Annotated in this window: 43 protein-coding genes and 1 riboswitch (1 of these 44 running past the window's edge); of the genes, 28 read left to right on the forward strand and 15 right to left on the reverse strand. The window is 71.9% G+C overall.

All coding sequences use genetic code 11. The features are described from left to right. A partial coding sequence (locus tag ACH4ZA_RS20460; RefSeq protein ID WP_398430837.1) for a maltotransferase domain-containing protein occupies positions 1 to 872 on the reverse strand: 872 nt, incomplete at its 3' end. Positions 873 to 1,233: 361 nt separating this feature from the next. Between ACH4ZA_RS20460 and ACH4ZA_RS20465 the strand changes: the two genes are divergently transcribed. From ACH4ZA_RS20465 to ACH4ZA_RS20490, 6 genes are all read left to right on the forward strand, one after another. Continuing rightward, on the forward strand, positions 1,234 to 3,858 hold the full coding sequence (locus tag ACH4ZA_RS20465; protein WP_398430839.1) for a glycosyltransferase family 1 protein: 2,625 nt from the start codon (positions 1,234 to 1,236) through the stop codon (positions 3,856 to 3,858). Positions 3,859 to 4,108: 250 nt separating this feature from the next. After that, positions 4,109 to 5,563 carry a hypothetical protein gene (locus tag ACH4ZA_RS20470; protein ID WP_398430841.1) on the forward strand — a complete coding sequence of 485 codons (1,455 nt, stop codon included), beginning with the start codon at positions 4,109 to 4,111 and terminating at the stop codon, positions 5,561 to 5,563. A gap of 139 nt (positions 5,564 to 5,702) precedes the next feature. After that, a complete protein-coding gene (locus tag ACH4ZA_RS20475) occupies positions 5,703 to 7,034 on the forward strand; it encodes an AAA family ATPase (RefSeq protein WP_398430843.1) in 1,332 nt (443 codons plus the stop codon). 209 nt (positions 7,035 to 7,243) lie between these two features. Further along, on the forward strand, positions 7,244 to 8,467 hold the full coding sequence (locus ACH4ZA_RS20480) for a VWA-like domain-containing protein (protein ID WP_319277605.1): 1,224 nt from the start codon (positions 7,244 to 7,246) through the stop codon (positions 8,465 to 8,467). Between the two features lie 120 nt (positions 8,468 to 8,587). Then, complete coding sequence (locus ACH4ZA_RS20485; protein WP_398430845.1) at positions 8,588 to 13,033, forward strand: RHS repeat-associated core domain-containing protein; 4,446 nt, start codon at positions 8,588 to 8,590, stop codon at positions 13,031 to 13,033. Between the two features lie 46 nt (positions 13,034 to 13,079). Further along, a complete protein-coding gene (locus ACH4ZA_RS20490) occupies positions 13,080 to 13,700 on the forward strand; it encodes an SMI1/KNR4 family protein (RefSeq protein WP_398430847.1) in 621 nt (206 codons plus the stop codon). Between the two features lie 233 nt (positions 13,701 to 13,933). On the opposite strand, the gene ACH4ZA_RS20495 is transcribed toward ACH4ZA_RS20490, so the two are convergent. The 7 genes from ACH4ZA_RS20495 to ACH4ZA_RS20525 form a co-directional block, all read right to left on the reverse strand. Beyond that, positions 13,934 to 14,452, reverse strand: a complete 519-nt coding sequence (locus ACH4ZA_RS20495; RefSeq protein WP_398430849.1) for a DUF1990 domain-containing protein — start codon at positions 14,450 to 14,452, stop codon at positions 13,934 to 13,936. Positions 14,453 to 14,526: 74 nt separating this feature from the next. Further along, a complete protein-coding gene (locus ACH4ZA_RS20500; RefSeq protein ID WP_398430851.1) occupies positions 14,527 to 16,191 on the reverse strand; it encodes a M4 family metallopeptidase in 1,665 nt (554 codons plus the stop codon). A gap of 317 nt (positions 16,192 to 16,508) precedes the next feature. Then, a complete protein-coding gene (locus tag ACH4ZA_RS20505; RefSeq protein WP_398430853.1) occupies positions 16,509 to 18,557 on the reverse strand; it encodes a M4 family metallopeptidase in 2,049 nt (682 codons plus the stop codon). A 293-nt stretch (positions 18,558 to 18,850) separates the two neighbouring features. Further along, positions 18,851 to 20,644, reverse strand: a complete 1,794-nt coding sequence (locus ACH4ZA_RS20510; RefSeq protein ID WP_319277584.1) for an ABC transporter ATP-binding protein — start codon at positions 20,642 to 20,644, stop codon at positions 18,851 to 18,853. A 72-nt stretch (positions 20,645 to 20,716) separates the two neighbouring features. Next, complete coding sequence (locus ACH4ZA_RS20515; protein WP_319277582.1) at positions 20,717 to 22,432, reverse strand: ABC transporter ATP-binding protein; 1,716 nt, start codon at positions 22,430 to 22,432, stop codon at positions 20,717 to 20,719. Between the two features lie 79 nt (positions 22,433 to 22,511). Continuing rightward, positions 22,512 to 24,374: an ABC transporter ATP-binding protein gene (locus ACH4ZA_RS20520; RefSeq protein ID WP_398430854.1), complete on the reverse strand. Its 1,863-nt coding sequence runs from the start codon at positions 24,372 to 24,374 to the stop codon at positions 22,512 to 22,514. Continuing rightward, a complete protein-coding gene (locus ACH4ZA_RS20525; RefSeq protein ID WP_398430855.1) occupies positions 24,371 to 26,176 on the reverse strand; it encodes an ABC transporter ATP-binding protein in 1,806 nt (601 codons plus the stop codon). The genes ACH4ZA_RS20520 and ACH4ZA_RS20525 overlap by 4 nt, the downstream gene beginning before the upstream one ends. 182 nt (positions 26,177 to 26,358) lie before the next feature. On the opposite strand from ACH4ZA_RS20525, the gene ACH4ZA_RS20530 reads away from it, so the two are divergent. The 4 genes from ACH4ZA_RS20530 to ACH4ZA_RS20545 are packed head-to-tail and all read left to right on the forward strand — an operon-like array spanning position 26,359 to position 29,974. Further along, a complete protein-coding gene (locus ACH4ZA_RS20530; RefSeq protein WP_319277579.1) occupies positions 26,359 to 27,324 on the forward strand; it encodes an ABC transporter ATP-binding protein in 966 nt (321 codons plus the stop codon). Next, on the forward strand, positions 27,321 to 28,055 hold the full coding sequence (locus tag ACH4ZA_RS20535) for an ABC transporter permease (RefSeq protein WP_398430857.1): 735 nt from the start codon (positions 27,321 to 27,323) through the stop codon (positions 28,053 to 28,055). Before ACH4ZA_RS20530 ends, ACH4ZA_RS20535 begins: the two co-directional genes overlap by 4 nt. Before the next feature lie 25 nt (positions 28,056 to 28,080). Beyond that, positions 28,081 to 29,340 carry a sensor histidine kinase gene (locus tag ACH4ZA_RS20540; protein ID WP_319277574.1) on the forward strand — a complete coding sequence of 420 codons (1,260 nt, stop codon included), beginning with the start codon at positions 28,081 to 28,083 and terminating at the stop codon, positions 29,338 to 29,340. After that, a complete protein-coding gene (locus ACH4ZA_RS20545; protein ID WP_319277572.1) occupies positions 29,330 to 29,974 on the forward strand; it encodes a response regulator transcription factor in 645 nt (214 codons plus the stop codon). Before ACH4ZA_RS20540 ends, ACH4ZA_RS20545 begins: the two co-directional genes overlap by 11 nt. Before the next feature lie 21 nt (positions 29,975 to 29,995). Here the strand turns inward: ACH4ZA_RS20545 and glgX are convergent, their stop codons facing one another. Beyond that, a complete protein-coding gene (gene glgX, locus ACH4ZA_RS20550; protein WP_398430861.1) occupies positions 29,996 to 32,230 on the reverse strand; it encodes a glycogen debranching protein GlgX in 2,235 nt (744 codons plus the stop codon). 153 nt (positions 32,231 to 32,383) lie between these two features. On the opposite strand from glgX, the gene ACH4ZA_RS20555 reads away from it, so the two are divergent. The 8 genes from ACH4ZA_RS20555 to ACH4ZA_RS20590 all read left to right on the forward strand — a co-directional run bounded on the left by ACH4ZA_RS20555 (position 32,384) and on the right by ACH4ZA_RS20590 (position 39,981). Then, the gene (locus tag ACH4ZA_RS20555; protein ID WP_398430863.1) at positions 32,384 to 33,631 is read left to right on the forward strand and encodes an Ig-like domain-containing protein; all 1,248 of its coding nucleotides are present in this window, start codon (positions 32,384 to 32,386) and stop codon (positions 33,629 to 33,631) included. A 167-nt stretch (positions 33,632 to 33,798) separates the two neighbouring features. Continuing rightward, the gene (locus tag ACH4ZA_RS20560; protein ID WP_319277568.1) at positions 33,799 to 35,052 is read left to right on the forward strand and encodes an Ig-like domain-containing protein; all 1,254 of its coding nucleotides are present in this window, start codon (positions 33,799 to 33,801) and stop codon (positions 35,050 to 35,052) included. Between the two features lie 88 nt (positions 35,053 to 35,140). Next, positions 35,141 to 35,908 carry an enoyl-CoA hydratase/isomerase family protein gene (locus ACH4ZA_RS20565; protein WP_398430865.1) on the forward strand — a complete coding sequence of 256 codons (768 nt, stop codon included), beginning with the start codon at positions 35,141 to 35,143 and terminating at the stop codon, positions 35,906 to 35,908. A gap of 289 nt (positions 35,909 to 36,197) precedes the next feature. Next, entirely contained in the window at positions 36,198 to 36,701 is a 504-nt protein-coding gene (locus ACH4ZA_RS20570; RefSeq protein ID WP_319277564.1) for an ATP-binding protein, read from the forward strand. A gap of 82 nt (positions 36,702 to 36,783) precedes the next feature. Then, complete coding sequence (locus ACH4ZA_RS20575; RefSeq protein ID WP_398430868.1) at positions 36,784 to 37,602, forward strand: polysaccharide deacetylase family protein; 819 nt, start codon at positions 36,784 to 36,786, stop codon at positions 37,600 to 37,602. Then, complete coding sequence (locus tag ACH4ZA_RS20580; RefSeq protein ID WP_398430870.1) at positions 37,602 to 38,792, forward strand: hypothetical protein; 1,191 nt, start codon at positions 37,602 to 37,604, stop codon at positions 38,790 to 38,792. Before ACH4ZA_RS20575 ends, ACH4ZA_RS20580 begins: the two co-directional genes overlap by 1 nt. 108 nt (positions 38,793 to 38,900) lie before the next feature. Further along, positions 38,901 to 39,113, forward strand: coding sequence for an EF-hand domain-containing protein (locus tag ACH4ZA_RS20585; protein WP_319277559.1), 213 nt, complete (start codon positions 38,901 to 38,903; stop codon positions 39,111 to 39,113). A 205-nt stretch (positions 39,114 to 39,318) separates the two neighbouring features. Next, positions 39,319 to 39,981, forward strand: coding sequence for an NAD(P)-binding domain-containing protein (locus ACH4ZA_RS20590; RefSeq protein ID WP_319277557.1), 663 nt, complete (start codon positions 39,319 to 39,321; stop codon positions 39,979 to 39,981). Between the two features lie 40 nt (positions 39,982 to 40,021). Here the strand turns inward: ACH4ZA_RS20590 and ACH4ZA_RS20595 are convergent, their stop codons facing one another. The 5 genes from ACH4ZA_RS20595 to gcvT form a co-directional block, all read right to left on the reverse strand. Beyond that, complete coding sequence (locus tag ACH4ZA_RS20595; protein ID WP_319277556.1) at positions 40,022 to 40,564, reverse strand: MOSC domain-containing protein; 543 nt, start codon at positions 40,562 to 40,564, stop codon at positions 40,022 to 40,024. A gap of 39 nt (positions 40,565 to 40,603) precedes the next feature. Beyond that, positions 40,604 to 41,971: an L-serine ammonia-lyase gene (locus tag ACH4ZA_RS20600; protein WP_319277555.1), complete on the reverse strand. Its 1,368-nt coding sequence runs from the start codon at positions 41,969 to 41,971 to the stop codon at positions 40,604 to 40,606. Positions 41,972 to 42,027: 56 nt separating this feature from the next. Further along, positions 42,028 to 43,290, reverse strand: coding sequence for a serine hydroxymethyltransferase (gene glyA, locus ACH4ZA_RS20605; protein WP_398430873.1), 1,263 nt, complete (start codon positions 43,288 to 43,290; stop codon positions 42,028 to 42,030). A gap of 14 nt (positions 43,291 to 43,304) precedes the next feature. Beyond that, positions 43,305 to 43,682, reverse strand: coding sequence for a glycine cleavage system protein GcvH (gene gcvH, locus ACH4ZA_RS20610; RefSeq protein WP_057584871.1), 378 nt, complete (start codon positions 43,680 to 43,682; stop codon positions 43,305 to 43,307). A 108-nt stretch (positions 43,683 to 43,790) separates the two neighbouring features. Then, positions 43,791 to 44,924, reverse strand: a complete 1,134-nt coding sequence (gene gcvT / locus ACH4ZA_RS20615) for a glycine cleavage system aminomethyltransferase GcvT (protein WP_319277552.1) — start codon at positions 44,922 to 44,924, stop codon at positions 43,791 to 43,793. 196 nt (positions 44,925 to 45,120) lie between these two features. Next, positions 45,121 to 45,220: riboswitch (glycine riboswitch) on the reverse strand. 141 nt (positions 45,221 to 45,361) lie between these two features. On the opposite strand from gcvT, the gene ACH4ZA_RS20620 reads away from it, so the two are divergent. The 9 genes from ACH4ZA_RS20620 (at position 45,362) to ACH4ZA_RS20660 (ending at position 55,502) form a co-directional block, all read left to right on the forward strand. Then, complete coding sequence (locus tag ACH4ZA_RS20620; RefSeq protein ID WP_319277604.1) at positions 45,362 to 46,081, forward strand: AAA family ATPase; 720 nt, start codon at positions 45,362 to 45,364, stop codon at positions 46,079 to 46,081. A 118-nt stretch (positions 46,082 to 46,199) separates the two neighbouring features. Continuing rightward, the gene (locus ACH4ZA_RS20625; RefSeq protein WP_319277551.1) at positions 46,200 to 46,994 is read left to right on the forward strand and encodes an enhanced serine sensitivity protein SseB; all 795 of its coding nucleotides are present in this window, start codon (positions 46,200 to 46,202) and stop codon (positions 46,992 to 46,994) included. Between the two features lie 149 nt (positions 46,995 to 47,143). Beyond that, positions 47,144 to 47,899, forward strand: coding sequence for an enhanced serine sensitivity protein SseB C-terminal domain-containing protein (locus tag ACH4ZA_RS20630; RefSeq protein ID WP_319277602.1), 756 nt, complete (start codon positions 47,144 to 47,146; stop codon positions 47,897 to 47,899). A 552-nt stretch (positions 47,900 to 48,451) separates the two neighbouring features. Beyond that, on the forward strand, positions 48,452 to 49,450 hold the full coding sequence (locus ACH4ZA_RS20635; RefSeq protein WP_057584881.1) for an ABC transporter permease: 999 nt from the start codon (positions 48,452 to 48,454) through the stop codon (positions 49,448 to 49,450). Between the two features lie 58 nt (positions 49,451 to 49,508). Beyond that, entirely contained in the window at positions 49,509 to 51,254 is a 1,746-nt protein-coding gene (locus ACH4ZA_RS20640) for an ABC transporter substrate-binding protein (RefSeq protein WP_319194747.1), read from the forward strand. A gap of 68 nt (positions 51,255 to 51,322) precedes the next feature. Then, positions 51,323 to 52,330, forward strand: coding sequence for an ABC transporter permease (locus tag ACH4ZA_RS20645; protein ID WP_057584885.1), 1,008 nt, complete (start codon positions 51,323 to 51,325; stop codon positions 52,328 to 52,330). After that, on the forward strand, positions 52,327 to 53,424 hold the full coding sequence (locus tag ACH4ZA_RS20650) for an ABC transporter ATP-binding protein (RefSeq protein ID WP_319277550.1): 1,098 nt from the start codon (positions 52,327 to 52,329) through the stop codon (positions 53,422 to 53,424). The genes ACH4ZA_RS20645 and ACH4ZA_RS20650 overlap by 4 nt, the downstream gene beginning before the upstream one ends. After that, positions 53,421 to 54,776: a dipeptide ABC transporter ATP-binding protein gene (locus ACH4ZA_RS20655; RefSeq protein WP_319277548.1), complete on the forward strand. Its 1,356-nt coding sequence runs from the start codon at positions 53,421 to 53,423 to the stop codon at positions 54,774 to 54,776. The genes ACH4ZA_RS20650 and ACH4ZA_RS20655 overlap by 4 nt, the downstream gene beginning before the upstream one ends. Before the next feature lie 69 nt (positions 54,777 to 54,845). Continuing rightward, positions 54,846 to 55,502, forward strand: a complete 657-nt coding sequence (locus tag ACH4ZA_RS20660) for a trimeric intracellular cation channel family protein (protein ID WP_319277546.1) — start codon at positions 54,846 to 54,848, stop codon at positions 55,500 to 55,502. Here the strand turns inward: ACH4ZA_RS20660 and ACH4ZA_RS20665 are convergent. After that, positions 55,411 to 56,649 carry an alpha/beta hydrolase-fold protein gene (locus ACH4ZA_RS20665; RefSeq protein WP_319277544.1) on the reverse strand — a complete coding sequence of 413 codons (1,239 nt, stop codon included), beginning with the start codon at positions 56,647 to 56,649 and terminating at the stop codon, positions 55,411 to 55,413. The two genes, ACH4ZA_RS20660 and ACH4ZA_RS20665, sit on opposite strands and share 92 nt — an antisense overlap. A gap of 142 nt (positions 56,650 to 56,791) precedes the next feature. Between ACH4ZA_RS20665 and ACH4ZA_RS20670 the strand changes: the two genes are divergently transcribed. Then, positions 56,792 to 57,671, forward strand: the 5' portion of a protein-coding gene (locus ACH4ZA_RS20670; protein WP_398430878.1) for a thioesterase family protein. 2 nt of this gene lie beyond the right edge of the window; the window shows 880 of its 882 coding nt (coding positions 1-880); the start codon lies at positions 56,792 to 56,794; the stop codon is cut by the window's right edge — 1 of its three bases falls inside, at position 57,671.

Below are 57,671 nucleotides of genomic sequence, written 5' to 3' on the forward strand. Positions count from 1 at the left end.
TCGACCAGCAGCGGCAGCGGATCCGACGCGGTCACATGCTCCCGCAGCGGAAACCGCGCCAGCACGGCGTCCACCTCCGGCGTCAACGCCGCGGCCAGCCGGGAAACGGCCGGGCGGCTCTCGTCGCGCAGCGCCTCGACGGCGATCAGCACCGCCTTGCGCTCCGGGCCGTTGGGCACACCGTCCGCCGCCCGCTCGTAGAGCCGGGCCCCCTCCTCGAGGACCGACTCCGTGTCCGTCCCGGCGGGCACCTTCACCCCGGCGTAGTGCCGCCATGTGGCGACGGGGTCCCCCCACGCCTCCACGGTGTACGTCCAGCGGCCGGTCGCGTCCGGGGTGACGTCCGCGCCCCAGCGGTCGGTCCCCGGGGCGAGTTCGCGCATCGGCGTCCACGGCCCCGGCTCGCCGCGCGGATCCCGCAGGACGACGTTGGCCGCGACGGCGTCGTGCCCTTCGCGGAACACGGTCGCCGAGACCTCGAACGTCTCGCCGACGACCGCCTTGGCGGGCCGGCGCCCCTGCTGGACCAGCGGACGGACGTCGAGGACGGGTATGCGCCCGACGGCGGTGGGTGCGGTGGGTGAGGTGACCGTGTGGGTCGCCGGGGGCCCGACGGCTTCACCGTGCCCGGCGGTCCGCACGGGCTCGGCGGGCTTCGCCGGCTTCGCGCTCCGGGAGCCCTTGGCGTCCTTGGAGTCCTTCGAGTTCTTCGGTTCCTTGGCGTCCCGGGCGGCCCGGGCGGCCCGGGCATCCTGGGCGCTCTGGGCGTCCTTGGAGTCCTTGGAGTCCTTGGAGGCCTTGGAGGCCTTGAGGTCCCTGGCGTCCTTGGGGGTCTTCTTGGGGGGTGTCGAGGGGTGGTGCCTGGCCGGCATGACCGCTCCTGTCCGCATCGAGGGGGGTGGGCGGATGGATGTGGTGGGAGGTGGGTCCTGCGAGGGAGTACCGGAGGAGCCTTCCACCCTGTGCGGGTGAGCAATCCGGCCCGTTGTTAACTCCTCACGTCGATATCCGACTCGGTGCGCCGGCGTCGTCGGGCGCACCACTGGCACCCTCTCGCGCGGGGCGAAGCCCCACAAGGTGGCCCAGCGGAGTGAAAGCGGGATTTTCGGCCCTTCGCCGCAGGGCTCCGGCCAGCCCCCGGCCGGGCCGACGTCGACGCCGGTACCGTCGTAGCAGACGTGGACGCACACTGCCGTGCGCCCATCAAGCGAACGCGCAACGCCGAGGTGGAATGTGAAGGCGATCCGTCGACTCACCGTCCGACCCCTCCTCCCCGAACCACTCCTGCAGCTCAGCGAACTGGCCCGAAACCTGCGCTGGTCCTGGCATGCGGAGACCCGCGACCTCTTCCGTTCCGTCGACCCCGAGCGCTGGGCCCGCTCGGACGGCGACCCGGTGAGACTGCTCGGAGGCGTGCCGCCGGCACGCCTGCTCGAACTCGCCGAGGACCGCCGTTTCCTGCGCCGTCTCGCGGCGGCCGCCGGCGACCTGCACGACTACGTGAGCGGCGACCGCTGGTACCAGGCGCAGCCCTCCTCCGCCGGACTCCCGGCCGCCGTCGCCTACTTCTCGCCCGAGTTCGGCATCACGGCCGCACTGCCCCAGTACTCCGGCGGCCTGGGCATCCTCGCCGGCGACCATCTGAAGGCGGCCAGCGACCTTGGTGTGCCGCTGATCGGTGTGGGCCTGCTCTACCGGCACGGCTACTTCCGTCAGACCCTCTCGCGGGACGGCTGGCAGCAGGAGCACTACCCGGTCCTGGACCCCAACGAGCTGCCGGTGACCCTCCTGAAGGAGGAGGACGGCACGCCCGCCCGGGTCTCCCTCGCCCTCCCCGCGGGCAGGCAGCTGCACGCCCGCGTGTGGCTGGCACAGGTCGGCCGGGTCCCGCTGCTGATGCTCGACTCCGACGTCGAGGAGAACGACCACGGCGAGCGCGGGGTGACCGACCGGCTCTACGGCGGCGGCAGCGAGCACCGACTGCTGCAGGAGATGCTGCTCGGCATAGGGGGTGTCCGGGCGGTGCGCACGTACTGCCGGCTGACCGGTCACGCCGAGCCCGAGGTCTTCCACACCAACGAGGGCCACGCCGGCTTCCTCGGCCTGGAGCGCATCGCCGAACTCGGTGATGAGGGGCTGGACTTCGACTCGGCCCTGGAGGCCGTGCGGGCCGGGACCGTCTTCACCACGCACACGCCCGTCCCGGCCGGCATCGACCGCTTCGACCGGGAGCTGATCGCCCGGCACTTCGGCCCCGACGCCGAGCTGCCCCGCATGGACGTCGACCGCATCCTGCGGCTGGGCATGGAGACGTACCCCGGCGGCGAGCCGAACCTCTTCAACATGGCCGTCATGGGGCTGCGGCTGGCGCAGCGCGCGAACGGGGTGTCGCTGCTGCACGGTCAGGTCAGCCGCGGGATGTTCGCCGGCCTGTGGCCCGGGTTCGACCCCGAGGAGGTGCCGATCACCTCCGTCACCAACGGCGTGCACGCCCCGACCTGGGTGGCCCCTGAGGTGCTGCGTCTCGGCGCCCGGCAGATCGGCGCCGAGCGTGCCGAGGACGCCCTCAGCGTCGGCGGCTCCGACCGCTGGGACTCCGTCGCCGACATCCCCGACCTGGACATCTGGGAGCTGCGCCGCGAGCTGCGCGAGCAGCTGGTGCTGGAGGCGCGGCGGCGACTGCGCGCCTCGTGGCGTCAACGGGGGGCGGCGAGCGCCGAGCTGGGGTGGATCGACGGCGTCCTGGACCCGGACGTCCTCACCATCGGCTTCGCGCGCCGGGTCCCGTCGTACAAGCGCCTGACGCTGATGCTGCGGGACCCGGACCGGCTGACGGAGCTGCTGCTGCACCCGGAGCGGCCCATCCAGATCGTCGTCGCGGGCAAGGCTCACCCGGCGGACGACGGCGGAAAACGCCTGGTGCAGGAGCTCGTCCGGTTCACCGACGACCCGCGGGTCCGGCACCGCATCGTGTTCCTGCCCGACTACGGCATGGGCATGGCGCAGAAGCTGTACCCCGGCTGCGACATCTGGCTCAACAACCCGCTCCGCCCGCTGGAGGCCTGCGGTACGTCCGGCATGAAGGCCGCGCTCAACGGCTGCCTCAACCTGTCCGTCCTGGACGGCTGGTGGGACGAGTGGTTCCAGCCTGACTTCGGCTGGGCCATCCCCACCGCGGACGGCGTCGGAACCGACCCGGACCACCGGGACGACATCGAGGCGGCGGCCCTCTACGACCTCCTGGAACAGCGCATCACGCCGCGCTTCTACGAGCGCGGCCGGGCGGGACTGCCCGACCGCTGGATCGAGATGGTCCGCCGGACCCTCACCCTGCTGGGCCCGAAGGTGCTGGCGGGACGCATGGTCCGCGAGTACGTGGAGCGGCTCTACACCCCGGCCGCCCACGCGCACCGGACGATGGTCCCCGGCACGGCGAGGGAACTCGCGGGCTGGAAGCAGCGGGTGCGCTCGGCCTGGCACGCCGTGGCGGTCGACCACGTGGAGACGTCGGCGGCCACGGTCTCGGCCGAGCTCGGCACGACCCTCGCGCTGCGGGTGCGCGTGCGCCTCGGCGAACTCACCCCCGACGACGTCGAGGTGCAGGCGGTGTCGGGCCGGGTCGACGAGGAGGACCGCATCACGGACGCGGCCACGGTCCCGCTGAAGCCGGCGGGCGGCCCGGACCTGGAGGGCAGGTGGGTCTACGAAGGCCCGCTGTCGCTGGACCGCACGGGCCCCTTCGGGTACACGGTCCGCATCCTCCCGGCTCATCGCCTGCTGGCGTCCGGCGCCGAACTGGGGCTGCTGGAGGCGCCGTCCGAGGAGGCGGTCGAAGGAGCGGGCGTCCTGCTGCGCTGACCCGACGCACGCGTCCCGCGCGCACGCGCCTCGGCCGGCGTTCCCGGAGGCGGCGCTGACCGGCCGGCCCGCCCGTGCACGCACCGCCGCCCGCCCGCACACCCGCCGCACCCGGTGGACGTGCGTGCGGGCGGCCGGCCGGCGGCTCGGAAATCTCTGGCCGGGTCACCGGCACGGCCGTTATGCTCCCCGCGATGACTACTCCTTCTGTCGACAGATCGGGGGACCCGTCCGCGCAAGGTGAGTGCTGATGACGACTCACCTCGCGAACGAGGACTCCCTGTTTTCCTTCTGGCCGCGTGTGCGCGAGTTCGCCGTGCCGGCCTCCATGATCGAGACCGCGACGGCGCGCCGCCTGACCGGCGACTGGGCGGGTGCCTGCGCCGCCGCGGGCGTGGACGTCGATCTGGACCTGCGAACCCTGGCGATCTCGCACGGCCGGGAGTTCGTCTCCCGGCTCCGCTCCGACCTGCGGCACCTGGCTCCCGACCTGCTGCGCTGGCATCTGCCGAGAATCGCCCCCGACGGGCTGCTGCGGCCCGGTCTGACCGTCGCCCTCGCGCGGTACGACGGCGCGGGGCGAGGCGGGCGTCCGGTGCATCTGGTGGTGCGCACTCCGCCCACCTGGGCGGACGCGGGCCAGCGGATCAGCCTGACCCTGTGGGAGGGATTCCGCGCGGGGCACGGCGCGGGCCCGGGCCATCCGCACCCCCACCCTCACCCCAGCCGGCGGTTCCGTCTGGACCTGCACCGGCACCTGTGGGACGCGCGCCGCTCGGGCGAGTTGCGCACGCGGTCCGGGGCGGCTGCGGCGAGGACGCCGGGTGAACCGGAGGACGTCGTCCGGCGGACTTCGCGCCTCGCCCTGCCCCCGGGCGCGGTGCCCGACGGCCGTACCGCCGCCGTCGACCGGTGGGCCGCCGAGGCGGACATCCTGCGCCGGGCCGAGGGCGGTTGCGGCGGCCCCGTCCTGGTGCGGCTCGGCGGACGGCGCCGGCTGATCCTGGAGACCGACGGGGGCGGGGACGGGGACGGTGGCGCCGGGCCGCCCGCACTGCGCGTCACGCCCGCCGGCGGCGGAGCCGGCGCCGCCTCGGCGACAGGTCCGGCGCTGCCCGTGCTGCCCGAAGCCGCCACCTGGACCCCGCCCGACCTGGAGCTGCTGCGCGCCGGCGCGATCGACGCCGGCCGGCTGCACCCGCTGGTCGCCGCGGCCCTGCTCCCGGACGTACGGCCGCAGGACCGCCGGGGGGCCGCCGACCGGCCGGGACAGCCGCGTTTCGTGGAGTGCCGCGGAGCGCGTCACCGGATCGGCCTGGTCGACGGAGTGCTCGTCCCGCTGGACCACGACCCGGCCGAACTCCGGCGGGAGGAACTCCTGGTCGCGTTGGGCGGAACCCCGTTGCCGTGCCTGCGGGCCGTCGACGAGGCCCACCGCCGCCCGGACTGTCTCACCGGCGTCCGCGAACGCCTCGTCCACGGCGACATCGCCGGCGCGCTGGCCGTCGTCGAAGGGCTGCTGGGCCCCGAGGCGCTGCTGCGCGACGGCGCGCTGCGGGACGAACTCGAGGCGGCCGCCCGGCGGCGGATCACCTACGGGCTGTACCGGGCCGGCCTGACCGGACCCGCGCCGCACCGACTCCCGCCGCGCGCACCCCGTCCGTCCGGGCTGCGCTCACGTCCCCGTCACACGGCCGGCCGCTGAACGGTCCGCCCGACGAACCCGGCGCGCCGCCCCTCTCACCACGTCCCTCCCGCTCTTCCCGGCCCGGTTCCGGCCTGCGCCCTTCTGACGATCCCGCACGACCCCTCTGACCCGCTCCCGCGAACCCAAGGTGATCACCATGCCCACGTACTCCCCGCCCGCCCTCGTCGCTACCGACCTTCCCCCCGACGCCCCCTCCCGACCGGGCGGCGCCTCGCCGTCGGACGCCCTGGACCGGCCCGACGACCCGGCCGCCCGACTGGACGTCGCCGCCGACCTCCTGGCCCTGTTGCGCGACTTCACCACCGAACCGCGACCCGACACCCAGCTCGAGGCCCTGACCCTCGCCGTGGCGGCCGACCTGCCCGTGCTGCTGTGGGGCGAGCCCGGCATCGGCAAGACCGCCGCGCTGACCCAGCTGGCCGCCGCCCTCGACCTTCCGCTGACCACCGTGATCGCCAGCGTGCACGAACCGTCCGACTTCTCGGGGCTGCCGGTCCTCGGCGACGACCCGGCGACGCAGGGCGTTCCGATGGCCCCGCCGGACTGGGCGGTACGTCTTGTGCGGGCCGGACGCGGACTGCTGTTCCTCGACGAGCTGTCCACGGCGCCGCCCGCCGTGCAGGCCGCGCTGCTGCGGCTGGTGCTCGAGCGGCGGATCGGCGCGCTGCGGCTGCCGCCCGGCGTGCGGATCGTGGCCGCCGCCAACCCGCGGTCCTCGGCGGCCGACGGCTGGGAGCTGAGCCCGCCGCTGGCCAACCGGTTCGTCCATCTGCAGTGGACCCACGACCACGAGGTCGTCGTCCGCGGTCTCGGCGGGACCTGGCCCCGGGCGACCCTGCCCCGGCTCGACCCGGCGAAGCTGCCCGAGGCCGTCGACTTCGCGCGCCGGGCGGTGTGCGCACTGCTGGCCGCCCGCCCCACGCTCGTTCACCGGCTGCCCAGCGGCGAGACCCGCCGCGGCGGCGCCTGGCCGTCGCCGCGCAGCTGGGAGATGACCCTGCACCTGATCGCCTTCGCGACCGCGGCGGGCTCCTCCCGGGACGTGCTGTCGCTGCTGGTGAGGGGCGCCGTCGGCGACGGGCCGGGGCTGGAACTGCTGGCGAGCCTGGACCGGATGGACCTGCCGGACCCCGAGGACCTGCTCGCCGATCCGGCCGGCGCGGAGCTGCCCCAGCGGGGGGATCTGCGCCAGGCGACGCTGGACGCGGTGGTGGCGGCGGTCCGGTCCCGCCCGGACCGCCCACGCTGGGACGCGGCGTGGGCGCTGCTGGTGCGGGCGGTCGAGACCGGGGCCCCCGACCTGGCAGTGGTCCCCGCGACCACCTTGGCCGCGCTGCGCCGCGACGACTGGGAGGTCCCCGCGTCGATCGAGGGCCTGGCCGGCGCGGTGGCCCTGTCCCGGCGTGCGGACCGGGCGGCGGCGCGCACGAAGGCACGGGACGCCGGCACGACGAAGGCGGCCCGATGAGCACGGCGGGTCCGGCGGGTACGGGTACGGGTGCGGGCGCGGTGACAGGGGCGGCCGCGGCGTCCGGCGGGCCGGTGGACGCCGGGGTCCCGGCCGGCGCGGAGAAGGGCGCGCCGGTGGGCGCGCGAAGTCCGGCGGCCCTGGCAGCCCGCGCGCCGGCGGCCGCGCGGCGGGCGGCCGGTGGCACGGCGGCCGACACGCCGTTGGACATGGACAAACTGCTCGCGGCCCGGCTGTACGCCGCCCGCGCCCGCCCCTACCTCGCCACGGCCCTGTTCGCCCTGCACATCGTTGCGTCACGGCAGGTGCCGACGATGGGCGTGGACCGGTACTGGCGGTGCTACGTCTCGCCCGGGTTCGTCGACCGGATGCCGGTCGAGGATCTGGCGGGGGTGTGGGTGCACGAGGTGTCGCACCTGCTGCGCGACCATCACGGCCGCAGCGACCGCCTCGCGAGGGAACGCGGCCTGACCGGGCCGGGGGAGCGGCTGCGGATGAACATCGCCGCGGACTGCGAGATCAACGACGACGCGTACGGGGACGGGCTGGTCGAGCCCGCGGGCGCCGTCACCCCGGCCTCGCTGGGGTTGCAGGACGGCGAGCTCATGGAGGACTACCTGCGTCAGTTCCGGCTCGGACCGCGCACGGAGCGCCTGTCCTGGCTGGACTGCGGCAGCGGCGCGGACGGCCGGGAACGGGACTGGGAACTCGGCCCCGACGGCGCGGACGGCCTCAGCGAGCAGCAACGGGACGCCGTCCGGTTCCGGGTGGCGCAGGGCATCAGGGGACGGCCGGGGTCGGCGCCGAAGCAGTGGAAGAGGTGGGCGGAGGAGGCCTTCCACCCGCCGCAGCCCTGGCGGGAACTGCTGGGCGCGGCGGTCCGTTCGGCGGCCTCGGGTCCGGGAGCGGGTGAGGACTACAGCTACGGCCGTCCCGCGCGCCGCTCGGCCTGCCTGCCCGGCGTCGTCCTGCCGAGCCTGCGACGCCGGCCGCCCCGGGTCTGCGTCGTCGTCGACACGTCCGGTTCGGTCAGCGACGCCGAGCTGGGCAGTGCGCTCCTCGAGGTCGCGGCCATCTCCCGTGCCGTGGGCGGCCGTCGCGACCTGGTCTCCGTCGTGCCGTGCGACGCGTCGGCCGGCATGGTGCACACCCTGTGCCGCGCCGAGGGCATCCCGCTGGTGGGCGGCGGCGGCACGGACCTGCGCACCGGCTTCGCCAGGGCCCTGCGGACGAACCCCCGCCCCGACGCGATCGTCGTCCTCACCGACGGTCAGACGCCCTGGCCCGAGACCCGCCCGTCGTGCCGCACGGTGATCGGCCTGTTCCCCCGCGACCGCACCCGCTACAACGAGACGAACCCCGACTACGTCCCCGACACCCCGCCCGCCTGGGCCCGGGTGGTGGAGATCGGGACGACGGGAGGCAGGGGGTGAGCACCCAACGCTGCGCCCAACTCCCTTGCCGCACACGGCCGTCGTGCACGGCGAAGCGCCTGGGTCCTGAACATCGACGGTGCGGGCAAACTGCGCGGCAGGTTCTATCTGACCGGTGGCGTGTCCGCCACGCCCGTCACCTCACCGAGCGCGGTCACCGACGGCGAATGGCACCACGTCGTGCTGTCGGCGGCCGCAACCTCCCAGAACCTTGACCAGGACGGGGTGAAGCTCGGCTCGATCAGCGGGGCCGTAGCCGACCAGACGCGCACCCGCGCCTTCCTCGGTGCCGGCTACGCCAACGGCGGCTGGATGGATCTGCCCGCCGCCACCTACTACTTCAACACCGCGTACACCTACTACGACGACGGCCTCGCGGCCACCACCACCGCCAAGCAGGTCACCCAGGCCGACGACACCCGGCACGACATCGTGCTGGAGTCCAACACCTATGACCCGGCGGGCAACCTCACCCAGCAGATCACCGGCGGCGGCAAGACCGTTGAGACGTACACGGTGGACGCCCTCGGCCGCACCCTCACCAGCACCCTGGACCCCTCCGGCCTCAACCGCACCACGACCCTCGCCTACGACGGCGACGACCGCGTGACGGAACAGACGCAGTCCATCTCCGGGACCAGGAAACTCACCACGACCTCCGAGTACGACACGACGGGCAACGTCACCAGGCAAACCGTCACTGACGGCACCGGCACCCACACCACGACCGCCACCTACGACGACCGCGGCCTGCCCCTGACGGCGGTCAGCCCCCGCGGCAACGCCCCCGGCGCCGATCCGGCCGCGTACACCGCCGTCTCGCGCTACGACGCACTGGGCCGTCCGGTGCAGCAGACCGCGCCGGCGGTGCAGACGGAGGAGAACGGCGCCACAGCCTCCACCACCAGGCCGAGCACCCTCACCGGCTACAACACCTTCGGCGAGGTCACCCACACCCGCGACGCCCACGGCAGGACGACCAGCACGGAGGTCGACCGCCTCGGCCGCACCACCGCGGTGACCCTGCCCGACTACACCCCGCCGGGCTCCACCACCGCTCTGACGGCGACCGCGCGCACCACGTACACCGCACTCGGCCGGCCGCGGACGGCGACGGACCCCCTGGGCCGCGTCACCCGCTACGCCTACGACCAGTTCGGGCAGCTGACCGCCCAGACCGACCCGGCGGCAGACGCCGCGGCGGCGATGACGGCGGAGACCGACTCGGACCTGCTCAATCCCACGAGCGCGGACGGCGGCGGTGTCACCCGTGCCACCTGGACCCCGACCGGTCACCAGTTGTCCGTCACCGGCCCGACCGGCGCCCGCACCGAGGCCACCTACGACGAGCTCGGCAGGCAGCTGACCGCGACGACGGTCGAGCGCTACCCGAGCGCCGCGAACCTGGTCAGCCGCTTCACGTGGGACGACGCGAGCAACCAGATCACGTCGACGACGCCGTCGGGTACCGCCACGACGAGCACGTACAACGTGGCCGGTGAGCCGAGGACCGTGACGGATCCGGCCGGTACGACCAGGTTCGAGTACGACGGCCTCGGCCGCCGGACGGAGACCACGGACGCGACCGGCCGCCGCACGACCACCTCCTACGACGCGCTCGGCGACGTCACCGCCACCACCGACTACGGCACAGGCGCCACCGCCCTGCGCACCGCGACCGCCGAGTACGACGCGGAGGGCAACCGCACGGCGGTGGTCCCCGCGGGGAGCAAGGCCCGGTCGACGTACGCGTACGACGCCCTGGGACGCATGACGACCCAGACCGAGCCGGTCACCGCGACGGCGTCGATCACGACGTCGCTCGGCTACGACGCCGAGGGCAACCTCACCCGTCTGACGGACGGACGCGGCGGCAAGACCGTCTACACGTTCAACAGTTGGGGCCTGCCCGAGTCGACGATCGAGCCCTCCACACCCGCACACCCGAACCCGGCCGACCGCACCTGGACGACCGTCTACGACAAGGCCGGCCAGGCAGTGACGGACCTCCTGCCGGGCGGCGTGAAGCGCGAGCGCACCTTCGACGGCCTGGGCCGTCTGACGAAGGAGACAGGTACGGGCGCGGAGGCGTCCACGGTGACCCGCACCCTGGAGCACGACCTGGCCGGGCGTCTGACCGCGACAGGCACGGCGGACGGCGTCACCCGCAACACCTACACGTACAACGACCGTGGCGCACTGCTGACCGCCGAAGGCCCGGGAGGCACTGCCGCCTACGCCTACAACGCCGACGGCAACATGACACGACGCACCACCACGGCAGGCGCCACCGACTACACCTACGACGCCGCAGGCCGCATCGACACCGCCCGCGACTCGATCACCGGCAACGACGTCCTGTACGACTTCGACGCCGCAGGCCGCCCGAGCATGGAGCAGTACGCCACGAGCCCGACGGGCACGGGGCCGTACGCGGTCACAGCCAAACGCACTTACGTCTACGACGAGTTGGGCCGAATGAAGTCGGATGCCGTCGCCTCTGCTGACGGGGCGACGAGCGTGGCCTCGACGGCGTACGGCTACGACCTGGACGACAACCTGACGTCGAAGACGACGACGGGCACGGCAGGCGCGGGGAGCAACACGTACACCTACGACTTCGCGAACCGTATGACGTCATGGGCGAAGGACGGCGCGGCGCCGACATCGTACGAGTGGGACGCCGCAGGCAACCGTACGAAGGCGGGCGCGACGACGGCGACCTTCGATGCCCGCAACCGTCAGCTGACGGACGGCACGACGGCGTACACGTACACGGCGCGAGGCACCCTGTCCTCGACCGACACCGGCAGCGGGCCGGCACGCTCACTCACCTTCGACGCCTTCGAACGCAAGATCACCGACGGCGGCGCGACCTACTCGTACGACTCCCTGGACCGCGTCCAGACCCGAGGCGCGACGACGTTCACCTACGACGGAGGCTCCAACAACCTCGCGGGCGACGGCACGACCGCCTACAACCGCACACCCGACGGTGCCCTGCTCTCCCTCGCCACCGGCACGACCAAGCAGTGGGCCCTGACCGACCAGCACACCGACCTGGTCGCCGGCCTGACGGCGAACGGCGCCTCGGTGACCGGCTCGACCTCCTACGACCCCTTCGGCAAGGAAACAGCGACCAACGGCACCACCCCGGCGATCGGCTACCAGTCCGGCTGGACCGACCCGGCGAGCGGCGACGTCAACATGGCGGCCCGCTGGTACCAGCCGGGAACAGGATCCTTCACCTCACGTGACACCTGGCAACTGGCCCCGACGCCATCGGTACAGAGCAACCGCTACACCTACGGCAACGGTGGACCGCTCAACGGAACCGACCCCAGTGGGCATTGCTTCTGGGATGCATGCGCCGTAGAGGCCTACGGCACGGCTGTCGTCTTGACAGCCCTGGCCGGCTATGCCTCCTACCAACTTCAGCACTCCAGCTGGTCCTACAGCTCGTCATGGGACTGGTCGTGGGGAAGCTCCTCCACGACGAGCCACAGCACAACCAGTAGTCATGTCCTGTCGCAGTCGTACGCAGGCAGCATGTCCAGCGCGATATCGGCTCAGGCCAACGCCATGCGCGCCGGCGTCGGCAGCTCCGGTCTCGTCTCTACAGGTACCGGTGCCAACACCTACAACTACGCCTGTACCTACTCCTGCGGCGGTAGAACAGCGGCCGCGCAACCCCGGGTCGTTCGCCCGCCCAAGCCGCCCATCGACCAGAACCCCAACAACGGCAAACACCCCAGGCCCGCCCCCACACGACCCACACCAAAACCCGATTGGGATCCGAACGGTGGCAAGTGGAAGCCCGGCGACATCGTCAAGCTGGTCGTCGGTGCCGCACAGATGCTTGACTTGTCAGACGATGAGCAATACACGCCGGACACTCACGCAGCCCCGGGAACGAATCCCGGCAGTGACGGCACCTCTGGTGAGAGCCGCAACAGTCAGGACTGTCGTCGCGACGGCAAAGGCTGGGTGGACTACGGCGATGCGGACAGCGCGCACGGTGACCGTGCCACGGGTGTGGAGGCGTGCCTGGACAGTGCCTATCTCACAACGCACCCGGGAACTAAGACCGACCCGGACAAGGTGACTCCCCCCGGATACGAGTGGGCCCGAAAATATGCGGGCTATCTTGGCAACCGGCCGCCCGGTCAGTGGGTCAATGCCTGTCACCTCCTGGGCAAGGATCTGAGCGGTGACGGCCTGCGACCGGGAAACCTCTCCACCTGTTCCCGGTCGGCGAACGCCAACCGTATCTCCCCGAATGACCCCGGCATCACTGACCACATGTACTCCTACGAGAAGCAGGTCAAGGAAGCGATTGACGCAGGTCAGGTAGTGCATTACCGGGTGAAGCCTGTCTATATGGGACCCAGGACGGTGCCGGTCGCATACGAGATGTCTGCGGCAGGAACCCTCAACGGCAAGCCCGGCCTGTCGCTGGAAAATGTCGTGCCGAACATGATGTACAGCAACAAGTTCAAGAACTGGTCGAACATCGGCACGGTGAGTTATGTGGGGAAGCCCGTCCCGACCGGGCCCACGCCGTAGGGGCCGCGGTCTGCCGCGCAAGGAAAATTAAAGGATGGAGTGCATCGTGAACGACTCGCTGGGAAAGTTGACGGAGGCCGTATTCCTCCTCCACGAGGGGGGAGCGGCAGGGGACGCGGTCGACTGGCAGGCCGCGGCCGCCAAACTGGGCGTGCCGACGTTTCCCAGTGACTACCTGCGGTTCGTCGCCGTCTTCGGCGCCGGGTCGTTCGAGGATTCGCTCTTCGTGTCTATCCCGCGCCCGGATAATTCCGCCGCACCCCTGGATGTGACGCGGCTGCCCGCCGACGTCCTGGAATCGGCGTCCATGAGTGACTGGCAGAGTCCTGGTGCCCGCTCCCAATACCCCTTGTCGGACATGCTCGTCTGGGGCCAGACGAACGGCGCCGACGCGTTGTGCTGGGTCACCACGGACCCGGACCCGGAAAGTTGGCCGGTGGCGGTCTGGGCACGTCAGGACCGAGGCTGGGCCGTTCATGAATGCGGAATGACGGAGTTCCTCGTGCGTGTTCTGCGCGCCGACTTCGATGAGTGCCCACTCAGCGTCACCACACTGTGGGGCCGGGGCACAGCCCGTTTTCTGAACTTCAGGGACGAGGAACGGTTCCTTGACGAGGGCGTGGACCCTTGGACCGGCGAGTCCATGGACCCCTTCGCGGGCCTGTGAATCCCGCCCGGGACCGAGCAGTAAGAAAGGGGGTTCGACGAGGTTTCGAGGAGCAGGCAGGGTGAGGCGCAACGAGCGCGACCACCGACGGCTCGGCATGGAGTATGGCCGAATGCGAGAGGGCGGCATGGGCGCCGTTCGCACGGTGCCGAGCGTCGCTCGAAGTCGGCCGCGGAGCGGCCCGTCGTCCCTGCTGCGGCCGGCCTGCGCTGCCGGTTCGCCCGGGCCGCCGGTCACGACTCCCCGTCCCCGCACAGCTCGCGCAGGACCCTGCCGCAGCGGCGGGCGTAGGCCTGTTGGAGGCCTCTGGTGGCCGGGCCGGCGGCCCTGGTGTACCACTTCGCGGGGCGGCTGAACGCGGTGACCGTCAGCCAGACCGTGCCGTCTCCCGTGCGGTCGACGACGAAGGACTCCTCGCCGCGTTCGGGGTGGCCGGGGAGGGTGCCGTAGGCCCAGCCGGCGCGACGGGGTTCGTCCACCGTCCAGACCACGCGGCAGGGGGCCTTGATGACGCCGGCCAGGGTGACGGTGACGTCGACGTCGGGGGCCGCCCGGTCCGCCGTGGCGTCGATGCCGACGCCCAGGGCGCGGTGCATCTGCCACGTCATGACGGCGTCGGCGGCGCGCCGGAAGACGTCGTGGCCCTCGCCGAGGCGTGCGCGGACGTGGAGGGGGTGGAAGCCCTCAGGGCAGGAGCCGGGGCGGTCGCGCGTCGCGCCGACTTCGTCGTACGTGAAGTCCTTCGAAGACATGGGAGCCAATGTAGGACGGCACCCGGGACCGCCTTCGTCCCGGGTGCCGCCTTACTCACTTGCTTGTGGCCGGGTCAGTTGACGTTGATCGCCGACCAGGCCGCCGCCACGGCCTTGTACTCGGCGCTGCCGGTGCCGCCGTACAGCGCCGAGGCCGCCGAGAGGGTGCCGGTGCGGGCTTGCTTGTAGGTGGTCGTCGACGTGAAGTACGTCGTCAGCGCCTTGTACCAGATCTGCAGCGCCTTGTCGCGGCCGATGCCGGTGACCGTGGAGCCGTTGGACGTCGGGGAGTTGTAGCTCACCCCGTTGATCGTCTTCGCGCCGCTGCCCTCGGACAGCAGGTAGAAGAAGTGGTTGGCGGGGCCCGACGAGTAGTGCGGGTCGAGGCCGGACACGGCGGAGGACCAGTAGTCCTTGGATCCGCCGTCCTTGCTCGGCTTGTCCATGTAGCGCAGCGGGGTGCCGTCGCCGTTGATGTTGATCTTCTCGCCGATGAGGTAGTCGCCCTTGTCGGACGCGTTGTTGGCGAAGAACTCCACACCGGTGCCGAGGATGTCGGAGGTGGCCTCGTTCAGACCGCCGGCGTCACCCGTGTACTCCAGGCCCGCGGTGACCGAGGTCAGACCGTGGCTCATCTCGTGGCCGGCCACGTCCAGCGAGGTCAGCGGGTGGGTGTTGCCGTCGCCGTCGCCGTAGGTCATGCAGAAGCAGTCGTCGTCCCAGAAGGCGTTGACGTAGGCGTTGCCGTAGTGGACGCGGGAGTAGGCGGCCTTGCCGTCGTTCCTGATGCCGCTGCGGTTGAAGGTGCTCTTGTAGAAGTCCCAGGTCATCTGGGCGCCGTAGGCGGCGTCCACGGCGGCGGTCTGGTCGCTGGTGGAGCTGGAGGCCGTGCCGGTGCCCCACACGTCGTCCGCGTCGGTGAACAGGGTGCCGGTCGAGGAGGACGTGCTGCGCGCCTTGTTGTAGGTCTTGTGGCCGCCGCGCGTGCCGTCGGTCAGGTTGTACGTCGAGCCCGACTTGGTCGTGTTGAGGGTGACCGAGCCCGAGTAGAAGCTCTTGCCCGTGCCGGTCTCGATGGCCTGGTGCTCGTAGAGCTTCTTGCCGGTGGTGGCGTCGGTGATGACGTGCAGCCTGCTCGGGGTGCCGTCGTCCTGGAGGCCGCCCACGACGGTCTCGTAGGCGAGGGTCGGGGTGCCGCTGCCGGCCCAGATCACCTTGCGGGGGGCCTGGTCTGCGGCGGAGGCCTCCGAGCCCGCGGCCTTGGCGGCGGTCAGCGCCTGCTTCTGGACCTTGGCGGTGGCGACCTGCGGGGTGAGCGTGGAGACCTTGATGGCGGCCGAGACGGCCTTGGTCACGCTCTGGGCGCCGGAGGGGGCGCGGTGCACGACGAGGTCGCCGCCGAGGACCGGCAGGCCCGCGTAGGTGCGCTCGTAGCGGGTGTGGACCGTGCCGTCGACGTCCTTGACGACGTCCTTGACGATCAGCTTCTCCTGGGCGCCGAGGCCTATGGACTTGGCGGTCGCGGGCGCGTCGGACTGCTGCTGCTGGATCAGCGTGGTGCGGGCCGCGGAGGACAGCTGGACCGGGGCGCCCTGCAGGGCGGCCCTCGCGCCGGAGGCCGCCGGGGTCTGGGCGGCGGCGCTGCCGGTGGTCAGACCGGTGGTGACCAGGGCTCCGGCCGCGACGGCGGTGGCGATGGCCAGAGTGGTGCGCTTGTGACGCGCGTAGAGGGAGGTCACACAAGCTCCTTCATGTGGGGGGTCCGGGCGGCGTGGGGCGGCCGCCCGTGACGGGTGTGAAGTTGTGCGGCGGGTGAACGAAGACTGACATCCGGGCGCGTACATGTCAGGACCCCGAAGTGATGTTGGCCGAAAATCGACTGTCTGGTGAACATTGCAGGCACGTAAACGGGGTTGAGCTGTGGTAAAGCGGCAACAGGACGTGGGTAAGGGGCGGGCAAAATGGGGACGCCGCCCCGGGGAGGCGAGGCCTCCGGAGCGGCGTCCTGTGCGGTGCCTTTCACGCGGCTGTGCGCGGCCCGTACGGAGCCTGTGGCCTACGGGAAGGTGAGCTTCCAGCTGTTGATGTAACCGGTGTCCTGGGCCGCGTTGTCCTGGACCCTCAACTGCCAGACACCGTTGGCGACCTCGGACGAGGCGTTCACCGTGTACGTGGTGTTGAGGTTGTCCGTGCTGCCGCCGGTGCCGTACGCCTTCAGCGTGTAGGCCGTGCCGTCGGGGGCGATCAGCTGCACCCGGAGGTCGCCGATGTAGGTGTGCACGATGTCGACCGCCACCGCGAGGTTCGACGGCGCGTTGCCGGTGCGGCCGGAGACGGTGATCGACGAGTTGACCGCCGCGCCGTTGTCCGGAATCGATACGTCGGCCGTGTTCTCGAAGGAGGTGCCGCCACCCCCGCCGCCGCCCGATCGCGCGCCCACCGCGATACCGGCCCACGCGTCCTGCACCGCCGCGTACTCGGCGGAGGTGGTGCCGTACAGCTCACCGGTCGCCGCGAGGGTGCCGGTGCGGGCGCCCGCGTACGTCGTGTTGGAGGTGAACTTCGTCGTCAGCGCGCGGTACCAGATCTGCAGTGCCTTGTCGCGGCCGATGCCGGTGACCGGAAGTCCGTCCGCGGTGGGCGAGTTGTAGCTGACGCCGTTGATGACCTTGGCGCCGCTGCCCTCGCTCAGCAGGTAGAAGAAGTGGTTGGCGGGGCCGGACGAGTAGTGCGGGTCGAGGCCTCCCACGGTGGACGACCAGTTGTCCCTGGACGCGCCGTCCTTGCTGGGCTTGTCCATGTAGCGCAGCGGGGTGCCGTTGCCGTTGATGTTGATCTTCTCGCCGATGAGGTAGTCGCCCACGTCGGAGGAGTTGGCCGCGAAGAACTCCACCCCCGTGCCGAAGATGTCCGACGTCCCCTCGTTGAGGCCGCCGGCCTCGTTGCTGTAGTTCAGCTTCGCGGTGACCGAGGTGACGCCGTGGCTCATCTCGTGGCCGGCCACGTCGAGGGAGGTCAGCGGATTGGCGTTGCCGGAGCCGTCGCCGTACGTCATGCAGAAGCAGGCGTCGTCCCAGAACGCGTTCACGTAGGCGTTGCCGTAGTGCACCCGCGAGTAGGCCCCGGCGCCGTCGTTCTTGATGCCGCTGCGGCCGAAGGAGGACTTGTAGAAGTCCCAGGTGGCCGCCGCGCCGTAGTGGGCGTCGGCGCCCGCGGTGGCGGCGTTCGACGTGGTGCCGTTGCCCCAGGTGTCGCTGGTCTGCGAGAACAGCGTGCCGGTGCCCGACGAGCCGCGGTTGAGGTTGTACGTCTTGTGGTTGCCGCGCGTGCCGTCGGTCAGCGTGAAGTTCGAACCCGACTGGGTCGTCCCGAGGGTGACCTGGCCGCTGTACTGGGTGTTGCCGATGCCCGTCCTGACGCCCTGGTACTCGAAGAGCTTCGCGCCGGTGGCCGCGTCCGTGATGACGTGCAGCTGGTTCGGCGTGCCGTCGTCCTGGAAGCCGCCGACGACGGTCTCGTACGCCAGGGTGGGCTTGCCGCTCGCCGCCCAGATGACCTTGCGGGGCGCGGAGTCGGCCGTGGAGCTGGTGCCGCCGAGGGCCTTGGCGCGCTTGACCGCCTGCTGCTCGGCGGCCGCCGCGGTGACGCTCGGAGTGAGCCCGGGGACCTTGATCGTGGCGTTCGTCGCCTTGATGACGCCCTTGGCGGCGCCGGACGCGGCGGTGTCGACGATCAGGTCGCCGCCGAGGACCGGGAGGCCCGCGTAGGTGCGCTCGTAGCGGGTGTGCAGGGTGCCGTCGGCGTCCTTGACGACGTCCTTGACGGCCAGCTTCTCCTGCGAGCCGAGGCCGAGGGACGCGGCGGTCTGCGCGCTGGAGGCGTCCGCGGCGCGGATCAGCTCGGTGCGCTGGGACGGGGAGAGCGCGAGGGCCGTGTGGGCCGGGTTGCCCTTGCCCGCCGCCTGCGGCGCCTTCTCCGGGGCGGCGGTCGCGGCGCCGGACTGCACGGCGGCGGCTATGAGCGCGGAGACGCCGACGAGGGCGACGACCGCGGCACGACGGGAGGGGCTGTGGGGGGTGCGTCTGCGAGAGGGACTGCTGCTCAACACTGACTCCTTCTGCGCGGCCGCGGATCACGCGGCCAGGGGAGACCCGACGGCGGGTGGGCCGTACGGGCACGACAAAGGCGGTACGCAGAACAAAGGCGGAACGTGGAGCGTGCGCGTAACTGTGGGGTTGCTGTGAACCAGCAGAGGGAAGAGTGGCAGTGGATTGCGCTGTCTGTCAGGAGCGCGTCAGAAAGTTGGCCGGAAACGGTCCGTTGTCCGGTAGTCGGTGTTCGATATACGGAGTTTTCGCATGCGTCGCTCCGCCCCCACCCGTTTCTCGGGGCGCGCCCTCACGACCCCCCGTGCCAGGTACGCCACAGTGCCGCGTACGCGCCGCCGTCCGCCACCAGCGCCTCGTGCGTGCCGAGTTCCGTGAGACGGCCGTCCTCCATCACCGCGACCCGGTCCGCGTCGTGGGCGGTGTGCAGCCGGTGGGCGATGGCGATGACCGTCCGGCCGCGGAGCACCGCCGCCAGCGCCCGCTCGGTGTGCCGGGCCGTCGTCGGGTCCAGCAGCGCGGTCGCCTCGTCCAGGATCAGCGTGTGCGGGTCCGCCAGCACCACCCGGGCCAGGGCGAGCTGCTGCGCCTGCGAGCCGTCCGCCGTGCGGCCACCGCCGCGGCCCAGCTCGGCGTCGAGACCGCCCGGCAGTTCCCGCACCCAGTCGGCGGCGCCGACCGCGGCCAGCGCCGACCACAACCGCGCGTCGTCCGCCGTGGGTTCGGCGATCAGCAGGTTGTCGCGGACCGTGCCGATGAAGACGTGATGCTCCTGCGTGACCAGGACGACCTGTCGGCGCAGCGTCTCGGGCGCCAGCGCGGCGACGGGCGCGCCGCCCACCGTCACCGTGCCCGCGCTCGGCGCGTCCACGCCCGCCAGCAGCCGGCTCAGCGTGGTCTTGCCCGCGCCGGACGGGCCGACGATCGCGAGCCGCTCCCCGGGCCGCACCGTCAGGTCGACCCCGCGCAGCACCTCGCCGCCGCGCTCGTAGGCGTACCGCACACCCCTCACGTCGATCCGGTCGTCCACCGGCGCCGGCGCCGGCGTCCGCCCGCCGTCCCGCTCCGTGCGCGGCGCCCCCGCCAGACCCTCCACCCGGGCGAACGAGGCCCCGCTGCTCTGCAGTTGTTCGACGCGCACCAGGATCTGGTCGAGCGGCTCGGTGAACTGCCGCAGATACAGCGTGGCCGCCACCACCGCGCCCAGACTCATCGCCCCGCGCGCGTGCAGCGCGCCCCCCAGCAGCAGCACCCCCGCCACCGGTAGCGAGTACGACGTCTCGACGACCGGGAAGAACACCGTGCGCAGGTAGAGCGTGTGGAAACGGGAGCGACGCGAGATCTCCAGCGCGTCACGGTTCGCCGCGGTCCGCCGCCGCTCGAGCCGGAACGCCTCCACCGTGCGCGCCCCGGACGCCGTCGCCGCGACGATCTCGGCGACCTCGGAGTCCGCCGCGCCCTGCGCCAGATAGCCGGCCCGCGCCCGCCGCAGATACCAGCGCAACGCGAACCAGATCGGCGTCAGCGCCAGCACCCCGACGACGCCGAGCAGCGGATCGATCACGAACACCGCGCCGAGCGTGAACAGCGCCTGGACCGTGCAGACCAGCAACTCGGGCCCGGCGTCGCGCAGGGTGGTGCCCACGGCCGCGACGTCGGCGGTGCCGCGGGTGGTCAGATCGCCGGCGCCGGCCCGCTCCACGACCGACGCGGGCAGGGCGAGCGCCCGCTCGACGAACTCCTCACGTACCCGCGCCAGCGTGCGCTCGCCGAACCGGTGCCCCGCGTACCGGGCCCAGCGCGCCAGCAGCAACTGCGCCGCCGCGCACACCAGGATCGCCGCCGCCAGCCGGTCGACGGGCCCGACGCCGTGCCCGGCCCGCACCTCGTCGATGATCCGCCCCAGCAGCCACGGCCCGGCGAGCCCGGCCCCGGCGGCGAGCACGTTCAGGGCGAGCGCGGCGGCGAACGCCCGCCGGTCGGCCCGCACCAGCCGCAGCACCGCCCGCCGCACGTCGGCGCGCCCGGCGACGGGCAGCCGCCCCGCGGGAGCGCCGCCGTCGGCTGACGTGGTGGTCGCCGTCATCGGGTCGCCTTCCCGTTCCGGGCCGTCGCCGTCGCCGTCATCGGGTCGCCTCCTGGTTCCCGGCCGCGGTCGTCACCGGACGGCCTCCTGCGTGTCGTCGGCGTCACGGGTCACCAGCGCGCGGTAGCCGGGCTCCCGCCGCAGCAGGTCGCGGTGGCTGCCGGTCGCGGCGACCTTCCCGTCGACCAGGTAGTGCACCGTTTCCGCTCGGTCGAGGACCAGCGGGGAGGTGCTGGTGACGAGCGTGGTGCGGCCCGCCCGGTACGCGTGCAGCCGTTCCGCGACCGCCGCCTCCGTGTGCGCGTCGAGCGCCGACGTCGGCTCCACGGCCAGCAGCACCTCGGGGCCGGCGAGCAGGGCCCGCACCAGCCGTACCCGCTGCCGCTGGCCGCCCGAGAGGCTGCGGCCCTGCGCGGTCACGGGCGAGTCGAGCCCCTCGGGCAGGCCCTGCACGATGTCGTCGGCCGCGGCCGCCCGCACCGCCCGCGCGATCTCCGCCGCCGAGGGCGCGCCTCGTCCGCAGACCGCCTCGCGCAGGGTCCCGGCGAACAGGTCGGCCTCGTGGTCGGCGACCAGGATGCGGGCCCTGACCTGCTCCAACGGCAGGGCGTCCAGCCGTCGTCCGCCCCAGGTGGCGTCCGAGGGCCCGAATCGGCCCAGCCGGTCCACGACGGCCGTCACCTCCGAGTGGCGTCGCCCGGCCAGCGCGGTCAGCCGGCCCGGGGCCACCCGCACACCCGACTGCGGGTCGTGCAGCACCGACGGCTCGGCGGGCGCGTCGCCGGTCCCGGTGTCCGGATCGGGCTCCGTGCGCAGCAGCCGTACGACGCGCCGGGCGGCCACCACACCCCGGCTCAGCTGGTAGCCCATGTCGACGAGGAACGCCACCGGGCCGACCAGGACGGCGACATAGCCGTACACCGACACCAGCTCGCCCACGGTCAGCTCGCCCCGGGCGGCCAGCCGGGCCGCGAGCCAGGTCACCGTGGCGAGGAACAGCGTGGGCAGGCCCACGCCGAGCGCCTGCATCCAGCTGGTGACCGCGCCGACCCGGTAGCCCTGCGCCCGCAGCCGCTGCGAGTCCCGGGCGAAGGAGTCCGCGAACAGCTGCTTGCCGCCCAGTCCGTTGAGCACGCGCAGCCCGCCCGCGAGGTCGCCGATCCGCGCGGTCAGCACCCCCTGCCGCTCCCGGTACTCCGCCTCCGTGCCCTGCAGCCGCGCCATCAGCGGCCCGACCAGCACCGCGATCACCGGCATCCCCAGCAGCACGACGGCCGCCAGCGTCGGTGACACGGACAGCAGGAGGCCGGCGACGAACACGTACACCACGAGCGAGCCGACGCCGGGCCCGACCACCGTCAGCGCACCCGCGATGGTGTGCACGTCGCCCACCCCGATGGTGACGACCTCCCCGGCCCCCGACCGGCGCTGCAGCGCGGCGCCCAGCCGGGCCGCGTGCCCGACGACGACCTTGGTGGTGCGGAAGTAGGCGTCCATGCGCACCCGGGTCATCGTGCGGTGCCGCATGATGCTCACCCACGCGTTGAGCGCGCCCACCGCGAGCAGGGCGGCCGTCCAGCCCGCGAGCGCGGCCGTGTCACCGGGCTCCAGCCCGTCGTCCACCGCCCGCGACAGCAGATACGGCGCGATCGCCATCAGCACCATCCAGAGGCTGGCCAGCAGCGCCCCGGCCGCCGACCGCCCCGGCTGGCAGCGCACCAGCCACGCCAGATACGCCCAGCCGCCGCGGCTGTCGGGCGTGCCGGGATCCTCGTACGCGTCGGTCATCGGCTCGTCCCTCCGGCCCCCGCCGGCCGCGGACACGCCCCGGTGGCGCGCCGGCCTGCCCCCGTCGGTCGTCGCACACTCACGCCAGACTGTCCCGCCAGGCCCGGTGCAGATCCGCGAACCGGCCGGTGCCCGCGATGAGTTCGGCCGGTCCGCCGTCCTCGACGATCCGGCCGCGCTCCATGACGAGCACCCGGTCGGCGATCTCCACGGTGGACAGCCGGTGCGCGATCACCACCGCGGTACGGCCCTTCAGCACCGTCGCCATCGCCGCCTGCACGGCCCGCTCGCCCGGGACGTCCAGCGAGCTCGTCGCCTCGTCGAGGATCAGCACCGCCGGATCGGCGAGCAACGCCCTCGCGAAGGCGACCAGTTGACGCTGGCCCGCGGAGATGCGGCCGCCGCGCTTGCGTACGTCGGTGTCGTAGCCGTCGGGCAGCGTGCTGATGAACTCGTGCGCGCCGATGGCCTTCGCCGCCCGCTCGATCTCCTCCCGAGACGCGTCCGGCCGCCCGATGGCGATGTTCTCGGCGACCGTGCCGGAGAACAGGAACGCCTCCTGCGTCACCATCACCACGCCGCGCCGCAGTTCGGGCACGGCCAGCTCGCGCAGGTCCACTCCGTCCAGCAGCACCCGGCCCTCGGCAGGGTCGTAGAAGCGGGCGAGCAGCTTGGCCAGCGTGGACTTGCCGGCGCCGGTCGAGCCGACCACGGCGACCGTCTGCCCGGCGGGGAGGACGAGGTCGAAGCGGGGGAGGACCTCGCCGCCCGTGCGGTAGCCGAAGGAGACGCCGTCGAAGACGACCTCCCGGCCGGGGAGGTCGCCGCGCGGGGCGGGCAGCTCCCGCGGCGCCGACGGCTCCGGCACGGACGGCTTCTGTGCGAGCAGTCCCGCGATCTTCTCCAGTGACGCGGCCGCCGACTGGTAGGAGTTGAGGAACATGCCGAGCCGGTCGATCGGGTCGTACAGCCGCCGCAGGTACAGCACCGCCGCCGCCAGCACACCCAGCTCCAGGGAGCCGTCCGCGACCCGCATGGCGCCCCACAGCACGATCGCCGCGACCGCCGTGTTGGCGACCAGCCGCGACCCGACCACGTAGCGCGCCATCTCCAGCAGCGCGTCGCCGTTCCTGCGCTCGTGCCGCCGGTTGAGGACCCGGAAGCCGGTCTCGTTGACGGCCTCGCGCCGGAAGGCGCGCACCGGCCGGATGCCGTTCATCGTCTCGACGAACTTCACGATCACGGCCGCGATCGCGGTCGAGCGGGCCGTGAACACCCGGCCCGCGCGCCGCTGGTAGACCCGGACGAGGGCGTACAGCGGCACGAACGACGCGACCGCGACGGCGCCGAGGCCCAGGTCCAGCCACAGCAGCATCGCCGAGATGAACACGAAGGACAGCACGACCGTCACGAGTTCCTGCAGCCCCTCGTTGAGGAGCTCGCGCAGGGCCTCCACGTCGCTGGTGGAGCGGGAGATGAGCCGGCCCGAGGTGTAGCGCTCATGGAAGTCGAGGCTCAGCGCCTGAGCGTGCCGGAAGATCCGGCCGCGCAGATCGAGCAGGACGTCCTGGTTGACGCGGGCGGAGGCGAGCAGGAACGCGTACTGCAGCCCGCCGGACGCCACCGCGCACAGCAGGTAGCCGGCGCCCACCGCGACCAGCGGCCCGTGGTCGTCGGCCCGCAGCGCCGGCACGGCGCGGTCGATGGCGTACGCCACCAGCAGCGGGCCCGCCTGCACGGCCGCCTGCTGGAGCAGCAGCAGAAGCGTGGTGAGAGCGACGCGCGCCCGCATCGGGGCCAGCAGGGAACGCAGCAGCGCGCCGGTGGCGCCGGGCGCGGTGGGCAGGACGTCCTTGTCGAAGGGGTCCTGCGCGGCCGGCGGGCGCGCGTCCCGCGGGCCGTCGTCGTCGGTCGTGGGGGAGGACGTCGTGGGGGCGCTCATCGGTCGTCCTCCTGGCGGCCGGTTCCGGACATGAGGTGGGCGTACTCGGGGCTGTCGCGCAGCAGTTCCTGGTGGGTGCCCACCGCGGCGATCCGGCCGTCGGACAGCAGCGCCACCCGGTCGGCGAGGAGCACGGTGGACGGACGGTGGGCGACGATCAGCGCGGTGGTGTCGGCGAGGACCCGCCGCAGCGCGGCCTCCACGGCCGCCTCGGTGTGCACGTCCAGCGCGGACAGCGGGTCGTCCAGGACGAGGAAGGGGGGCCGGCCGACGACGGCCCTGGCCAGCGCGAGCCGCTGCCGCTGGCCGCCGGAGAGGCTGAGTCCCTGCTCGCCGACCTGGGTGTCGACGCCCTGCGGCAGCGCGTGCACGAAGCCGGCCTGCGCCACGTCCAGCGCCCGTTCCAGCTCGACGGCGCCCGCCCGGTCGTCCGCGCCCATGAGGACGTTCTCCCCGACGCTCGCGGAGAACAGGGTCGGCTCCTCGAAGGCCACCGCGACCCGCGCGCGCAGCTCCTCGCGGGGCATCGCGGTGACGTCCTCGCCGTCCAGGGTGATACGGCCCGCCGTCACCTCGTGCAGCCGGGGGACGAGGGCGGTGAGGGTGGTCTTCCCGCTGCCGGTCGCCCCGACCAGGGCCATGGACTCGCCGGGCCGGATGTGCAGGTCGACGCCGTCGAGGGTGGGCCGGGAGCCGGGGGCGGCGTCCGGGTAGCGGAAGGTGACGCCGGCGAAGCGGAGTCCGCCGTCGGCCGCGGTGTCCGACCCGGCGCCCGCGCGGCCGGGTTCCGTCCGCACGACGGTGTCCTGTTCCGGCTCCTCGTCCATCACCTCGAAGTACCGCTGCGTGGCCGTCGCCGCCTCCTGGCTCATCGCCAGCAGGAACCCGATGGAGTCCACCGGCCAGCGCAGCGCGAGCGCGGTGGACAGGAAGGCGACCAGGGTGCCCGCGGACAGTTCGCCGTCGGCCACCTGCACCGACCCCAGCACCAGCGCGGCCCCGATCGCCAGTTCGGGCAGCGTCACGATGACGGCCCAGATGGTGGCCAGCAGCCGGGCCTTGGCCAGCTCGGTGCCGCGCAGCGTCGACGACAGCTCGCGGAAGGCGCGTGCCTGACTGCGGTGGCGGCCGAAGCCCTTCACGATCCGGATGCCGAGGACGCTCTCCTCGACGACGGTCGTCAGATCCCCGACCTGGTCCTGCGCCCGCCGCGCCACGACCGCGTACCGGTGCTCGAAGTACACGCACATCACGACGACGGGGACGGCCGGCCCGAGGATGACCAGCCCGAGCCGCCAGTCCTGCAGCAGCATGAGGACCACGCCGAACACGATCGTGACCGAGTTGACCAGCAGGAACGTCAGCGGGAAGGCGAGGAACATCCGCACCATCCCCAGATCGGCCGTCGCCCGGGACAGCAGCTGCCCGGACGCCCACCGGTCGTGGAACGCCACCGGCAGCCGCTGCAGCCGCCCGTACAGCTCCGCCCGCATCTCCGCCTCGACGTGCGACAGCGGACGCGCCACCAGCCAGCGCCGCATCCCGAACAGCAGCGCCTCGGCGAGTCCGAGAAGCAGCAGGCAGAGCGAGCCCAGCCACACCCCGGCCGTGTCCCGGTCGGCCACCGGGCCGTCCACCATCCACTTCAGGACGAGGGGGATCACCAGCCCGGTACAGGAGGCGAGCACGGCGACGAAGGCGGCCGTGAACAGCCGCAGCCGCACGGGTCTGACGTACGGCCACAAGCGCAGCAGGGAGCGCACGGCGGAGCGGTCGGGGGTGGTTGCACGTGTCTCGGCCATCACCGCGAGCCTACGGACCGGCACTGACAGAGCCCACCGAGTTTCGGTCCGTCCGGGCTCCGTCGCTGGTCCTACGACCTGCGCGTTCGAGAAGTCGTACGGCCGGGTCGACCGATCGGCTGATGTCCGTTCGGGCGGGTCGGCCGATGTGCGGGCCGGGCCCCGCCCGGGACGCTGGTGCCATGCCTGTCATCGAAGTCACCGACCTGCGCAAGTCCTATGACGGCCGTGCGGTCGTCGACGGCGTGTCCTTCGCCGTGGAAGAGGGGGAGATCTTCGGCGTCCTCGGTCCGAACGGCGCCGGCAAGACGACCACCGTGGAGTGCGTGGAGGGCCTGCGGGTGCCCGACGGCGGCCGGGTCCGGGTGGCCGGCCTCGATCCCGTCGCCGACCACGACAAGGTCGCCCGCGTCCTCGGCGCCCAGCTCCAGCAGAGCGAGCTGCAGCCGAAGCTCACCGTCCGCGAGGCCCTGGAGCTGTACGCCTCCTTCCATCCGCGGCCGCTCGACTGGGGGCCGCTCGCCGAGCGCCTCGGCCTGGCCCCGAAGCTGGGCACCCGGTTCGCGAAGCTGTCCGGCGGCCAGAAGCAGCGCCTGTTCATCGCGCTCGCGCTGATCGGCGACCCGCGGATCGTCGTCCTGGACGAGCTGACCACGGGCCTCGACCCGAGGGCCCGCAGGGACACCTGGCAGATCGTCGAGGACGTGCGCGCGAACGGCGTCACCGTCCTGCTGGTGACCCACTTCATGGAGGAGGCCCAGCGGTTGTGCGACCGGATCGCGGTGATCGACCAGGGCCGGGTGGCCGCTTCGGACACCCCGGCGAACCTCGTCCGGCGCTCGGCGGGGGCCACCGTCATCAGCTTCACCCCGTCCGCCCCGCTGGACGACCGTGACCTGAACGCACTGCCCGAACTCGCCTCCGTCGAGCACCGGGACGGCCGCGTCACGCTGTCCGGCACCGACGAGACCGTCAACGCCGTCATCACCCTCCTCGCCCGCCACCGGGTCACCGCCCACCAGCTGCGCGTCCTGGACGCCACCCTCGACGACGCCTTCCTCGACCTGACGGAGAACGCCGCACACGAGGCCCCGCACGACGCCGCACACGACGTCACGCGCGTCGGCACGAAGGAGACCACGACATGAGCACCGCCGTGCTGCGCACCGAGGCCCGCCTCTTCCGCCGTGAACCGGGCGCGCTCTTCTGGATCCTGCTCTTCCCGGCCCTGTTGCTGGTGATCCTCGGGTCCGTCCCGTCCTTCCGGCAGCCGAGCGACGACCTCGGCGGCCTGCGCACCGTCGACGTCTACGTCCCGGTGGCCGTGCTGCTCGGTCTGATCGTCGGCGGTCTGCAGTCGATGCCGCAGACCCTCACCGGATACCGGGAGCGCGGCATCCTGCGACGGATGTCCGTGACACCGGTCCGCCCGGCCGTCCTGCTGTCCGCGCAGATGCTGGTGTACGGCGGAGCCTCGCTGGCGTCGGCGCTGCTGGTGCTGGCGGTCGGACGGCTCGGATTCGACGTGCGCCTGCCCGAACAGCCCCTCGGATACGCCGTCGCCCTGCTGCTGGCGGTCCTGGTCGCCCTCGCCCTCGGATCGGTGGTGACCGCCCTGTCCCCCACGACGAAGATCGCCGGCGCGATCGGCTCCGCCGTGTTCTTCCCGTCGATGTTCTGCGCGGGGGTGTGGGTGCCGGTGCAGAACATGCCGGACCTCCTCGCCCGGGTCGTGGGCTGGACCCCGTTCGGGGCGGCCGCGCAGGCCCTGAACCAGGCGGCGGCCGGTCACTGGCCCGGCTGGGGCCACCTGGGCGTGCTGGCGATGTGGATCCTGCTGCTGACCGGCGCCGCGGCCCGCTGGTTCCGCTGGGAGTAGGCGGGCGGCCGTGCAGACTGTGGACATGACCACGGCGGACAGCCGGATCGACCGGCGCTGGGAGCAACTGCACACCTGGGGGCCCTACGGACTGCTCGGCATCAGCGCGGTCCTCGCGATCGCCTCCGCCGACCCGCACGTCGCACCGGCCACGTGGTACACCGCCTGGTCACTGCTCGGCGCCGCGGTGGTGCTCCAGCTGTGCCGGCACAGCACGCGCCGCCCCGGCCGGATGCGCACCCCCTCCCCGGGCGGCGCCGCCTACTACGTCGTCCGCTGGGGCCTCGCCTTCGCCCTCACCTGGCTCAACCCGTTCTTCGCGTTCTACGCCGCCGCCGGCTACATGGACGCCGACGAGACCCTCCCGGAGCGGTGGCAGCGGCTCGGACTGTTCATGAGCGCGGTCACCGTGGCCGGTGCGCAGGCCGGCGGGATGCCCTTCGACGGCCTGACGCAGTGGATCGTCTTCGCCGGCCTCCTGGTGGCCAACTCCGGACTGCAGATGGTCGTCGCACACCTCACCGAGCAGGAGACGCGGCGCGCCCACGAGCGCACCGCGACCATCGCCGAACTCGAACGCACCAACGCCGCCCTGCAGCGGGCCCTCGACGAGAACGCCGCCCTGCACGCCCAACTCCTCGTCCAGGCAAGGGAGGCGGGGGTGGCCGACGAACGCCGCCGCCTCGCCGCCGAGATCCACGACACGCTCGCCCAGGGCCTGACCGGGATCATCGCCCAGCTCCAGGTGGTGACGAACACCCCCGACCCCGACGTCGCCCGCACCCACCTCCAGCGCGCCTTCGACCTGGCCCGGCACAGCCTCGGCGAGGCCCGCCGCTCCGTGCACAATCTGGCCCCGGTGGCACTGGCGGACGCCGGGCTGCCCGAGGCCCTGAAGAAGACGGTCGCCGAATGGGGCGAACGCACGGGTGTGCGCGCGGAGTTCACGCTCACCGGCGCCGCGGAGCAGCTCCACGAGGAGGTCGCGGCGACGCTGCTGCGCATCGCCCAGGAGGCCCTGTCGAACGCCGCCCGCCACGCCCGGGCCTCGCGCCTCGGCGTCACCCTGTCGTTCCTGGGCGACGAGGTGATCCTCGACATCCGCGACGACGGCCTCGGCTTCGACCCGCTCGCCCTCCCGTCCCGTTCCCCGGCCGGGGGGTTCGGCCTCGGCGGCATGCGGGCCCGCGCCGAACGCATCGCGGGCTCCGTCGTCGTGGAGTCCGAGCCGGGACACGGAAGCGCGGTGTCGGCTCGCGTACCGTTGGTCCGCCATGACAGATGACCTGTGCGTCTCCCTGCTGATCGTCGACGACCATCCCGTCGTGCGGGACGGCCTGCGCGGCATGTTCGAGTCGGCCCCCGGCTTCACGGTCCTCGGCGAGGCGTCGAACGGCGTCGAGGCCGTCGCGAAGGCGGGAGAACTCGACCCGGACGTGATCCTGATGGACCTGCGGATGCCCGGCGGCGGGGGAGTGGACGCCATCCGCGAGCTGGCCCGCGGCGGCGCCCGCGCCAGGGTCCTCGTCCTCACGACGTACGACACCGACTCCGACACGCTCCCCGCGATCGAGGCCGGCGCGACGGGCTACCTCCTCAAGGACGCCCCTCGCGACGAGCTGTTCACGGCGGTCCGCGCGGCGGCGCAGGGCCGTACGGTCCTGTCGCCCGCCGTGGCCACCCGGCTGGTGTCCGCGGTCCGCGCCCCCCGCAGCCCCGGCGAGGAGCCGCTCTCCGCGCGCGAGCGCGAGGTGCTGGCCCTGGTCGCCAGGGGCGCCTCCAACCGCGAGATCGCCCGCGACCTGTTCATCAGCGAGGCCACGGTCAAGACCCACCTCACCCACCTGTACGCCAAGCTCGGCGTCAACGACCGCGCGGCCGCGGTGGCGAGGGCGTACGACCGGGGCATCCTCGGCTGACGGCCCTGCCGCGGGCCGGGCTCACTCCGTCACCCGCAGCAGCAGCACCGTCCGTCCCGGCACCGTCACCGCGGCGCCCGCCGGGAGGGCGACCCCGGGCGCCTGGTCCTGCTCCTCGCGGGAGGTGTCGACGACCACCTCGTACCGCTGCGCCCACGGCGGGCCCGGGAGAACGAAGTCCACCGGGCGGTCGCCCGCGTGCAGGACGGCGAGGAAGCTGTCGTCGGCGATCGGGGCGCCCCGTTCGTCGCGGCCGGGGATGTCCCGCCCCGAGAGGTACATCGCCAGCGTGGCCGCGGGCGCGAACCAGTCCCCTTCCGTCATCTCCGTGCCCCGCTCCGTGAACCAGGCCAGGTCCCGCAGGCCGTCCGCCGAGTGCGCCCGCCCGGAGAAGAACGCGCGCCGGCGGAGCACCGGGTGGCGGTGCCGCAGCGCGATCAGCCGGGCGGTGAGGTCGAACAGGGCCCGCCAGCCGGGCTCCTCCAGCAGCTCCCAGTCCACCCAGCTGATCTCGTTGTCCTGGCAGTAGGCGTTGTTGTTGCCCTGCTGGGTGCGTCCGAACTCGTCCCCCGCGACCAGCATCGGCACGCCCGTCGACAGCAGCAGCGTCGTCAGCAGGTTGCGCAACTGCCGCCGCCGCAGCGCCCGGATCTCCTCGTCGGCCGTCGCGCCCTCGGCGCCGCCGTTCCAGGAGCGGTTGTCGTTCGTGCCGTCCCGGTTGCCCTCGCCGTTGGCCTCGTTGTGCTTGCGCTCGTACGACACCAGGTCGCGCAGGGTGAAGCCGTCGTGCGCGGTGACGAAGTTGACCGACGCGTACGGCCGTCGTCCGCCCCACGCGTACAGGTCGCTCGAGCCCGACAGCCGGTAGCCCATCTCCCGCACGTCCGGCAGGGCGTGCCGCCAGAAGTCCCGCACGGCATCGCGGTAGCGGTCGTTCCACTCCGTCCACAGGGGCGGGAAGGCGCCCACCTGGTAGCCGCCCGAGCCCACGTCCCAGGGTTCGGCGATGAGCTTCACCCGGCGCAGCACCGGGTCCTGCGCGATCACCGCGAGGAACGGGGAGAGCATGTCGACGTCGTGCATGGACCGGGCGAGCGCCGCCGCCAGGTCGAAGCGGAATCCGTCGACCCCCATCTCCGTCACCCAGTAGCGCAGCGAGTCGGTGATCAGGCGCAGCACGTGCGGCTGGACCACGTGCAGGGTGTTCCCGCAGCCCGTGTAGTCGGCGTAGCGCCGGGCGTCGGACTGCAGCCGGTAGTAGCCGCGGTTGTCGACGCCCTTCAGCGACAGGGTGGGGCCCAGTTCACCGGCCTCCGCCGTGTGGTTGTAGACGACGTCGAGGATCACCTCGATCCCCGCCGCGTGCAGGGCGCGCACCATCCGCTTGAACTCGCCGACCTGCTGCCCCGTCGTCCCCGAGGCGGCGTACGCGGCGTGGGGGGCGAAGTAGCCGATCGAGTTGTAGCCCCAGTAGTTCTTCAGGCCGCGTCGCAGCAGATGGTCCTCGTGCGCGAACTGGTGGACCGGCAGCAGCTCCACCGCCGTGACGCCGAGCCGCACCAGATGCTCCACGGCCGCCGGGTGCGCCAGACCGGCGTAGGTGCCGCGCAGTTCCTCCGGAACGCCGGGATGCCGCCGGGTAAAGCCGCGCACATGCAGCTCGTAGATCACCGAGTCCGCCCACGGCGTCTTCGGGCGGCGGTCGTCGGCCCAGTCGTCGTCGTCGTGCACGACGACGCCCTTCGGGACGTGCGGCGCGGAGTCGCGTTCGTCGCGCACGGTGTCGGCGACCTGCTGCTGGGGCCAGTCGCGGACGTGCCCGTACACCTCCGGCGGCAGCAGGAACTCGCCGTCCACCGCGCGGGCGTACGGGTCGAGGAGCAGCTTCGCCGGGTTCCAGCGGCCGCCGGTCCAGGGGTCCCAGCGGCCGTGCACCCGGTAGCCGTAGCGCTGGCCGGGCATGATGCCGGGCACGAAGCCGTGCCAGATCTCGTGGGTGAGCTCGGTGAGCCGGGCCCGCGTCTCACGGCCCCCCTCGTCGAACAGGCACAGCTCGACGGCCTCCGCGCCGCCCGCCCACAGCGCGAAGTTGGTGCCGGCCACCCCGTCCGGGCCGACCCGGAACCGGGCGCCCAGCGGTGTGGACGCGCCCGGCCACACGGGTGGGCCCGGCACCCTGCGCGAGACGCCGTTCACGACGGCCTCCGGCGCGGCGCGCTCGGCCGCCACCGCCTCCTGCTCGGCTGCGCTGGACACCGTCTAGCCCTCCCGCGGCTCGTGGGACGACGGGGGAGAGGAGCACGCGGCGTCCCGTCCGCGGCTCCCCGTCGGCCGTCCTCCCCCCATGTCTGCCCAGAGCGGCCCTCGCACTCACGTTTCCCCGGAGCGTGCCCGGTCGTTGGGCACCCCGTGAGGCATGGAGATGGGCGCGCACGGCGCGCGGGGGTCGCACTGGCCGCCGTACTGACATGGGCAGGACTGCTGGCCGGGGCCGCCGGCTGTACCGGCGGAGGTGACGGCCGCAGCGGACTCGACCGGATGCTGGGCAAGCCACCGGCGCCCGAGGACGTCATCCGCGTCAGCCCGCAGGACGGCGCCAGGGGCGTGCGGCCCGGGACGGACCTGTCGGTGCGGGTGCCGGACGGGCGGCTGGAGTCGGTGAAGGTCGTCAGATCGCAGGACGCGCGGGAGAGCGAGGTGAAGGGGCGGATCGCGGCGGACGGTCTGAGCTGGCGGCCGGCCGAGGACCGGCTGGGGCTCGCCGCCCGCTACACGGTCGACGTGGTGGCGCTGGACGGCGAGGGGAACCGTTCGGCGCGGCACACCACGTTCACCACCTTCGTCCCCGAGAAGCGCTTCATCGGCTACGTCACGCCCGAGAACCGGGCCACCGTGGGCACCGGGATGATCGTCTCGCTGGAGTTCAACCGTGAGATCGCCGACCGCGCGGCCGTCGAACGCGCCGTCCACGTCACGGCCCAACCCGCCGCGGAGATCGGCGCGCACTGGTTCGGCGGCACCCGGCTCGACTTCCGTCCCGAGGAGTACTGGCGGCCGGGCACCGAGGTGACGGTCGACCTCGCGCTCAGGGACGTCGAGGGGGCGCCCGGCGTCTACGGCCTGCAGGACAAGACGTTCTCGTTCACCGTCGGCCGCAGCCAGGTCTCCCTGGTGGACGCCGCGAAGCACACCATGCAGGTCCGGCGGGACGGCGAGCTGCTGGCCACCGTGCCGATCACGGCCGGGTCGCCCGAGAACACCACCTACAACGGCAAGATGGTGGTGAGCGAGATGCTGGAGCTGACCCGGATGAACGGCGCCACGGTCGGCTTCAAGAAGGCCGACGGCAAAGGCGAGTACGACATCCCGGACGTTCCGCACGCGATGCGGCTGACCGGTTCCGGCACCTTCCTGCACGGCAACTACTGGGCGGACGACGTCTTCGGCCGGGCCAACGTCAGCCACGGCTGCGTGGGCCTGCGGGACGTGAAGGGCGGCGGCTCGGACACGCCCGCGGGCTGGTTCTTCGACCGTTCGCTCGTCGGCGACGTCGTCGAGGTGGTCCACAGCAAGGACAAGCAGGTCGCCCCGGACAACGGCCTCGGCGGCTGGAACCTGACCTGGAAGGAGTGGACCGCGGGCAGTGCCCTGAAATGACCCTCCTTCCCGGTGCAACCATCCCCGCCGCTCCGCGGTCCCAGTTGGGACGGAACGGTGACCTTGGCCTGACACGAAGCTCAAATTCGTACGGTTAATATGCGCCAGAGATCGCGCGGGAGCGCTGGGGTGGGGGCCTGACCAGGGCCTTGCGAGGGGAGAACGACTTGAACGTGCGACCGATATCGGGGGCGTCGGTTGGCGGGCGCTCACGGGGCCGCAACAGACGGCTGGCGCTGATCGTCGGCGGGATGATGCTCGCCGTCACGGCGTGCGGCGGGGGCGGCGACGGGTCGGGCTCCGGGTCCGACGCCAAGCCGAAGGGCGACAAGGGGGCCGCGGCCGCCGCGGAGAGCAAGCAGTCGGAGGCGGTCGTCACCATCGCCCCGAAGACCGGCGCGAAGGACGTGGACACCAGCGGCGCCCTCAAGGTCACCGCGGCCAAGGGCAAGCTGACCGAGGTCACCGTCAAGGACGCCAAGGGCAGGAAGATCGACGGCGCCATCTCGTCGGACGGCGCCGGCTGGACGCCCGCGACGCACCTGGCCGCGTCCACCGCGTACCAGGTGCACGCGGTCGCCAAGGACTCCGCCGGCCGCACGGCCGCCGAGGACTCCACCTTCACCACGCTGAGCCCGCAGAACACCTTCATCGGCAACTTCACCCCCGAGGACGGCTCCAAGGTCGGCGTCGGCATGCCGTTCTCGGTCCGGTTCACCCGGGGCATCACCAAGCCGGCGGACGTCGAGAAGGCCATCAAGATCACGACCGTGCCGGCGGTCGAGGTCGAGGGCCACTGGTTCGGCAACGACCGCCTGGACTTCCGCCCGGAGAAGTACTGGAAGGCCGGCACCAAGGTGACGGTCGAGCTGAACCTCGACGGCGTCGAGGGCCGCAAGGGCGTCTACGGCAAGCAGTCCAAGAAGCTGTCCTTCACCATCGGCCGCGACCAGGTGACCGTCGTGGACGCCAAGAAGCACACGATGAAGGTCATGCGGGAGGGCAAGGTCGTCAAGACCATCCCGGTCACCACCGGCAAGCCCGGCTACGCCACCTGGAACGGCCAGATGGTCATCAGCGAGAAGTTCACCGTGACCCGCATGAACGGCGACACGGTCGGCTACGACGGCGAGTACGACATCAAGGACGTCCCGCACGCCATGCGGCTGACCAACTCCGGCACCTTCGTGCACGGCAACTACTGGGGCGGGGACGCCTTCGGCAACTACAACGCCAGCCACGGCTGCATCGGCCTGCGGGACGTGCGCGGCGGCTACGACGGCTCCGTGCCGGCCGCGTGGTTCTTCAACCAGTCCATGGTCGGCGACGTGGTCGTCGTGAAGAACTCCACCGACCCGGTGGTCGACCCGTCCAACGGCCTCAACGGCTGGAACATCTCCTGGGCGGACTGGAAGAAGTAGGGTTCGCCCTCCTGCTCTCCCGGGCGGGCCCGGTGCTGTGACACACGGCACCGGGCCCGCCGTCGTTAGTGGTGGTTAACCTGCTGCCATGACCGTGAATCTCGAAGTCGCCGAAGGCGTCGGCACGATCCGCCTCGACCGCCCGCCCATGAACGCGCTGGACGTCGCCACGCAGGACCGTCTCAAGGAGCTCGCCGAGGAGGCGACCCGGCGCGACGACGTCCGCGCGGTCGTCCTGTACGGCGGGGAGAAGGTGTTCGCGGCGGGCGCGGACATCAAGGAGATGCAGGACATGGACCACACCGCGATGGTGCTGCGTTCCCGCGCCCTGCAGGAGTCCTTCACCGCGGTGGCCCGCATTCCCAAGCCCGTCGTGGCGGCCGTGACCGGATACGCGCTGGGCGGCGGCTGTGAACTCGCGCTCTGCGCGGACTTCCGCATCGCCGGGGACAACGCCAGGCTGGGCCAGCCGGAGATCCTGCTCGGGCTGATCCCCGGGGCGGGCGGCACCCAGCGCCTCTCCCGGCTGATCGGCCCCTCCAGGGCGAAGGACCTGATCTTCACGGGCCGGATGGTCAAGGCCGACGAGGCGCTGACCCTCGGCCTGGTGGACCGGGTGGTGCCGGCCGCCGACGTGTACACCGAGGCGCACGCCTGGGCGGCGAAGCTGGCCCAGGGGCCGGCGCTGGCCCTGCGCGCCGCGAAGGAAGCGGTCGACACCGGTCTGGAGACGGACATCGAGACGGGTCTGGCGGTGGAACGCACCTGGTTCGCCGGTCTGTTCGCCACCGCCGACCGTGAGACCGGCATGCGCAGCTTCGTGGAGGAAGGGCCCGGCAAGGCCAAATTCCTGTGATCGACGTCTCTTTCGCGGACGTCGCCGGTACTTGCTGTTGACGGGACTTCTCACCCGCGTCCCCCGATGGGGCGGTTTAGGGGAACCTTAAGGCGACCTTAAGCCTGTCTTGTCGGGGGTGTCCGTCGCTTGCCGCAGGGCGGGTCTTCGCAGCAGGTCAGGGTGGGTTTGTCGGCATCTGTACTGCCGTTGGCATATGCCGATCGAGCCAATCGGAACGAGGGATTCCGGGGGGCGTATTCCACGGGAACGGCCCCGGAGGGCGCTCGGGGCGGCCATGATGGGGGGCATGGCGGGGCTGGAGGGCATCGAACAGCCGCGGGGACACAGCCGTGCGGCCGCGGCGCGTTGGTCGCCTGCGGTCGAGGACGAACGGGCGCTCAAGGCGCTGGAGTTGTTCGGCAATCCGACGGAGGGCGAGGTGCCGTTGCCGTCCCGCCCCGAGTCCGCCGCCGCGGCCCGCCGGCTGGCCCAGGTCGTGGTCCTGCGCCAGTGGGGGCTCGGCCCCAGGATGGCCGAGGACGCGGTACTGCTCGTCTCCGAACTCGTCGGCAACGCCGTGCGGCACACCGGCGCCCGCGTCTTCGGCCTGCGGATGCGGCGCCGGCGCGGCTGGATCCGCGTCGAGGTCCGCGACCCCTCCCGCGGGCTGCCCTGTCTGATGCCGGTTCAGGAGATGGACGTCAGCGGGCGGGGCCTCTTCCTCGTCGACAAGCTGTCCGACCGCTGGGGGGTCGACCTGCTGCCCCGCGGGAAGACGACCTGGTTCGAGATGCGGGTCGCCGACCGCTGACCGGTCCGTCGGGCCCACGGTCCCCGGCCGGCGGACGCGGCGAAGACGTCAATGGTCGGAATTGCGGCATATCACCCTTTAAATGGTGTGGGTGACCCCATCCGACCGTCGTTCCGCGCTGCGGGCGGGCGCCGGGCTCGTCGCCGGGGGTGCGTTCGCGGCAGGGTGCTCGCCCGCCGCGTCCTCCTCCGGCGCCGCCGCCCAGCCCGCCGCCGTCTCCCGGTCCCCCGTTTCCGGGCCCTCCGTCTCCAGGTCCCCCGCCCGCACCCCGGCCGCCCCCGCCCCGCGCGCCTTCCCCGGTCAGCCCGCCCAGATCGCGCACGGCCCCCGGGGCCGTCCCCGGGTCGCCCTCACCTTCCACGGGCAGGGCGACCCCGCCATCGCCCGCGCCGTGCTCGGCGAAGCCGAACGGCACGGCTCCCGGGTCACCGTCCTCGCCGTCGGGACCTGGCTCGACGAAAACCCCGAACTCGCCCGCCGCATCCTGGACGGCGGCCACGAGCTCGGCAACCACACCCAGCGGCATCTGGACGTCAACGCCATGTCCGAGGCCGACGCGACGGCCGAGATCGCCGGGTGCGCGCAGCGGCTGCGCCGGCTCACCGGATCCGTCGGCGCCTGGTTCCGGCCCTCCCGCGCGGCCCGCGCCTCCCCGCTGGTCACGGCGCTGGCCCGGCGGGCCGGCTACCCGCACGTCCTCTCCTATGAAGTCGACTCCCTCGACTTCACCTCGCCCGGCGCCTCCGCCGTCGCCCGCAACGTCCTCGACGGGATCCGCAACGGGTCCGTCGTGAGCCTGCACTTCGGGTACGCCGACACGGTCGCCGCACTCCCCGCCCTGCTGGACGAACTCGACCGCCGCGGACTGCGCGCGGTCACTGCCACGGAGCTGATCGGCTGATGCACCGCAATCTCGTCACCAGCGCCCTGCTGACCGGCGCAGCCCTCGCCCTCCTCGCCGCCTGCGGCGCCGACACCGGCGGCGGCGGGCACGGGACGGGCCGGACCACCGAGGCGGCTGTGCCCGCGCCGGCGAAGAAGGCCGCCAGACCCGTCGTCGACGGCCTGCCGGGCATGCCGCCCGTGCTCGACCCCAAGGACGTCTACGCCGCAGACCGCCCGAACCGGCTCTCCCCGGTGGTCAAGGACTTCCCGTCCCGGGTCTACGTCCCCAACACCGAGTCCGACACCGTCTCCGTCATCGACCCGAAGACCTACCGGGTGATCGAGACGCTCCACGTCGGGCGCCAGCCCCAGCACGTCGTCCCCTCCTGGGACCTCAAGACCCTGTGGGTCAACAACAACCGCGGGCACACCCTCACCCCGATCGACCCCGCGACCGGGAAGGCGGGCAAGCCGGTCGAGGTGCACGATCCCTACAACCTCTACTTCACGCCCGACGGCAAGTACGCCGTCGTCATGGCCTCCCTCGACCGTGAGCTCGTCTTCCGCGACCCGCACACGATGAAGCGGATCAAGACCGAACCGGTCTCCTGCTACGGCGTCAACCACGCCGACTTCTCGCTGGACGGCAAGTACTTCATCGTGTCCTGCGAGTTCAGCGGCGAACTGCTGAAGGTCGACACCGCGCGGATGAAGGTCGTCGGCCAGCAGAAGCTGCCCCTCAAGGGCGCCATGCCGCAGGACGTGAAGGTCTCGCCGGACGGCAAGCTGTTCTACGTCGCCGACATGATGGCCCACGGCATGTGGATCGTCGACGGCGACACCTTCGGCAAGCCGCGGTTCCTGCACACCGGCAGGGGCGCCCACGGGCTGTACGTCAGCCGCGACTCCCGGGAGATGTACGTCACCAACCGCGGCGAGGGCACCGTCTCCGTCTTCGACTTCACCAGGGGCGAGCTCACGAAGAAGTGGCGTCTCCCGGACGGCGGCAGCCCCGACATGGGCGGCGTCTCGGCGGACGGCAAGGTCCTGTGGCTGTCCGGGCGGTACAACTCCGAGGTGTACGCGATCGACACCGCCGACGGGCGCCAGCTCGCCCGCATCAAGGTCGGCAGCGGCCCGCACGGCCTGGCCGTCTATCCGCAGCCCGGCCGCTACTCGCTCGGCCACACGGGTGTCTTCCGCTAGCGGGAGGTCCTGCGTCCGTCGGACGGCGGGGCCGTTAATCTGGCCTGCGTCAGTTGGACAGCAGAACAGCACATGTGCCCGCAAGGCATGAAGAAGAGGGGCGGACCGGTGGCCGACATCGAAGAAGCGCGCAACCATTTCCAGCGGATCGACACGGACGGCGACGGCTTCATCACCGCGGCCGAGTTCAAGACCGCCCTGGCCCAGGAGGGCGACTGGAACGTCACCGAGTCGGTCGCCGAGGCCATCATCAAGTCCCGCGACCTGAACGGCGACAAGCTCCTGTCGTTCGACGAGTTCTGGGCCCACCTGAACAAGTGACGTGAACCGGCAGGGGGGCGCCGCGACGAGGCGCCCCCTTCGTCGTGCCTCGGGGCCTCGTGCCGCAGGGCTCGGGGCCGCAGTTCGTCGTGGGGGACCGGAATAGATCCCCGCCGGGCCGGGTTGACGTCGACCAGAAGCATGCATGTGCATTGATTATTCGGCGTCCATCGACCAGCACGACTCCTGGAAGGCAAGGCCTGTCATGAAGATCGGCATCATCGGCGCGGGCAACATCGGCGGCAACCTCACCCGGCGCCTCGCCGCCCTCGGCCACGACGTCTTGGTCGCGAACTCCCGCGGCCCGCACACGCTCACGGAACTCGCCGAGGAGACGGGGGCCACCCCCGTCGCCGCCGGGGAGGCGGCTCGCGGCGCCGAGATCGTGGTGATCACCGTCCCGCTGAAGGCCGTTCCGGACCTGCCGTCCGGCATCCTGGACGGCGCGGCCGACGGCGTGGTCGTCGTCGACACCAACAACTACTACCCGCGCCAACGCGACGGGCGGATCGCGGCCATCGAGGACGAGGGCCTCACCGAGAGCCGCTGGGTCGAGCGGCAGCTCGGGCACCCGGTCGTCAAGGCCTTCAACGGCACCTACGCCCAGGACCTCCTGGACCGTCCGCTGGCCGCCGGCCACCCCGACCGCATCGCGCTCCCGGTCGCCGGCGACGACGAGGCGGCCAAGGCGAAGGTGCGCGCCCTGATCGACGAGCTCGGCTTCGACACCGTCGACGCGGGCGGCATCGCCGACTCCTGGCGCCAGCAGCCCGACACCCCGGTCTACGGCCTGCAGGCCGGCGTCGAGGCCGTCGCCAAGGCCCTGGCCGACGCGAGCCCGGAACGCCCGGAGGCCTTCCGCGGCTAGGAGCCGCCCCGGGCTTTCGTCCGGCCCGACGAGGGTGGGGTCAGACGATCTCGAGGGGCACGTGCGGCCCGTCCGGCAGCTCGACCGCGATCGGGTCACCGGGCCGCACGACGCCCCCGCTCACCACGACGCTCATGATCCCGGCCCGGAAGACCGGGCGGCCGTCCGGAGCCCGCCCGACGACCTGCTTCATCAGCCCCTTCCGGAACGCGTCGATCTGCGCGCAGGGGTTGCGCAGCCCCGTCACCCGCACCACGGCGTCCGTGCCCAGCCGCAGCAGCGTCCCGACGGGCAGACCGAGGAGATCGATCCCCCGGGTGGTCACGTTCTCCCCGAGCTGTCCCGCGGCCACCTCGAACCCGGCCGCGCGCACCTCCTCGAAGAGCTCCTCGTGGATGAGGTGCACCTGCCGCAGATTCGGCTGCGAAGGGTCCTTCTTCATCCGGAACCGGTGCTTCACCGTGACTCCGGCGTGCACGTCGCCCTCCACCCCGAGCCCGGCGATCAGCGTGACGCTGTCCCGGTTGGGCTTGGTGAAGGAGTACGTGCCGTTGCTGCTGACGGCGCCGACCGAGCCGCTCATCCAGGGACCCCCGTTCGTGTCCCGCCCGTTCCGGGCGGTTCAGCACTCGATGATGTTCACCGCGAGACCGCCGCGGGCGGTCTCCTTGTACTTGACGCTCATGTCCGCGCCGGTGTCCTTCATCGTCTTGATGACCTTGTCGAGGGACACCTTGTGCGAGCCGTCGCCGCGCATGGCCATACGGGCTGCGGTGACCGCCTTGACCGCGGCCATGCCGTTGCGCTCGATGCACGGGATCTGGACCAGGCCGCCCACGGGATCGCAGGTCAGGCCGAGGTTGTGCTCCATGCCGATCTCGGCCGCGTTCTCCACCTGTTCCGGGGAGCCGCCGAGGACCTCGGCGAGCGCCCCCGCCGCCATCGAGCAGGCCGAGCCGACCTCGCCCTGGCAGCCGACCTCGGCGCCGGAGATGGAGGCGTTCTCCTTGAAGAGCATGCCGATCGCGCCGGCCGCGAGCAGGAAGCGGACGACTCCGTCCTCGTCGGCGCCGGGCACGAAGTTCATGTAGTAGTGCAGCACCGCCGGGATGATGCCGGCCGCGCCGTTCGTGGGGGCCGTGACCACCCTGCCGCCGGCCGCGTTCTCCTCGTTCACGGCCATGGCGTACAGCGTGATCCACTCCATGGAGTGGGCCAACGCGTCCCCCTCAGCCCGGAGTTGACGTGCCGTCATGGCGGCGCGGCGGCGGACGCGCAGGCCGCCCGGCAGGATGCCCTCACGGGACATGCCCCGCGAGACGCACCCCTGCATCACCCGCCACAGCTCCAGCAGGCCCGCCCGGATCTCGTCCTCCGTGCGCCACGCCCGCTCGTTCTCCAGCATCAGCGCGGAGATCGACAGGCCGGTCTCCTTCGTGAGGCGCAGCAGTTCGTCGCCCGTGCGGAAGGGATACTTCAGCACCGCGTCGTCGAGTTTGATGCGGTCCGCGCCGACCGCCTCCTCGTCCACGACGAACCCGCCGCCGACCGAGTAGTACGTCTTCGACAGCAGTTCCGCGCCCTGCGCGTCATGGGCCCATATCGTCATGCCGTTGGCGTGGTACGGGAGGGCCTTGCGACGGTGGAGCACGAGATCGTCGTCGAAGGAGAACGGGATCTCGTGCGTGCCCAGCAGGCGCAGCCGCCCGGAGCTCCTGATCTGCTCCACCCGCTCGTCGGCGGTCTCCACGTCCACCGTGCGCGGCGAGGAGCCCTCCAGACCCAGCAGGACGGCCTTGGGCGTGCCGTGGCCGTGCCCGGTCGCGCCGAGCGAACCGTACAGCTCGCAGCGGACGGAGGCGGCGGAGTCCAGCAGGGACTCGTTGTGCAGCCGCCGCGCGAACATGCGCGCCGCCCGCATCGGGCCGACCGTGTGGGAGCTGGACGGGCCGATGCCGATCGAGAACAGGTCGAAGACCGAGATGGCCACGGGAACTCCTCGGGACAGGGTGGGGGCGCACGTCGTCGGGCGCCCCCACCGGGGAACTACTTGGTCAGGCCGGGGTACAGGGGGTGCTTGTGGGCGAGGGCGGTGACCCGGGCCTTGAGGGCCTCGACGTCGTAGGACGGCTTGAGGGTCTGGGCGATGACGTCGGCGACCTCGGCGAAGTCCTCGGCGGTGAAGCCGCGGGTGGCCAGGGCGGGGGTGCCGATGCGCAGGCCGGAGGTGACCATGGGCGGACGCGGGTCGTCGGGGACGGCGTTGCGGTTGACGGTGATGCCGACCTCGTGGAGGCGGTCCTCCGCCTGCTGCCCGTCCAGTTCGGACTCGCGCAGGTCGACCAGGATCAGGTGGACGTCGGTGCCGCCGGACAGGACGTTCACGCCGGCTTCGCGGGCGTCGGGCGCGGTGAGGCGATCGGCGAGGATCTTGGCGCCTTCGACCGTGCGGCGCTGGCGCTCCCTGAAGTCCTCGCCCGCGGCGACCTTGAAGGAGACGGCCTTGGCCGCGATCACGTGTTCCAGGGGGCCGCCCTGGAAGCCGGGGAAGACGGAGGAGTTCAGCTTCTTCGCGAACTCCTTCTTCGCGAGGATGATGCCGCCGCGGGGTCCGCCGAGGGTCTTGTGGGTGGTGGAGGTGACCACGTCGGCGTACGGGACCGGGTTCGGGTGGAGCCCGGCCGCGACGAGGCCCGCGAAGTGCGCCATGTCGACCCACAGGTACGCCCCGACCTCGTCGGCGATCCGGCGGAACTCGGCGAAGTCCAGCTGGCGGGGGTAGGCGGACCAGCCGGCGATGACGACCTTGGGGCGGTGCTCCTTGGCGAGGCGTTCGACCTCGGCCATGTCGACCAGGCCGGCCCCGTCGACGTGGTAGGCGACGACGTCGAACTGCTTGCCGGAGAAGTTGAGCCGCATGCCGTGGGTGAGGTGGCCGCCGTGGGCGAGGTCCAGGCCGAGGATGGTGTCGCCGGGCTGGGCCAGGGCGAACAGGGCGGCCTGGTTGGCGGAGGCGCCGGAGTGCGGCTGGACGTTGGCGTACTCGGCGCCGAACAGTTCCTCGACCCGGTCGATGGCGATCTGCTCGGCGACGTCGACGTGCTCGCAGCCGCCGTAGTAGCGGCGGCCGGGGTAGCCCTCGGCGTACTTGTTGGTCAGGACCGAGCCCTGGGCCTCCATGACCGCGAGCGGCGCGAAGTTCTCCGAGGCGATCATCTCGAGCGTGGACTGCTGGCGGTGCAGCTCGGCGTCGACCGCGGCCGCGATCTCGGGATCGAGCTCGTGCAGGGACGTGTTCAGGACGGACATGCGACTACGACTCCTCAGCCGGCGGTGTAGGCGGTGTACTCGTCAGCGGAGAGCAGATCGTCCGGCTCGCCCGTGATGCGTACCTTGAACAGCCACCCGCCCTCGAAGGGGGCGGAGTTCACCAGCGCCGGGTCGTCGACGACGTCCTGGTTGACCTCGGTGATCTCACCGGAGACCGGGGCGTACAGCTCGCTGACCGACTTGGTCGACTCCAGTTCGCCGCAGGACTCGCCCGCGGCCACCGTGGCGCCGGCCTCCGGGAGCTGGACGAAGACCACGTCGCCGAGCGCGTTGGCCGCGTGCTCCGTGATGCCGACCGTCGAGACGCCGTCCTCGGCGACCGACAGCCACTCGTGCTCCTTGCTGTAGCGCAGCTGCTGGGGGTTGCTCATGGCCTGAATTCTCCTGTACGCGGGGGAGTGCTGATGAAGGGGGACGGTCCAGGGCACGGGTGAGCAGCGCGAATGTGCGCAGTGTCACTCGCGCCCGGGGCCCAGTGTCTACTTCTGGCGCTTGTAGAAGGGCAGCGCCACGACCTCGTACGGCTCGTGGCTGCCCCGGATGTCCACGCCCACGCCCGCAGCGCCCGGGGTGGCGTGCGCGGCGTCGACGTAGGCCATCGCGATCGGCCTGCCCAGCGTCGGGGACGGCGCCCCGGAGGTGACCTCGCCGATCACCTCGCCGTTCGCCACGACCGCGTACCCGGCGCGCGGGACGCGGCGGCCCTCGGCGACCAGACCGACCAGGACGCGCGGCGGCTGCCGCTCGGCCAGCGCGGCCGCCTCGGCGAGCGCCTCGCGCCCGACGAAGTCGCCCTCCTTCCCGAACTTCACCACGCGCCCGAGGCCCGCGTCGAAGGGGGTGAGGGAGGTGCTCAGCTCGTGCCCGTACAGCGGCATGCCCGCCTCCAGGCGCAGCGTGTCCCGGCACGACAGACCGCAGGGGACCAGCCCGGCGCCTTCGCCGGCCTTGGTCAGCGCCTGCCACAGCTCGACGGCGTGCTCCGGCTTCACGAACAGCTCGAAGCCGTCCTCGCCGGTGTAACCGGTGCGCGCGATGAGCGCGGGGACGCCGGCGACGGTGCCCGGCAGGCCCGCGTAGTACTTCAGGCCGTCGAGGTCGGCGTCGGTGACGGCCGCGAGGATGCCGGGGGACTTTGGCCCCTGGACGGCGATCAGCGCGTAGGCGTCGCGGTCGTCGCGGACCTCGACGTCGAAGCCCTCGGACCGCTCCACCAGGGCGTCCAGCACGACCTGGGCGTTGGAGGCGTTGGCGACGACCATGTAGTGCGACGAGCCGGACTCGCTCTGCTCGAGCCTGTACACGATCAGGTCGTCGAGGATGCCGCCGTCGGCCCGGCAGATCATCGTGTAGCGGGCCCGGCCGGCCTTGACGCCGCCGATGTCGCCCACCAGGGCGAAGTTCAGGAACTCGGCCGCCTGCGGGCCGGTCACCGTGATCTCGCCCATGTGCGAGAGGTCGAAGAGTCCGGCCCGGGTGCGGACGGCGAGATGCTCGTCGCGTTCGGAGCCGTAGCGCAGGGGCATGTCCCAGCCGGCGAAGTCGGTCATCGTCGCGCCGAGCGAGCGATGCAGGGCATCGAGCGCGGTGTGACGGGGTGCGGTGCTGCTCATCGGTCGTTCGTCTCCCAAGGCGACGTGTGCCCCTCCCGCGCGGGCGGAGCCGGGCGGGGGGACGGCGAGGTCGTTCCTCCCCATCTGTCATCGGAACCTGAGAGGTTCGCCATGACCACCGCTGCGAACGGGGGCGGGACATGGCTTGCACCGTGGGTGGGACCGCCGGCGACGGCGGCCCGCTTTTCAGATGTGCCTCGCCCGCGCGGTAACGGGGCCTGAGAGATTCAAGGGAGGGACTTGCTCCTTCGGCGCCCCAGCGGAACTGCTGCTGAGGACTCTCCCGCGCGGATTCAAACGGCCGGTATGCAGTTGGCGCGGCCATCATCGCACGGCCCGCCCCCGTCGCGGCAGGCCGGATCTGTAACCGGCTTGTGTCGCTACGCGCACGAAAACGCGAGGCACCGCGCATTACCTTCTCTTTACGTGCGATGGGGATGAGTCATACCCGGCCCCAGGGGAGGACGATCACGGTGAAGAGGACGACCTCGGCGAGGACCACGGCCTTCGCGGCCGGCTCGGGGATCACGCTGCCCGCGCAGCCCGGCGCCCGGACACGCAGGGCGTGCTCCGGGCAGCCCGTGCCCGTCGTCCGCGACCTGCGCGAGCGGGCCGGACGCAGTCCGCACGGCCTGCTCTTCGGCCCGCGCGACCTGGTGGTCGTCACGGGTCTGCCCGGCAGCGGCAAGTCGACCCTGATGATGCGCGCGGTGGACGGCGTCCGCATCGACTCCCAGGACACCCGCGACCGCTGGGACGCCCGGATGCCCCGCCTGCTGCCCTACGCCCTCTACCGGCCGCTGGTCCGCCTCGCCCACTACGCCGGACTGCGCCGGGCCCTGCGCGACGGCGGGGGCGTCGTGGTCCACGACTGCGGCGCCCAGGCCTGGGTCCGCGACTGGCTGGCCCGCGCGGCTCGCCGCCGCGGCGGCGCCCTGCACCTGCTCGTCCTCGACGTCGGCGCGGACACGGCCCTGCGGGGCCAGCGCGAGCGCGGCCGAGGCGTCTCGCGGTACGCGTTCCTGCGGCACCGTCGCGCCGCCGCCCGTCTGCTGCGCTCGGTGGAGAAGGGCCGGCTGCCCGAGGGGTGCGGCTCGGCGGTCCTGCTCGACCGGCCCGCCGCCGACGTCCTGCGGCGGATCGGCTTCACGGGCTGAGGCGCGTCGGTCCCCGGGCGCGGGCTGGTCGTCCCACGGGCAGAGGCGGCGCCGCCGACACCCGCTAGCCTTTCAGTCACAGCAGCAGAGTGAGCGGTTCTTAGCAGGCGGTAGGCAGATGGACTTCCCCCCGGCGGACTTCCCCGCGGACTTCCCGGCGCAGGCGCACCCCCATTCGCACGGCGGATGGCCCGGCAACGAGCTGGAGGAGGTGCTCTCCGCCTCCCTCGGCGTGCCGGGAGCCGGCGGCCGGATCGTGGAGGTGCTCGGCCGCAGCTTCGTCTGGGTGCCGCTCCCCGGTGGCGGCGGCCCGCACAGCGGCCCCCTCGACCTGCCCACGATGGAACTCGACGGCCAGGTGTACGTGCCGGTCTTCAGCTCCGAGGAGCAGTTCCGCCAGGTCGTCGGCTCGCACATGTCGTTCACCGTCGCGCCGGCCGTGGAGTTCGCGCGGGGCCTGCCGCCGCAGGCGGGCATCCTCGTCAACCCCGACGGCGTGGTCGGCGTCCCGCTGCCGCCGGCCGCCGTGGCCGAGCTGTGCCGGGCCGGCCGCACCCCGCTGGACGGTCCGGCCGGCGGCGGCCGGGTCCGCCTCTACGAGCCGGACTGGCAGGACGACCCGATCGACTTCCTGGCGGCGGCCTCCGCGGAGTTCGAGGCCGCCGGCGTGGTCCGCACCGCCCGCCGCTGCCTGGCCGCGATCGAGACGGCGGACCCGGTGATGTTCGTGGGCGTCGAGCTCTCCCAGTGGGAGGGCGACCTGCGCGCACTCCCCCTGGAGGCCCTCGGCAGGGCCCTGACGACGGCGGCGGCGCCCTGGCCGGTCAACCTGGTCCTCCTCGACGTCGCCCAGGACCCGGTGGGCGACTGGATGCGGGAGCGCGTCCGCCCCTTCTACTCCAGGCTCCACTAGCCACAGGACCGGGGAGCGGGCCGCCCGGCCCGCGCTCTCAACTGCTCGACCATACGGAGCGCCTAAGCTGGACTCCGACGCGGGGCAACTTCTCGAAGGGGCGATAAAAAGTGAGCGCTGGCACTGCCGCGACCGGCTCGGTCGAGCACATGCTGCGCCAGGTCACGCCCGGGCGCTACGACGCCTACGAGGCGCTCCTGCGCGCGCTCGCGACCCCCTCCTCGGGTCAGGTCTGGATGCTGCTGTGGCACGGGCAGGCCGGCTCCCCGGACGCGCAGTACGGAAACATGGAGGTCGAAGGGCACGGCTACGCGCCCTGTGTGACGTCCGCCCAGGAGCTCAGCGCGAGCGGCTGGAACCGCTCGTACGAGGTGGTCGACGGGCTGGACGTGGCCCGGACCCTCTACCCCGACCACTACGGCCTCTGGCTGAACCCGCACGCCCCCGGTGGCGGCGTCGGCATTCCGTGGCTGGATCTGCGCCGGATCGCCACCGGCCTGGAGCGGCAGCCCGCCGGCCCGCTCCGGCTGTCCGAGCCCGCCATCGAGATCCCGCAGTTCTACGCGCTGCTCGCGCAGAACGCCCACCGCGCCCAGGCGGTCCGCACGCTGCGCCGGGCCTGGGTGCAGCCGGCGCTCGGCGCGCCCTACCTGGCCATCGGGCTCGACGTGTACGACTCCTCCCCGGCGGCCGTGGACGCCGTGCGGGCGATGATGCAGCAGTCCATCGGCGCGGTGCCGGACGGGCTGCCGGTCTCCACGGTCGCGATGACCGACGACTACGACCCCGTCGTGATGTGGATGCGCGCCAACGCCCGCCCCTTCTACGACCGCGAGGCGCACGCCCCCGCTCCGGCCCAGGGGCCGGGCGGCGGCTACGGCTTCCCGGGCCCGCGCCCGTACTGATCCGACGCCCGACGCCCGACGCCTGATGCCCGACGTCCGGTGTGCGGCGTCCGGGCGTCCGATGTGCGGGCCTCCGGGGTCCTGACGGTCACTCCCGGTCACGGGACGGCCGGTCGCTGATCGCCCGTCAGACCCGCACCGGCTCGTGGCGCGTGGCCGTGCCTGCCGCCGATCCCGCGCTCTGCCTCGCGCCGACGTCCTGAAGTGTTCCGGTTCTTCCGTGATGTGACGCCGGGCACACCTGACGGGCGCGCCGCACTCTCCGGATGTCGGGGTGTGGCGTTCGGGTAACGGAATGTGCAGGTCGGCATCACGGTTACGCATACTTTCGCCGCCAGATCTGGCGTGTGATCGCGCATGCATTGAAGACTCGCCTCTCAGACGCGAGGTCGTCGATCCTGTGAGCGAGTGCCCATCGGCAGCAATCCGGGGTCAACTGGACAGTTGGGCCGCACTCATCGGCGCCGGCCGCGTAGCAGGCAGTAAGTGGATCAAGCCGCCGACAGCGGCGGACAAAGGCCGGTCACCGCCGGCGAGAGGGGTCGGGTCACCGTGACCGCACCGATCGAGACCACCGGGTCGGCAACCGAGGTACAGCCCGAGGCTGTGCTCGCGGGTGTCGAGAAGGGGCAGATCGAGGGCCGTTCCCTGGGGCAGATCGCCTGGTCCCGCTTCAAGAAGGACAAGGTCGCCGTGGCCGGCGGGGTCATCGTGATCCTGCTGATCGTGCTCGCGCTCCTCTCGCGTCCGATCCAGGCCCTGTTCGGCCTGGACCCCAACGCCTTCAACCAGGACCTGATCGACCCCAACACGTCGATCCCCCAAGGGGACTTCGGCGGCATGAGCTGGGAGCACCCGCTCGGCGTGGACCCCAAGTTCGGGCGCGACATCGCCACCCGCATCCTCGAGGGCTCCTGGGTGTCGCTGGTCGTGGCCTTCGGGGCGACGATCCTGTCGAACACCATCGGCGCCGTCCTCGGCGTGGTCGCCGGCTACTACGGCGGGCGGGTCGACTCGATCATCAGCCGGCTGATGGACACCTTCCTCGCCTTCCCCCTCCTGCTGTTCGCCATCGCCATCTCCGCCACGCTGCAGGGCGGCGCGTTCGGCATGGAGGGCCTGCCGCTGCACATCAGCGTGCTCATCTTCGTCATCGGCTTCTTCAACTGGCCTTATCTGGGACGCATCGTCCGGGGCCAGACGCTCGCCCTGCGGGAACGCGAGTTCGTGGACGCGTCGCGGGGCATGGGCGCCAAGGGGCCGTACATCCTCTTCCGGGAGCTGCTGCCCAACCTGGTCGGCCCGATCATCGTCTACTCGACGCTGCTCATCCCGACCAACATCCTCTTCGAGGCCAGCCTGAGCTTCCTGGGCGTCGGCATCCAGCCCCCGCAGGCGTCGTGGGGCGGCATGCTCAAGGAGGCGGTCACCTACTACCAGGTCGATCCGCAGTTCATGATCGTGCCCGGTCTCGCCATCTTCGTGACCGTGCTGGCGTTCAACCTGCTCGGCGACGGTCTCCGTGACGCTCTCGACCCGCGCAGCCGCTGACGTGCAGCCGCAGCGAGAGTCCGACAGATTTCCATCAACAAAGGGGAAGCAGACCATCATGCGAAGGTCAGGGCTGGCCGCGATTGCGGCCATCGGCAGTGTGAGCCTGTTGCTCGCCGGCTGCAGCAAGGCCGATGACAACACGGACAAGGACGGCGGCAAGTCCGCCGGGGCCGACGCGGCCACCAAGGGCGTCGTCAACGCGTCCACCCAGAAGGGTGGGACGGTCACGTACGAGTACTCCGACGTGCCGGACTCCTTCGACCCGGGCAACACGTACTACGCGTACATGTACAACCTCAGCCGCGTCTACGCGCGTCCGCTGATGACCTTCCAGCCCGGCGCGGGCGAGGAGGGCAACAAGCTCGTCCCCGACCTCGCGGCGAGCGCGGGCGTGCCGAGCGACGGCGGCAAGACCTGGACGTACAAGCTGCGCACGGGCCTGAAGTACCAGGACGGCACGGCGATCACGTCCAAGGACGTCAAGTACGCCGTCGAGCGCTCCAACTTCGCGCGTGACGTCCTGTCCCTCGGCCCGAACTACTTCCAGCAGCTCCTGGTGGGCGGCGAGGCGTACAAGGGTCCGTACAAGGACAAGAAGGGTCTCGCGTCCATCGAGACCCCGGACGACACCACGATCGTCTTCAAGCTGAAGTCGGCGTTCCAGGAGTTCGACTACCTGGTCGCGACGCCGCAGACCGCGCCGGTGCCCGAGGCCAAGGACAAGGGCATCGACTACGTCAAGAACATCGTGTCCTCGGGCTCGTACAAGTTCGAGAGCTACGACGAGGGCAAGCAGGTCACCCTCGTCCGCAACGAGAACTGGGACGCGAAGACCGACCCGCTGCGCAAGCAGTACCCGGACAAGATCGTCGTCAAGCTGAAGGTCAACGCCGAGACGATCGACCAGGACGTCCAGGCCGGCGACGCGATCGACCTCGGCGGCACCGGCGTCCAGGCCGCGACGCAGGCGAAGGTCATCAACGACGCCGCGCTGAAGGCCAACACCGACAACACCTACGGCGGCCGTCTCGTCTACCTGGCGATCAACACCAAGGTCGCGCCGTTCGACAACGTCGCCTGCCGCAAGGCCGTGCAGTACGCCGTCGACAAGGTCTCGGTGCAGACCGCCGAGGGCGGCCCGATCCGCGGTGACATCGCCACCACCGTCCTCCCGCCGGACATCCCGGGCTACGCGAAGGCCGACGCCTACGCCACCGACGGCAACAAGGGCGACGTCGCCAAGGCCAAGGAGCAGCTGAAGGCCTGCGGCAAGACGGCGATCACCACCAACATCACCGCGCGCAGCGACCGTCAGCCGGAGATCGACGCGGCCACCGCGATCATCGCCTCGCTGAAGAAGGTCGGCATCAACGCCAGCCTGAAGCAGTTCCCGTCGGGCAAGTACTTCACCGACTACGCGGGCGTCCCGGCGTTCAACAAGAAGAACAACGTCGGCCTGATGATGATGCAGTGGGGCGCCGACTGGCCGGGCGGCTACGGCTTCCTGCAGCAGATCCTGAACGGCGCCGCCATCGGCGCGTCCGGCAACACCAACCTGTCGGAGCTGAACGACCCCGAGGTCAACGCGAACCTCGCCAAGGCGATCGGCACGCAGGACGCGACCCAGCGCAACGCCATCTACACGCAGATCGACAAGAAGGTCATGGACGACGCGGCCCTCGTGCCGCTGACCTACTTCAAGGTCCTGCTGTACCGCCCCGCGAACTACACCAACCTGGTGTCGACGGCGGCCTTCAGCGGTCAGTACGACTACCTCAACATCGGCACGACCAAGAAGTAGCCCCGGAAGGCAGGTGAAGGCATTGGTGCCCGCGGGCTTCCCGGCCCGCGGGCACCAGGCCGATCCCCGTGATCTCGTACATCCTCCGTCGGACGTTCGCGGCAGTGATCCTGCTGCTGGTCGTCACCGCGGTGACCTTCGCCATCTTCTTCCTGCTGCCACGGCTCGCCGGCCAGACCGCCGACCAGATGGCCCAGCAGTACATCGGGAAGAGCCCGTCGGCGGCGGACATCGCTGCGGTCAAGCGCAACCTCGGTCTGGACGACCCGGTCTATCTCCAGTACTGGCACTTCATCAAGGGTGTCGTGACCGGTGCCACCTACGACCTGGGGCCCACCACCGCGCACTGTGACGCGCCGTGCTTCGGGTACTCCTTCAAGACCCACGAGGCGGTCTGGCCGCAGCTCACCTCCCGCCTGCCGGTGACGGGTTCGCTCGCCGTCGGCGCCGCCCTGATGTGGCTGGTCGGCGGTGTGGTCATCGGTGTGATCTCCGCGCTGAAGCCGCGCTCGATCTTCGACCGCACCTTCATGGGCATCGCGCTCGCCGGTGTGTCGCTCCCCATGTTCTTCACGGGCAGCCTGGCGATCCTGCTCTTCACCTACCAGATCCCGATCTTCGGCCGCACCTACGTGCCGTTCTCCGAGAACCCGGCGCAGTGGGCCAACACGCTGTTCCCCGCGTGGTGTTCGCTCGCGCTGCTGTACTCCGCCATCTATGCGCGGCTGACCCGCTCGGGGATGCTGGAGACGATGAACGAGGACTTCATCCGCACGGCCCGCGCCAAGGGCCTGCGCGAGCGCAACGTCGTCGCCCGGCACGGTCTGCGGGCCGCGCTGACGCCGATCATCACGGTGTTCGGCATGGACGTCGGTCTGCTGCTCGGCGGTGCCCTGATCACCGAGTCCGTCTTCTCGCTGCACGGCGTCGGCGAGTACGCGGTGAAGGCCATCACGGACAACGACCTGCCGCCCATCCTCGGCGTCACGCTGCTCGCCGCCTTCTTCGTCGTCATCGCAAATCTCCTGGTGGACCTGCTCTACGCGGCCGCCGACCCGCGGGTGAGGCTCTCGTGACCGAACTGTCCAAGACCGGCGCCGCCGTGGGCGAGCCCACCGGCCCGTCCTCGAACAAGCCCGGCGCGTTCCTCGACGTGCGCGACCTCAAGGTGCACTTCCCGACCGACGACGGCCTGGTCAAGTCCGTCGACGGGCTCAGCTTCCAGGTGGAGAAGGGCAAGACCCTCAGCATCGTGGGCGAGTCCGGCTCCGGGAAGTCCGTCACCTCGCTGGCGATCATGGGTCTGCACCGGCTCGGCGCGCGCGGCAAGAACGTGCAGATGTCCGGCGAGATCTGGCTCGACGGCAAGGAGCTGGTCTCCGCCGACCCGGACGAGGTGCGCCGGCTGCGCGGCCGCGAGATGGCGATGATCTTCCAGGATCCGCTGTCCGCGATGCACCCGTACTACACGATCGGCAACCAGATCGTGGAGGCGTACCGCGTCCACCACGACGTCACCAAGAAGGCCGCCCGCGCGCGGGCGATCGAGATGCTCGACCGGGTCGGCATCCCGGAGCCGGCGAAGCGTGTGGACGGCTACCCGCACGAGTTCTCCGGCGGTATGCGCCAGCGCGCGATGATCGCCATGGCGCTGGTCAACAACCCCGAGCTGCTCATCGCGGACGAGCCGACCACCGCCCTGGACGTGACCGTCCAGGCGCAGATCCTGGACCTCATCCGGGACCTGCAGAAGGAGTTCGGCTCCGCGGTCGTCATCATCACCCACGACCTCGGCGTGGTCGCCGAGATCGCCGACGACGTCCTGGTGATGTACGGCGGCCGGTGCGTGGAGCGCGGCCCGGTCGACGAGATCTTCGAGAAGCCGCAGCACCCCTACACCTGGGGCCTGCTCGGCTCGATGCCGCGCATCGACCGTGAGACCTCCGAGCGGCTCATCCCGGTCAAGGGCCAGCCGCCGAGCCTCATCAACGTCCCCTCGGGCTGCGCCTTCCACCCCCGCTGCCCGTACGCGGACGTGCCCAAGGGTGATGTCACCCGCACCGTGCGCCCCGAGTTGCAGCAGGTCGGCGGCGGGCACTGGTCCGCCTGTCACCTCTCGTCGGAGGACCGTACGCGGATCTGGACCGAAGAGATTGCGCCGAAGCTGTGAGTGAGACGAAGAAGACGGACGCGGCCGCCCCGGTTCCGCAGCAGGCCTCCTCCCCCGAGGACCGCGAGGTGCTGCTCAAGGTCCAGGGCCTGCAGAAGCACTTCCCCATCCGCAAGGGCGTCCTGCAGCGTCAGGTCGGCGCGGTCAAGGCGGTCGACGGCATCGACTTCGAGGTGCGCAAGGGCGAGACCCTGGGCGTCGTCGGCGAGTCCGGCTGCGGAAAGTCGACCATGGGCCGGGTCATCACCCGGCTCGAGGAGCCGACCGGCGGCCGGATCCACTTCGAGGGCCAGGACATCACCCGGCTGAAGCCGTCCGCGATGCGCCCGCTGCGGCGGGACATCCAGATGATCTTCCAGGACCCGTACGGTTCCCTGAACCCGCGGCACACCATCGGCGGGATCGTCTCGGCGCCCTTCCGTCTCCAGGGCGTGGAGCCCGAGGGCGGCGTGAAGAAGGAGGTGCAGCGGCTCCTGGAGCTCGTGGGTCTGAGCCCCGAGCACTACAACCGCTACCCGCACGAGTTCTCCGGCGGTCAGCGCCAGCGCATCGGCATCGCCCGCGCGCTCGCCCTGAAGCCGAAGCTCGTCGTGGCGGACGAGCCGGTCTCCGCGCTGGACGTGTCGATCCAGGCGCAGGTCGTCAACCTGATGGACGACCTCCAGCAGGAACTCGGCCTGACCTACGTGATCATCGCGCACGACCTGTCCGTCGTACGGCACGTCTCGGACCGCATCGCGGTGATGTACCTCGGCAAGATCGTCGAACTCGCCGACCGGACCTCGCTGTACCAGTCGCCGATGCACCCGTACACCAAGGCGCTCATGTCGGCGGTGCCGGTCCCGGACCCCAGGCGCCGGGGCGCCAAGAGCGAGCGCATCCTGCTCAAGGGCGACGTGCCCTCGCCGATCTCGCCGCCGAGCGGCTGCCGCTTCCACACCCGGTGCTGGAAGGCGACGCAGGTCTGCGCGACCCAGGAGCCCGTGCTCGTCGAGCTGCGGACGGGTCAGCAGGTCGCCTGCCACCACCCGGAGAACTTCGCGGACCAGGCCCCGCAGGACGTCGTCCTGCTGACCGCCGCGAAGGAGGCGGCGGAGCTGGTGGCCGACGAGGTGCTCGCCGAGTCGGCGGCGACCTCGGCGGCGGTGGCGGCGGAGATCGCCGACCACCCGGAGTCCGAGGCCGCCGAGACGGCCGAGGTCCCGGAGGCGGAGACCGCCGAAGAGGCCGCCGGTCCGGCGGAGACGGCTGAGGCCCCCGAGACGGCCGAGGAGCCCGAGGCCTCCGAGTCCCCCGCGGCGTCCCCGGCGTCCCCGGCGTCCGACCGTGAGACGCCGTCCAAGGAGAAGTAAGCACCAGCAGATCACAGCCCCCGCCTTGCAATGTAAGGCGGGGGCTGTCTGTTGGGTGACAATGTAAGGGTGCTCCAGCAGATCTTCAGTCCTTCCGTCCAGCACACCCTCGACCTGTTCGGCATCTTCGTGTTCGCCATCTCGGGGGCGCTGCTCGCCGTCCGCAAGAACTTCGACGTGTTCGGCATCGCGACGCTCGCCGAGGTCACCGCGCTCGGCGGCGGGCTGTTCCGGGACCTGGTCATCGGGGCGGTGCCGCCGGCCGCCTTCACCGACCTCGGGTACTTCCTCACGCCGCTGTTCGCCGCGCTGCTCGTCGTCTTCCTGCATCCGCAGGTCGAGCGGATCCAGACCGGCGTCAACGTCTTCGACGCGGCCGGCCTCGGCCTGTTCTGCGTCACCGGCACGACGAAGGCGTACGACTACGGGCTCGGCCTCACCGCGTCGGCCGCGCTGGGGCTCGCCACCGCGGTCGGCGGCGGTGTGCTGCGCGACGTGCTGGCCAACGAGGTGCCCTCGCTCCTGCGCTGGGACCGCGACCTGTACGCGGTCCCGGCGATCGTCGGCGCCGCCATGGTCGCGCTCTGCATCCGCTACGACGTGCTCACCCCGCTGGCCAGCGGGACGGCTGCGGTCACCGCCTTCGTGCTGCGGCTTCTGGCGATGAGGTTCCACTGGCGAGCGCCTCGTGCCTGGAATCGTCGCTCGACGGTGCGCGAGGAGTAGCCCGGCCCCCGCCGCCGGCGACGGGGCTCTGCTCCATCTGCAGGGTCAGCCAGCGGAACGCCGGCACGACCTGCGGCCGCCACAGCGCCATGGAGTGGCCGCCCGCGCTCTTCGGGATGTACACGACGTGCACGGTCGTCGGCGCCTTCGCCTCCTTGCGCAGGGCCAGCGCCGCCTCGTAGCCGTCCTGCGGCTGACCGGAGAGGTACAGGGCCACGGCGGGCGGCACGACGGCCTTGCGCAGCAGCAGGTAGGGGTTGTTGGCCCGGCGCAGCGAAGGACTCCTGGCCGCGAGGGACTTGTGCTCGCCGATCGGGTCGCTGTACCCGGACAGGCTCACCGCGGCCCGGAATCGGTCGGGGTGGGCGACGGCGAGCTTGGCCGCGCAGTGGGCTCCCGCCGAGTACCCGGCGACCGCCCAGCCCTTGGGCGCGGGCTGGGCCCGGAAGTTGTCCCTGACCATCTTCGGCACGTCGATGCTGAGCCAGCTGTCCGCGTTGACGACGTGCGGGACGTTGGCGCAGCCGGTGTCCACCCCCGGCAGCAGCGTGGTGCGCGGTGCGACCAGGATGAACGGCGCGATCTCGCCCGAGCGCATCAGCGGCTCCAGCTGCTCGTGCACGTGCAGCGACCCGAACCAGGACTTGGGGGAGCCCGGATAGCCGGGCAGCAGCTCCACGACGGGGAAGGAGCGGTGCGCGTAGGCGGGATCGTCGTACTGCGGGGGCAGCCAGACGTAGACCTCGGCGTTCACGCCCGAGACCTGGCCCTCGAGCTGGGTGACGCGCACCCCGCCGGCCGCGTGCATCCCCGTCCCGTCCGCCCGCGCGAACTGCTGCTTGACCTTGGGCAGCCGATCGAGCGCGATGCCGCCGGTGCCGTCGGCGCCCAGGTCGGCGGCCTGCTGCACATGGGTGCCGGTGCCCAGCAGGTCGCCCCAGGTGTCGTACAGGCTGTTGGCGTTGTTGACGAGAACGAAGACCAGGGCGACGGCGGTGCCCTGGGCGAACAGCAGCATCAGCATCCGGGCCGCGACGCGCAGCAGCCGCGGTCCGCGCATCCGCGACCACAGCAGCAGCGGCAGTGCGACGGCGAGCACGGAAACGGCGATCAGGGTGTAGAGGAACGGAGTCCCGGTGAGGCTCATGTCCTTGCAGAGGGGAATAGGGGCGGCAAGGTTACGGACGAGTCGGGACACTTACCGAGAAATTTGCCGTCTCATGTCCCGCCTTCACCTTCCGTCGCGCACAAAGCTACCGCTTAGTAACGAGTTGCTGTACCGTTCAGGCATGCCAGAAGCAGCTACCGCGGCGGCCGAGCGGGTCTCCGTCGCCTCCGTCACGGCCTCGATCGGCGACAGCGAGTTCGACCGGGACACCGCGCTCACCCGGCGGGCGCCCGGTGTCTATGACATCGACCTGTCGGCCGGCTGGACGATCATCAGCGCCGTCAACGGCGGCTATCTCCTCGCCGTCCTCGGCCGGGCCCTCGCGGACGCCCTGCCGCACGGCGACCCGTTCACGATCTCGGCCCACTACCTCACCGCGTCGCAGCCCGGCCCCGCGACCGTCCGCACGGACGTCGTCCGCTCCGGCCGCACCCTGTCGACCGGCCAGGCCTCGCTCTTCCAGTACGACGAGCACGGCGCCGAGGTCGAGCGGATCCGCGTCCTCGCCTCCTACGGCGACCTGGACGCGCTCCCGGACGACGTCCGCACCACGGCCAGGCCCCCGGCGATGCCGCCCCCCGAGCAGTGCTTCGGCCCCGAGGACGGACCGGCCCCGGTGGACGGCAGCTCCGCCATCACCGACCGGCTGATGCTCAAGCTGGACCCGTCGACCCTCGGCTGGGCGCTCGGGCAGCCGTCCGGCAAGGGTGAGATGCGTGCCTGGTTCGGCCTGAAGGACGGCCGCGACCCCGACCCGCTCTCCCTGCTGCTGGCGGTGGACGCCCTGCCGCCGACCGCCTTCGAGATCGGTCTGCGCGGCTGGGTCCCCACGGTGGAGCTGACCGTTCACGTCCGCTGCCGTCCGGCTCCCGGACCGCTGCGCGTCTCCATCGTCACCCGCAACCTCGCGGGCGGCTTCCTCGAGGAGGACGCCGAGGTCTGGGACAGCGCGGACCGGCTGGTCGCGCAGTCGCGCCAGCTGGCGAGGGCCCGGCTCGCCT

This window comes from Streptomyces sp. NPDC020597 (assembly GCF_044335095.1).
Classification (GTDB): domain Bacteria; phylum Actinomycetota; class Actinomycetes; order Streptomycetales; family Streptomycetaceae; genus Streptomyces.

Bases quoted from the DNA above. Each gene is read 5' to 3' on its own strand.
- ACH4ZA_RS20535 (WP_398430857.1), top strand. From the start codon at position 27,321: ATGAGCACCGCCGTGCTGCGCACCGAGGCCCGCCTCTTCCGCCGTGAA.
- ACH4ZA_RS20510 (WP_319277584.1), bottom strand. From the start codon at position 20,644: ATGACGGCGACCACCACGTCAGCCGACGGCGGCGCTCCCGCGGGGCGG.
- ACH4ZA_RS20545 (WP_319277572.1), top strand. From the start codon at position 29,330: ATGACAGATGACCTGTGCGTCTCCCTGCTGATCGTCGACGACCATCCC.
- ACH4ZA_RS20620 (WP_319277604.1), top strand. From the start codon at position 45,362: ATGAGTCATACCCGGCCCCAGGGGAGGACGATCACGGTGAAGAGGACG.
- ACH4ZA_RS20565 (WP_398430865.1), top strand. From the start codon at position 35,141: ATGACCGTGAATCTCGAAGTCGCCGAAGGCGTCGGCACGATCCGCCTC.
- ACH4ZA_RS20580 (WP_398430870.1), top strand. From the start codon at position 37,602: ATGCACCGCAATCTCGTCACCAGCGCCCTGCTGACCGGCGCAGCCCTC.
- ACH4ZA_RS20665 (WP_319277544.1), bottom strand. From the start codon at position 56,649: ATGAGCCTCACCGGGACTCCGTTCCTCTACACCCTGATCGCCGTTTCC.
- ACH4ZA_RS20530 (WP_319277579.1), top strand. From the start codon at position 26,359: ATGCCTGTCATCGAAGTCACCGACCTGCGCAAGTCCTATGACGGCCGT.
- ACH4ZA_RS20495 (WP_398430849.1), bottom strand. From the start codon at position 14,452: ATGTCTTCGAAGGACTTCACGTACGACGAAGTCGGCGCGACGCGCGAC.
- ACH4ZA_RS20475 (WP_398430843.1), top strand. From the start codon at position 5,703: ATGCCCACGTACTCCCCGCCCGCCCTCGTCGCTACCGACCTTCCCCCC.
- ACH4ZA_RS20520 (WP_398430854.1), bottom strand. From the start codon at position 24,374: ATGAGCGCCCCCACGACGTCCTCCCCCACGACCGACGACGACGGCCCG.
- ACH4ZA_RS20630 (WP_319277602.1), top strand. From the start codon at position 47,144: ATGCTGCGCCAGGTCACGCCCGGGCGCTACGACGCCTACGAGGCGCTC.
- ACH4ZA_RS20625 (WP_319277551.1), top strand. From the start codon at position 46,200: ATGGACTTCCCCCCGGCGGACTTCCCCGCGGACTTCCCGGCGCAGGCG.
- glyA (WP_398430873.1), bottom strand. From the start codon at position 43,290: ATGTCCGTCCTGAACACGTCCCTGCACGAGCTCGATCCCGAGATCGCG.
- ACH4ZA_RS20570 (WP_319277564.1), top strand. From the start codon at position 36,198: ATGGCGGGGCTGGAGGGCATCGAACAGCCGCGGGGACACAGCCGTGCG.
- ACH4ZA_RS20480 (WP_319277605.1), top strand. From the start codon at position 7,244: ATGGACAAACTGCTCGCGGCCCGGCTGTACGCCGCCCGCGCCCGCCCC.
- ACH4ZA_RS20590 (WP_319277557.1), top strand. From the start codon at position 39,319: ATGAAGATCGGCATCATCGGCGCGGGCAACATCGGCGGCAACCTCACC.
- ACH4ZA_RS20595 (WP_319277556.1), bottom strand. From the start codon at position 40,564: ATGAGCGGCTCGGTCGGCGCCGTCAGCAGCAACGGCACGTACTCCTTC.
- ACH4ZA_RS20575 (WP_398430868.1), top strand. From the start codon at position 36,784: ATGGTGTGGGTGACCCCATCCGACCGTCGTTCCGCGCTGCGGGCGGGC.
- ACH4ZA_RS20540 (WP_319277574.1), top strand. From the start codon at position 28,081: ATGACCACGGCGGACAGCCGGATCGACCGGCGCTGGGAGCAACTGCAC.
- gcvH (WP_057584871.1), bottom strand. From the start codon at position 43,682: ATGAGCAACCCCCAGCAGCTGCGCTACAGCAAGGAGCACGAGTGGCTG.
- ACH4ZA_RS20640 (WP_319194747.1), top strand. From the start codon at position 49,509: ATGCGAAGGTCAGGGCTGGCCGCGATTGCGGCCATCGGCAGTGTGAGC.
- ACH4ZA_RS20515 (WP_319277582.1), bottom strand. From the start codon at position 22,432: ATGACCGACGCGTACGAGGATCCCGGCACGCCCGACAGCCGCGGCGGC.
- gcvT (WP_319277552.1), bottom strand. From the start codon at position 44,924: ATGAGCAGCACCGCACCCCGTCACACCGCGCTCGATGCCCTGCATCGC.
- ACH4ZA_RS20470 (WP_398430841.1), top strand. From the start codon at position 4,109: ATGACGACTCACCTCGCGAACGAGGACTCCCTGTTTTCCTTCTGGCCG.
- ACH4ZA_RS20525 (WP_398430855.1), bottom strand. From the start codon at position 26,176: ATGGCCGAGACACGTGCAACCACCCCCGACCGCTCCGCCGTGCGCTCC.